Source organism: Streptomyces sp. NPDC088915, assembly GCF_044749825.1.
GTDB lineage: Bacteria > Actinomycetota > Actinomycetes > Streptomycetales > Streptomycetaceae > Streptomyces.
On sequence record NZ_JBIVIR010000005.1, the window covers coordinates 345394 to 400001 of the forward strand.

At 74.4% G+C, this 54608-nt stretch carries 54 protein-coding genes and 1 pseudogene (1 of these 55 running past the window's edge); 27 read left to right on the forward strand and 28 right to left on the reverse strand.

Going from position 1 to position 54608, the window contains the following annotated elements; genetic code table 11:
• Window positions 1-182: 182 nt before the first annotated feature.
• On the reverse strand, window positions 183-1913 hold the full coding sequence (locus tag ACIP5O_RS12050) for a protein kinase (RefSeq protein ID WP_401291961.1): 1731 nt from the start codon (window positions 1911-1913) through the stop codon (window positions 183-185).
• 453 nt (window positions 1914-2366) lie between these two features.
• On the opposite strand from ACIP5O_RS12050, the gene ACIP5O_RS12055 reads away from it, so the two are divergent.
• Window positions 2367-4361 (forward strand): SpoIIE family protein phosphatase, encoded by a 1995-nt coding sequence (locus tag ACIP5O_RS12055; protein WP_401291742.1) that lies wholly within the window; start codon window positions 2367-2369, stop codon window positions 4359-4361.
• A gap of 51 nt (window positions 4362-4412) precedes the next feature.
• Here ACIP5O_RS12055 and ACIP5O_RS12060 read toward each other — a convergent pair whose 3' ends face one another.
• From ACIP5O_RS12060 to ACIP5O_RS12070, 3 genes are all read right to left on the reverse strand, one after another.
• Window positions 4413-4808: a molybdopterin-binding protein gene (locus tag ACIP5O_RS12060; protein ID WP_401291745.1), complete on the reverse strand. Its 396-nt coding sequence runs from the start codon at window positions 4806-4808 to the stop codon at window positions 4413-4415.
• A gap of 82 nt (window positions 4809-4890) precedes the next feature.
• Complete coding sequence (locus ACIP5O_RS12065) at window positions 4891-5370, reverse strand: Lrp/AsnC family transcriptional regulator (protein ID WP_401291748.1); 480 nt, start codon at window positions 5368-5370, stop codon at window positions 4891-4893.
• Window positions 5371-5438: 68 nt separating this feature from the next.
• Entirely contained in the window at window positions 5439-5810 is a 372-nt protein-coding gene (locus ACIP5O_RS12070) for a hypothetical protein (RefSeq protein ID WP_401291750.1), read from the reverse strand.
• Window positions 5811-6231: 421 nt separating this feature from the next.
• Here ACIP5O_RS12070 and ACIP5O_RS12075 point away from each other — a divergent pair, with 421 nt between their 5' ends.
• Together ACIP5O_RS12075 and ACIP5O_RS12080 are read left to right on the forward strand one after the other, a co-directional pair.
• Entirely contained in the window at window positions 6232-7734 is a 1503-nt protein-coding gene (locus ACIP5O_RS12075; RefSeq protein ID WP_401291964.1) for an FUSC family protein, read from the forward strand.
• A 124-nt stretch (window positions 7735-7858) separates the two neighbouring features.
• Window positions 7859-8923, forward strand: a complete 1065-nt coding sequence (locus ACIP5O_RS12080; protein ID WP_401291753.1) for a lactonase family protein — start codon at window positions 7859-7861, stop codon at window positions 8921-8923.
• A 91-nt stretch (window positions 8924-9014) separates the two neighbouring features.
• Here ACIP5O_RS12080 and ACIP5O_RS12085 read toward each other — a convergent pair whose 3' ends face one another.
• Window positions 9015-9938, reverse strand: coding sequence for a sirohydrochlorin chelatase (locus ACIP5O_RS12085; RefSeq protein WP_401291755.1), 924 nt, complete (start codon window positions 9936-9938; stop codon window positions 9015-9017).
• Between the two features lie 176 nt (window positions 9939-10114).
• On the reverse strand, window positions 10115-11128 hold the full coding sequence (locus tag ACIP5O_RS12090; protein WP_401291758.1) for an N-acetylglucosamine kinase: 1014 nt from the start codon (window positions 11126-11128) through the stop codon (window positions 10115-10117).
• A 116-nt stretch (window positions 11129-11244) separates the two neighbouring features.
• Here ACIP5O_RS12090 and ACIP5O_RS12095 point away from each other — a divergent pair, with 116 nt between their 5' ends.
• Window positions 11245-11922, forward strand: coding sequence for a uracil-DNA glycosylase (locus ACIP5O_RS12095; RefSeq protein WP_401291761.1), 678 nt, complete (start codon window positions 11245-11247; stop codon window positions 11920-11922).
• Window positions 11923-11944: 22 nt separating this feature from the next.
• Here ACIP5O_RS12095 and ACIP5O_RS12100 read toward each other — a convergent pair whose 3' ends face one another.
• Both ACIP5O_RS12100 and ACIP5O_RS12105 read right to left on the reverse strand, forming a co-directional pair.
• Window positions 11945-13027: a WD40/YVTN/BNR-like repeat-containing protein gene (locus ACIP5O_RS12100; RefSeq protein WP_401291764.1), complete on the reverse strand. Its 1083-nt coding sequence runs from the start codon at window positions 13025-13027 to the stop codon at window positions 11945-11947.
• 101 nt (window positions 13028-13128) lie between these two features.
• The gene (locus ACIP5O_RS12105; protein ID WP_401291766.1) at window positions 13129-14211 is read right to left on the reverse strand and encodes an NADH:flavin oxidoreductase/NADH oxidase; all 1083 of its coding nucleotides are present in this window, start codon (window positions 14209-14211) and stop codon (window positions 13129-13131) included.
• A 136-nt stretch (window positions 14212-14347) separates the two neighbouring features.
• Between ACIP5O_RS12105 and ACIP5O_RS12110 the strand changes: the two genes are divergently transcribed.
• Window positions 14348-14716, forward strand: a complete 369-nt coding sequence (locus ACIP5O_RS12110) for an ArsR/SmtB family transcription factor (RefSeq protein ID WP_401291769.1) — start codon at window positions 14348-14350, stop codon at window positions 14714-14716.
• Between the two features lie 26 nt (window positions 14717-14742).
• Here ACIP5O_RS12110 and ACIP5O_RS12115 read toward each other — a convergent pair whose 3' ends face one another.
• The gene (locus tag ACIP5O_RS12115; RefSeq protein ID WP_401291966.1) at window positions 14743-15390 is read right to left on the reverse strand and encodes a DUF305 domain-containing protein; all 648 of its coding nucleotides are present in this window, start codon (window positions 15388-15390) and stop codon (window positions 14743-14745) included.
• 175 nt (window positions 15391-15565) lie between these two features.
• On the opposite strand from ACIP5O_RS12115, the gene ACIP5O_RS12120 reads away from it, so the two are divergent.
• A complete protein-coding gene (locus tag ACIP5O_RS12120; RefSeq protein ID WP_401291772.1) occupies window positions 15566-17092 on the forward strand; it encodes an LVIVD repeat-containing protein in 1527 nt (508 codons plus the stop codon).
• Here ACIP5O_RS12120 and ACIP5O_RS12125 read toward each other — a convergent pair.
• The 4 genes from ACIP5O_RS12125 to ACIP5O_RS12140 all read right to left on the reverse strand — a co-directional run bounded on the left by ACIP5O_RS12125 (window position 17080) and on the right by ACIP5O_RS12140 (window position 20543).
• Entirely contained in the window at window positions 17080-17751 is a 672-nt protein-coding gene (locus ACIP5O_RS12125; protein WP_401291775.1) for a TetR/AcrR family transcriptional regulator, read from the reverse strand. The genes ACIP5O_RS12120 and ACIP5O_RS12125 overlap by 13 nt on opposite strands.
• A 129-nt stretch (window positions 17752-17880) precedes the next feature.
• The gene (locus ACIP5O_RS12130) at window positions 17881-18567 is read right to left on the reverse strand and encodes a phosphatase PAP2 family protein (RefSeq protein WP_401291778.1); all 687 of its coding nucleotides are present in this window, start codon (window positions 18565-18567) and stop codon (window positions 17881-17883) included.
• Window positions 18568-18869: 302 nt separating this feature from the next.
• Window positions 18870-19805, reverse strand: a complete 936-nt coding sequence (locus ACIP5O_RS12135; RefSeq protein WP_401291781.1) for a M56 family metallopeptidase — start codon at window positions 19803-19805, stop codon at window positions 18870-18872.
• 153 nt (window positions 19806-19958) lie between these two features.
• A complete protein-coding gene (locus tag ACIP5O_RS12140; protein ID WP_401291784.1) occupies window positions 19959-20543 on the reverse strand; it encodes a DUF5134 domain-containing protein in 585 nt (194 codons plus the stop codon).
• A 171-nt stretch (window positions 20544-20714) separates the two neighbouring features.
• Between ACIP5O_RS12140 and ACIP5O_RS12145 the strand changes: the two genes are divergently transcribed.
• The 5 genes from ACIP5O_RS12145 to ACIP5O_RS12165 all read left to right on the forward strand — a co-directional run bounded on the left by ACIP5O_RS12145 (window position 20715) and on the right by ACIP5O_RS12165 (window position 25447).
• Complete coding sequence (locus ACIP5O_RS12145) at window positions 20715-21266, forward strand: GNAT family N-acetyltransferase (RefSeq protein WP_401291787.1); 552 nt, start codon at window positions 20715-20717, stop codon at window positions 21264-21266.
• Window positions 21267-21457: 191 nt separating this feature from the next.
• Window positions 21458-22864, forward strand: a complete 1407-nt coding sequence (locus ACIP5O_RS12150) for a DUF6421 family protein (RefSeq protein WP_401291790.1) — start codon at window positions 21458-21460, stop codon at window positions 22862-22864.
• A 53-nt stretch (window positions 22865-22917) separates the two neighbouring features.
• Window positions 22918-23679 carry an SDR family NAD(P)-dependent oxidoreductase gene (locus ACIP5O_RS12155; RefSeq protein ID WP_401291793.1) on the forward strand — a complete coding sequence of 254 codons (762 nt, stop codon included), beginning with the start codon at window positions 22918-22920 and terminating at the stop codon, window positions 23677-23679.
• Complete coding sequence (locus tag ACIP5O_RS12160) at window positions 23676-24755, forward strand: threonine aldolase family protein (protein ID WP_383440767.1); 1080 nt, start codon at window positions 23676-23678, stop codon at window positions 24753-24755. Before ACIP5O_RS12155 ends, ACIP5O_RS12160 begins: the two co-directional genes overlap by 4 nt.
• A gap of 74 nt (window positions 24756-24829) precedes the next feature.
• On the forward strand, window positions 24830-25447 hold the full coding sequence (locus ACIP5O_RS12165) for a transglutaminase family protein (RefSeq protein ID WP_401291796.1): 618 nt from the start codon (window positions 24830-24832) through the stop codon (window positions 25445-25447).
• Here ACIP5O_RS12165 and ACIP5O_RS12170 read toward each other — a convergent pair.
• Window positions 25434-26153: a lysophospholipid acyltransferase family protein gene (locus ACIP5O_RS12170; protein ID WP_356545215.1), complete on the reverse strand. Its 720-nt coding sequence runs from the start codon at window positions 26151-26153 to the stop codon at window positions 25434-25436. The two genes, ACIP5O_RS12165 and ACIP5O_RS12170, sit on opposite strands and share 14 nt — an antisense overlap.
• Window positions 26154-26401: 248 nt before the next feature.
• Between ACIP5O_RS12170 and ACIP5O_RS12175 the strand changes: the two genes are divergently transcribed.
• The 5 genes from ACIP5O_RS12175 (at window position 26402) to ACIP5O_RS12195 (ending at window position 31025) form a co-directional block, all read left to right on the forward strand.
• Window positions 26402-26713 carry a thioredoxin family protein gene (locus ACIP5O_RS12175; protein WP_125665075.1) on the forward strand — a complete coding sequence of 104 codons (312 nt, stop codon included), beginning with the start codon at window positions 26402-26404 and terminating at the stop codon, window positions 26711-26713.
• 300 nt (window positions 26714-27013) lie between these two features.
• Entirely contained in the window at window positions 27014-27538 is a 525-nt protein-coding gene (locus ACIP5O_RS12180) for a flavin reductase family protein (protein WP_401291800.1), read from the forward strand.
• 199 nt (window positions 27539-27737) lie between these two features.
• Window positions 27738-28532, forward strand: coding sequence for an electron transfer flavoprotein subunit beta/FixA family protein (locus tag ACIP5O_RS12185; RefSeq protein ID WP_401291802.1), 795 nt, complete (start codon window positions 27738-27740; stop codon window positions 28530-28532).
• Window positions 28533-28620: 88 nt separating this feature from the next.
• Window positions 28621-29583, forward strand: a complete 963-nt coding sequence (locus ACIP5O_RS12190) for an electron transfer flavoprotein subunit alpha/FixB family protein (RefSeq protein WP_401291805.1) — start codon at window positions 28621-28623, stop codon at window positions 29581-29583.
• 152 nt (window positions 29584-29735) lie between these two features.
• Window positions 29736-31025 carry a DUF6986 family protein gene (locus ACIP5O_RS12195; protein ID WP_401291808.1) on the forward strand — a complete coding sequence of 430 codons (1290 nt, stop codon included), beginning with the start codon at window positions 29736-29738 and terminating at the stop codon, window positions 31023-31025.
• Between the two features lie 43 nt (window positions 31026-31068).
• On the opposite strand, the gene ACIP5O_RS12200 is transcribed toward ACIP5O_RS12195, so the two are convergent.
• Window positions 31069-32103 (reverse strand): LacI family DNA-binding transcriptional regulator, encoded by a 1035-nt coding sequence (locus tag ACIP5O_RS12200; RefSeq protein ID WP_401291811.1) that lies wholly within the window; start codon window positions 32101-32103, stop codon window positions 31069-31071.
• A 152-nt stretch (window positions 32104-32255) separates the two neighbouring features.
• Here ACIP5O_RS12200 and ACIP5O_RS12205 point away from each other — a divergent pair, with 152 nt between their 5' ends.
• Window positions 32256-33245 carry an ROK family protein gene (locus ACIP5O_RS12205; RefSeq protein WP_401291813.1) on the forward strand — a complete coding sequence of 330 codons (990 nt, stop codon included), beginning with the start codon at window positions 32256-32258 and terminating at the stop codon, window positions 33243-33245.
• A gap of 64 nt (window positions 33246-33309) precedes the next feature.
• Here the strand turns inward: ACIP5O_RS12205 and ACIP5O_RS12210 are convergent, their stop codons facing one another.
• Window positions 33310-33534: a hypothetical protein gene (locus tag ACIP5O_RS12210; protein ID WP_356542330.1), complete on the reverse strand. Its 225-nt coding sequence runs from the start codon at window positions 33532-33534 to the stop codon at window positions 33310-33312.
• Between the two features lie 147 nt (window positions 33535-33681).
• On the opposite strand from ACIP5O_RS12210, the gene ACIP5O_RS12215 reads away from it, so the two are divergent.
• Window positions 33682-34716: an NUDIX domain-containing protein gene (locus ACIP5O_RS12215; protein WP_401291816.1), complete on the forward strand. Its 1035-nt coding sequence runs from the start codon at window positions 33682-33684 to the stop codon at window positions 34714-34716.
• 193 nt (window positions 34717-34909) lie between these two features.
• Here the strand turns inward: ACIP5O_RS12215 and ACIP5O_RS12220 are convergent, their stop codons facing one another.
• Window positions 34910-36274 (reverse strand): dipeptidase, encoded by a 1365-nt coding sequence (locus ACIP5O_RS12220; protein WP_401291819.1) that lies wholly within the window; start codon window positions 36272-36274, stop codon window positions 34910-34912.
• A 306-nt stretch (window positions 36275-36580) separates the two neighbouring features.
• On the opposite strand from ACIP5O_RS12220, the gene ACIP5O_RS12225 reads away from it, so the two are divergent.
• Complete coding sequence (locus ACIP5O_RS12225; protein ID WP_401291969.1) at window positions 36581-37978, forward strand: geranylgeranyl reductase family protein; 1398 nt, start codon at window positions 36581-36583, stop codon at window positions 37976-37978.
• Between the two features lie 76 nt (window positions 37979-38054).
• Here the strand turns inward: ACIP5O_RS12225 and ACIP5O_RS12230 are convergent, their stop codons facing one another.
• Entirely contained in the window at window positions 38055-38507 is a 453-nt protein-coding gene (locus tag ACIP5O_RS12230) for a nitroreductase family deazaflavin-dependent oxidoreductase (protein WP_401291971.1), read from the reverse strand.
• A 236-nt stretch (window positions 38508-38743) separates the two neighbouring features.
• Between ACIP5O_RS12230 and ACIP5O_RS12235 the strand changes: the two genes are divergently transcribed.
• The 3 genes from ACIP5O_RS12235 to ACIP5O_RS12245 all read left to right on the forward strand — a co-directional run bounded on the left by ACIP5O_RS12235 (window position 38744) and on the right by ACIP5O_RS12245 (window position 41525).
• Entirely contained in the window at window positions 38744-39439 is a 696-nt protein-coding gene (locus tag ACIP5O_RS12235) for a TetR/AcrR family transcriptional regulator (protein WP_401291822.1), read from the forward strand.
• A gap of 167 nt (window positions 39440-39606) precedes the next feature.
• Window positions 39607-40806: a sensor histidine kinase gene (locus ACIP5O_RS12240; protein ID WP_401291825.1), complete on the forward strand. Its 1200-nt coding sequence runs from the start codon at window positions 39607-39609 to the stop codon at window positions 40804-40806.
• 56 nt (window positions 40807-40862) lie between these two features.
• A complete protein-coding gene (locus ACIP5O_RS12245) occupies window positions 40863-41525 on the forward strand; it encodes a response regulator (protein WP_401291974.1) in 663 nt (220 codons plus the stop codon).
• Between the two features lie 52 nt (window positions 41526-41577).
• Here ACIP5O_RS12245 and ACIP5O_RS12250 read toward each other — a convergent pair whose 3' ends face one another.
• A complete protein-coding gene (locus tag ACIP5O_RS12250; protein WP_401291827.1) occupies window positions 41578-43176 on the reverse strand; it encodes an MFS transporter in 1599 nt (532 codons plus the stop codon).
• An 88-nt stretch (window positions 43177-43264) separates the two neighbouring features.
• Here ACIP5O_RS12250 and ACIP5O_RS12255 point away from each other — a divergent pair, with 88 nt between their 5' ends.
• On the forward strand, window positions 43265-43663 hold the full coding sequence (locus ACIP5O_RS12255) for a MarR family winged helix-turn-helix transcriptional regulator (protein WP_401291830.1): 399 nt from the start codon (window positions 43265-43267) through the stop codon (window positions 43661-43663).
• A gap of 345 nt (window positions 43664-44008) precedes the next feature.
• On the opposite strand, the gene ACIP5O_RS12260 is transcribed toward ACIP5O_RS12255, so the two are convergent.
• Both ACIP5O_RS12260 and ACIP5O_RS12265 read right to left on the reverse strand, forming a co-directional pair.
• Window positions 44009-44764 (reverse strand): maleylpyruvate isomerase family mycothiol-dependent enzyme, encoded by a 756-nt coding sequence (locus tag ACIP5O_RS12260; RefSeq protein ID WP_401291832.1) that lies wholly within the window; start codon window positions 44762-44764, stop codon window positions 44009-44011.
• 79 nt (window positions 44765-44843) lie between these two features.
• Window positions 44844-46076, reverse strand: a complete 1233-nt coding sequence (locus tag ACIP5O_RS12265) for an MFS transporter (RefSeq protein ID WP_401291835.1) — start codon at window positions 46074-46076, stop codon at window positions 44844-44846.
• A gap of 671 nt (window positions 46077-46747) precedes the next feature.
• On the opposite strand from ACIP5O_RS12265, the gene ACIP5O_RS12270 reads away from it, so the two are divergent.
• Window positions 46748-47974 (forward strand): ROK family protein, encoded by a 1227-nt coding sequence (locus ACIP5O_RS12270; RefSeq protein ID WP_401291838.1) that lies wholly within the window; start codon window positions 46748-46750, stop codon window positions 47972-47974.
• 14 nt (window positions 47975-47988) lie between these two features.
• Here ACIP5O_RS12270 and ACIP5O_RS12275 read toward each other — a convergent pair whose 3' ends face one another.
• Window positions 47989-48453 (reverse strand): SRPBCC domain-containing protein, encoded by a 465-nt coding sequence (locus ACIP5O_RS12275; protein WP_401291841.1) that lies wholly within the window; start codon window positions 48451-48453, stop codon window positions 47989-47991.
• A 94-nt stretch (window positions 48454-48547) separates the two neighbouring features.
• On the opposite strand from ACIP5O_RS12275, the gene ACIP5O_RS12280 reads away from it, so the two are divergent.
• Window positions 48548-49318 (forward strand): SAM-dependent methyltransferase, encoded by a 771-nt coding sequence (locus ACIP5O_RS12280; protein ID WP_401291844.1) that lies wholly within the window; start codon window positions 48548-48550, stop codon window positions 49316-49318.
• Between the two features lie 59 nt (window positions 49319-49377).
• Here the strand turns inward: ACIP5O_RS12280 and ACIP5O_RS12285 are convergent.
• Together ACIP5O_RS12285 and ACIP5O_RS12290 are read right to left on the reverse strand one after the other, a co-directional pair.
• Window positions 49378-49947, reverse strand: a pseudogene (locus ACIP5O_RS12285) (DUF4865 family protein); the annotation flags it as partial.
• Window positions 49948-50010: 63 nt separating this feature from the next.
• Complete coding sequence (locus ACIP5O_RS12290) at window positions 50011-50601, reverse strand: TetR/AcrR family transcriptional regulator (protein ID WP_401291847.1); 591 nt, start codon at window positions 50599-50601, stop codon at window positions 50011-50013.
• Window positions 50602-50768: 167 nt separating this feature from the next.
• Here ACIP5O_RS12290 and ACIP5O_RS12295 point away from each other — a divergent pair, with 167 nt between their 5' ends.
• On the forward strand, window positions 50769-51056 hold the full coding sequence (locus tag ACIP5O_RS12295) for an SHOCT domain-containing protein (protein ID WP_356542308.1): 288 nt from the start codon (window positions 50769-50771) through the stop codon (window positions 51054-51056).
• Window positions 51057-51116: 60 nt separating this feature from the next.
• Here ACIP5O_RS12295 and ACIP5O_RS12300 read toward each other — a convergent pair whose 3' ends face one another.
• Both ACIP5O_RS12300 and ACIP5O_RS12305 read right to left on the reverse strand, forming a co-directional pair.
• A complete protein-coding gene (locus tag ACIP5O_RS12300) occupies window positions 51117-51716 on the reverse strand; it encodes an ATP-binding protein (protein ID WP_401291851.1) in 600 nt (199 codons plus the stop codon).
• Window positions 51717-51912: 196 nt separating this feature from the next.
• A complete protein-coding gene (locus ACIP5O_RS12305) occupies window positions 51913-52260 on the reverse strand; it encodes a hypothetical protein (protein WP_401291854.1) in 348 nt (115 codons plus the stop codon).
• Between the two features lie 211 nt (window positions 52261-52471).
• Between ACIP5O_RS12305 and ACIP5O_RS12310 the strand changes: the two genes are divergently transcribed.
• Complete coding sequence (locus ACIP5O_RS12310) at window positions 52472-53689, forward strand: PLP-dependent cysteine synthase family protein (RefSeq protein ID WP_401291857.1); 1218 nt, start codon at window positions 52472-52474, stop codon at window positions 53687-53689.
• Here the strand turns inward: ACIP5O_RS12310 and ACIP5O_RS12315 are convergent.
• Together ACIP5O_RS12315 and ACIP5O_RS12320 are read right to left on the reverse strand one after the other, a co-directional pair.
• Window positions 53649-54149, reverse strand: coding sequence for an SRPBCC family protein (locus tag ACIP5O_RS12315; RefSeq protein ID WP_401291860.1), 501 nt, complete (start codon window positions 54147-54149; stop codon window positions 53649-53651). The two genes, ACIP5O_RS12310 and ACIP5O_RS12315, sit on opposite strands and share 41 nt — an antisense overlap.
• A 192-nt stretch (window positions 54150-54341) precedes the next feature.
• Window positions 54342-54608 carry the 3' portion of an SRPBCC family protein gene (locus ACIP5O_RS12320; RefSeq protein ID WP_401291863.1) on the reverse strand. The gene runs 174 nt beyond the window's last position, so the window shows 267 of its 441 coding nt (coding positions 175-441); the start codon falls outside the window, past its right edge; its stop codon occupies window positions 54342-54344.

Here is a 54608-nt window from a genome sequence, read left to right on the forward strand (position 1 = left end):
CGGCCATGGTCCGGCTACCTCAATTCCTCGCAGAAGACAATGGTTCCGGGCCCGGATCCGGGCCCGACCGCCACCTTATCCGCATCCCCCGCCGGCCCTCTCCGGACGTCGTCAGCACGCCCCGAACGACCGGAAGACGCCCGCCGCGGCGAAGTCCGGTGCCGGATCGGTGGCGGCGGCCGTCAGTCCTCGAGGGGGTAGGTGGCGGTCACCCGCCCCTTCGCGTCGGCCGCCAGATAGGCCGACCCGTACGCGTCGGACAGGTAGACGCTCATCCCGGCGTCGGTGTTCGTCAGCGTCGAGGCCGGGCTGACGACCAGGTAGCGGCTGGTCGGATCCTTCACCCCCAGCTCCCTCTCGGCGCGCTTCAGGAGCGTCGGCAGGGCGTCCCACGCGAAGGTGTCCAGGTCCACCGGGACCGAGCCGGGGAAGACGGTGCCGCCGGGACCCTGCCGGACGGCCACGTCCCCGCCCCGGTACATGTACTGGTCGTAGCGCTTCGTGCTGCCCTTGACCATCGCCTCGGCGATCGCGTACTCCGGGTACACGACGAACCTGCTGACCTTGGCGCCGCCCGAGGCCTCCTCGACGGCGGCGACGGCGGCCCTGACCCCGGCGGGCGTCAGCAGGTCGAGCTTCCCGGCGGTCTCCTCCGCCGTGGGCTCCTGCGCGGGTGCCGTCGTGGGCGCCGCCGACCCCACGGGCCGCTGGGAGCCCGGACCCTGCTGCGAGGGGGCGGCGACGGTCGGCCCGTCACTCGGCTCGTGTGCTCCCCGGTCCCAGTTCACGACGGCGACGGGTATCCCCACCGCCAGGACCGCCACCGCAGCGGCCGCCACGACGATCCGGCGCCCGCGCCGCCGCCCGGGAGCGCCCGCCGCCACCGGGGCGGTCGCGGGGGACGCGCCGGGGAAGCCCGCCGGGGCGCCTGCCCCCGGGACCCCCGTCGGACCCGCCGCCGGTGGTGCGAGGTGGAACGAGGTCGCCCCCTCGGGACCGACTCCGGGGCCTCCGTGACCGGACATTCCGGCGCCCGGCGCTCCGAAACCCGGCCCCCCGGCGCCCGGTGCTCCGAAGCCGGGCGCCCCCGACCCCGGCGCCCCGAAGCCCGGCACCCGGTCCCGTACCGCCCCGCCGTCCCCCGGCGCCCCCGTCGTGACGGCCGCCAGCGCCCGGTCCACCTCCTCCGCGTCCGGGCGCGCCGCCGGGTCCCGTACGAGGAGCCGGGTCAGCACGCCGGTCAGCGCGCCGGCCCGGACCGGGGGCGGCACGTCGTCGGAGATGACCGCCGCGAGGGTCGCCAGGGTGTTCTCCCTGCGCAGCGGGTGGCGGCCCTCCACCGCCACGTACAGCAGCATGGCCAGCGACCACAGGTCGGCCGCCGGGCCGCTCGCGCCGCCCCGGATCCGCTCGGGCGCCATGTAGTCCGGCGAGCCGATGATCGAGCCGGAGGCGGTCAGGGAAGTGGACTCCTGGATCGCCGCGATGCCGAAGTCGGTGAGGACCGGCCGCCCGTCGGGCCGCAGCAGGACGTTGGCGGGCTTCACGTCGCGGTGCTCGATGCCCAGGCCGTGGGCGGCGCGCAGCGCCGAGAGCAGCTCGCGGCCGAGCGCGGCGGCCTCGGCGGGGGCCAGCGTGCCCCGGTCGAGCCGGTCCTGGAGCGAGCCGCCGGTGACCAGCTCCATCACGAGCCACGGATACGTGCCCTCGCCCGCGTCCACGATGTGGTGGATCGTCACCACGCCGGGGTGGTCGATCCGGGCCAGGGCGCGGGCCTCCCGCAGCACCCGCTCGCGCAGGGTCCGCGCGCCCTCGGTGTCGTACTCGGCCATCGCGGGGTCCGGCGGGCGCACCTCCTTGAGCGCCACGTCCCGGTGGAGGGCCAGGTCGCGGGCGCGCCACACCGTCCCCATGCCGCCCCCGCCCAGCCGCTCCACCAGCTCGAAACGGCCGTCGATCACTCTGCTCACGCGCGCACCCCTGTACTCGGGTCGTTCCCCGGTCCTCTGAGCGGTACCGGCCCCCGGCCGGCCCGCCGTCCCCTTCGCCGTACACGTCCACGTCCACCCGCCCGCGCCCCGTACGGGGCCGAGCCGGCCGTACGGGTCCACGTCCCGTACGGGTCCGCCCGGGCGTCCGCCCAGATCTTCGCCGTTACCGGCCCGTACTGTCACCTTCCGCCCCCGCACGCCCGGGAACACCGAACGGCCGCACGCGCAGCGCCCGCCGACGGTGTCTCGGATAGGGTGATTCGGTAGGAATCGCGCCCCTTGGGGCCGGCCGAGGCGTGGGGCGATGCGTTGGAGACTCACCAGTCGTCGAGCAGGGTTCCGCAGCCGCCCCGGGCGGCCGTGGGGGACGCCGGCGTGCTCCGCGAGCTGCTGCCGATCGCCCTCTGGAGGGAGGACGCCGACGGCCGCATCGTCGAATGGTCCCTCGCCGCCCAGGACCTCCTCGGCCACCGCCCCGAGCACGTGCTCGGACGGCTCGCCACCCCGCTCCTCGTCCCCGACGCCAACCGGGAGCTCGCCGACCGGCTCACCGTCCGCGTCCAGGCGGGCGAGACCATCATGGGCACGCTGCCCGTCCGCCACCGCGACGGCCACACGGTCGCCATGGAGATGTGGATCGTGCCGGCCGCCGATCCGGAGGGGCGGACGGGGGCGATGCTCATCGCCGTGGAGACCTCCGAGGTCCTGCGGATGCGCGAGAACCTGGCGGCGATGGAGAGCCTCTTCACCCAGTCGCCCATCGGCCTGGCACTCCTCGGCCCCGACCTGCGCTTCCTGCGCGTCAACGACGCCCTGGCCCTGATGAACGGCGTCCCGGCCGCCGAGCACGTCGGCCGCCACCTCGCCGAGGTCGTGCCGGACGTCAACGCCGACTCGCTCGAAGCCCTCATGCGCCGGGTCCTCCACAGCGGCACCGCCGTCGTCGACGCCCGCCGGGTCGGCCGCACCCCCGCCGACCCCGGCCGCGACCGCGTCTGGTCCTGCTCCTACGCCCCGCTCCTCGACCGAGGCGACCGCCGGCCGCTCGGGCTCATCGCCTCCCTCGTCGACATCACCGAGAGCCAGGAGGCGCACGGCGAGGTCGAGCGGGCCCGGCACCGCTTCGCCCTGCTCGCGGAGGCCGGCACCAGGATCGGCACCACCCTGGACCTCGCGCGGACGGCCGAGGAGGCCGTCCGCTTCCTCGTCCCCCAGCTCGCCGACTCCGCCGACGTGCAGATGCTGGAGTCGGTCCTCGCGCCGGACGAGTCGGCCGCCTCCACCCGGGGCGTCCTGCGGCGGCTCGCGGCCCGCTTCCCCGAACCGACCGCCCCCACGGCCCAGCTCGTACCGGGGCAGACCTTCCAGATCCCGCTCGACTCCGCGTACGAGCGGGCCGTCGCCCAGGGGCGGCCCACCAACCTCTACGCGTCCGACCTCCCGGCCCTCTTCGGCGGCCCGCGCGCCGAGCCGCTGCGCACCTACTTCGCCGCCCGCATCGGCTCGGCGCGGCTCGTCCCCCTCGTGGCCCGGGGCAAGGTCCTCGGCACGATCACGGTGACCCGGCTGCGCGACCGCGAGCCCTTCGACGCCCAGGACCGGGTCCTCATCGACGAGGTCGTGGCCCGCGCCGCCCTCAACATCGACAACGCCCGCCTCTACACCACCCAGCGGGAGGCCGCCCTCACCCTCCGGCGCTCCCTCGTCAACAACGCGCTCCCCACCGTCGCCGGCCTCGAACTCACCGGCCGCTACCTGCCCGCGAGCGCCCATGACGTCGGCGGCGACTGGTACGACGCCATCGCCCTGCCGGGCGGCAGGACCGGGCTCGTCATCGGCGACGTCATGGGCCACGGCATCCACGCGGCGGCCGTCATGGGCCAGTTGCGCACCGCCGTGCGGACCCTGGCCCGTCACGACATCCCGCCGGCCCGGATGCTCAGCTCCCTCGACGCGGTCGTGGCCGACCTGGGCGAGGACGAGATGGCGACCTGCGTGTACGCGGTCCACGACCCGGCCACCGGCCGCTGGACGATCGCCCGCGCGGGGCATCCGCCGCCGGCCGTCGCCACCCCGGACGGGGCGGTCGGCTTCCTCGAAGGGCCGCCGGGCACCCCGCTGGGCACGGGCGCCCACGACTTCGGCACGGAGGAGGTCGTCCTGCCCCGGGGCGGGCTCCTCGTCCTCTACACGGACGGTCTCGTCGAGGCCCGCGACCGGGACCTCGACCAGGGCATGGGCCAGCTCGCCCGGGCGCTCCGGCCCCTCGACCGGCCCCTGGACGTGCTGTGCGACGAGGTCCTCGTGCGGCTCCTCGGGGGGTCGGCCCAGGACGACGTGGCGGTCCTGGTCGCCCGGAGCCTCCGCTGAGCCGCCCGTTCCCGGCCCGTACGCGGTCGGGTCGGGTCGCGTAAGGCCGGGTCAGGTCACGTCGATGTGCACGCTGGTCGACTTCACGCGCGCGGTGGCCCGCATGCCGACCTCGAGGCCCAGCTCCTCCACGGCCTCCCGGGTGAGGAGCGAGACGAGCCGGTGCGGACCGGCCTGGATCTCGACCTGGGCCGCGACGTCCCCGAGCTTGACGGCGGTCACGATCCCGGGGAACGCGTTGCGCGCCGAGGTGTACGCCTCCTCGCCCTCCCCGGCGGCGCCCTGCCCGACCTCGACGGAGAAGGCGGCGAGGTCGCGGCCGTCGATGAGCCGCCGGCCGTTCTCGTCGCGGTGGGTGGTGACCCGGCCCGCGTCTGCCCAGCGGCGTGCGGTGTCGGGGCTGACGCCCAGCAGACGTGCCGCCTGCCCGATGGTGTAGGACTGCATGAGGGTAAGATTAGGCAGCCTGTTGCCGCATATGCAACGCATATGCGAGTAATTCAGCCGCATGTGCGACCCGGAATGGGGGTCAGGGAGCCCCCGGCCCCCGCCCGATCGCCTCGACCAGGGGCAGCAGCCGGTGGGGCACCCGCTCGCGCAGCGCGATCTCGGTCCGGGTGCGGACCACCCCGGGCAGTCGGATGAGGCGCTGGATGACGTCCTCCAGGTGCCCGGCGTCCCGCGCCACCACCCGGGTCAGCAGGTCGCCGCCCCCGGTGATGGAGAAGGCCTCCACGATCTCCGGCACGGACGCGAGGGCGTCCCCGACCTCGTCCAGGTGCCCCTGGGTCACCTCCACGTGCACGAAGGCGAGCACCGGGTGGCCGAGGGCGGCGGGGGAGAGGACCGGCCCGGTCGCGGTGATCACCCCGTCCCGTTCGAGCCGGTCGATCCGGGCCTGTACGGTGCCCCGCGCCACGCCCAGGATCCGCGCGTACTCGCGCACGCTCGTCCTCGGCTGCTCGATCAGCAGCCGCAGGATCCGGGTGTCGAGCTCGTCCACCGCCATGCCTCGCCGGCCTCCTTCGGTCCCGCCTGCCCGGGGGCGACTCTACGCTCCCCGGGCCTCCGCGCCGCTCAGTCCTCGGCGCGGGCCGCGTGCCTGGCCCAGAGGACCAGGGGGAGCTGGAGGGGGAGGCGGCCGTAGGCGACGGCCTTGGCCGCCGCCGGGCGGTGGCGCCAGTCGTACGCCATCTTCACGTTGGCCGGGAAGACGGCCGCGAAGAAGAGGGCGCTCGCGCGGGCGCTCGCCCGGCGCGTCCCCGGCACCGCGAGACCGGCGGCGAGCGCCAGCTCGGCGACCCCGCTGACCCGCGTCCAGGTCCTCGGGCTGCCCGGCAGGGCGCGCGGCACGATCGAGTCGAACGGCTTCGGGGCGAGGAAGTGGGTTGCGCCCGCGGCGGCCAGCAGGCCGGCGAGAGCGAGGGCGGAATGTGCGGGCCGGGGCATGGGGGTCCTCCGAGGCGACGGTGCGGAGCCGTTACTGACGGGTAAGTAAGAAGCGAGGATAGGCGGGAGCTGGACGAGCCGTCGAGGTCTGGAGCGACTCCTTCCGCGATCCGGACCGCCGCCGCTGCCCGTCGCGACGGCGCCGATCCGGCGAAGGTGGTCCGTTGGCCCACCAGTGGAACATCGAGCGCTCCGTTCACCGGGCCAATGGATCAGCATAACGGCGATGAGTTGAGCCAATGGGGCCTTCGATGTTTTCCTGTGTCGTATCCACGTACTTTCGGCGCCGCGCAGCGCCGGGGCGGCGACGAGGCCGGTCCGGACCGCGGCGCCTTCGTCGTGTCCGTGCGACCCCACCACCCCGGGACGCCGCGCGGCCGGCGGAAGGCAAGACAAGGGGGCGGCCCTAGCCGTGAAGAAGATGTTCGTGGCCCCGGATCCGGGCCTCGTCCGACTGCGCGTCTCCCTGCGGGCGGTCCTCGGCATCGGCCTCGCGGTCGCGCTCGCCGAGCTCGCGGGGTTCTCCCTCACCGCCTCCATCACGGCCGGCCTCGCCGCGCTGCTCGCCCTCTTCACCGTGGGCGACCCGACCGTGCGCCGCCAGGCCGTCACCACCGCCCTGCTGCCCGCCGCCGGCTTCCCCGTCCTCGCCCTGGCGACCCTCCTCCACGGCCTCCCCCTCCTGCGCGACGCCGCCTGGCTCCTCGTCGTCTTCGCCGGGGTCTACGCCCGCCGCTGGGGACCGCGCGGACACGCCCTCGGCATCTTCGCCTTCATGCAGTTCTTCGTGACGCAGTTCCTGCACGCGCTCCCCGCGCAGCTGCCGGAGCTGTACGCGGCCGTGGCCCTCGCCCTGCTCGCCTCCGGCGCCGTCCGCTTCGGCGCCTGGTGCGTCGAGCGGCGCGTCCCGCCGCCCGCCGCGCCCGCCCCGCTGCCGGGCGCCGGCCTCGCCCGTCCCACCACCCGCCAGGCCTTCCAGGCCGCCGCCGCCTGCGCCGTCGCCCTCGCCGCCGGCCAGCTGATCTCCCACGAGCGGTGGTACTGGGCCGTCGGCACCGCCTGGTGGATCTTCGTCAACACCGCCTCGCGCGGCGAGACCCTCGTCCGGGGCTTCCGCCGGGTCCTCGGCACCGTCACCGGCATCGCCGCCGGGCTCCTGATCGCCGTCCCCCTGGGCGGTGCGCCCGCCCCGACCGCCCTCCTCGTCGCCGTGTGCGTCTTCGGGATCTTCTACACCGCCCCGCTCTCGTACAGCTGGATGATGTTCTTCGTGACCGTCATGGCCGGTCTCCTCTACGGGCTGCTCGGCGTCCTGCACCCCGGGCTGCTGCTCCTGCGCTTCCAGGAGACCGCCGTCGGCGCGATCGGTGCCGCGATCGGCGTGGCCCTGCTGCCCGTGACCACGCACGCCGCCACCAACGCCTGGATCGAGCGCGCCGTGACCTGCGTGCACACCTGCACCACGGCCGCCGCCCGCCGGCTCGCCGGCGACCCGGACGCCGACCCGGCGCCGCACGCCGCCGAGCTGGAACTCCTGCTCGGCCGGGTCCGGCTCTCCCTCGCGCCGCTCGTGCACCCGCTGAGCCCGCTGCGCGCCCGCAAGGCCCGCGCCCGCCGGGTGCTCGCCCTCCTGGACGACTGCGCCCGCGAGATCAGGGGCCTCGCCGTCGTCGCCGCCGACCCGGACGCCTCGCACGACGCCCGGCTCGCGGCCGCCGCCTGGCGCGTCGAGGCCGCCGTCCACGCCCTCGTACCCCCGGCGCGGCCCGTACGGTCCTCGGTCGACGAGGCGGCCGGGGTGCCGCACCACCACCCCGGAGCCGAGGCCGCCCTCGGCCATCTGCACGGCCTGGAGCAGGCGCTCGTCGACCTCGCGGCGCCCCTGCGCACCTCCCCGCGCGCGCCCCTGGTCCCGGCCGCCTGAGCCGCCCGCCCGTACAAGGGGCCGGAACCGGTCCCCGGTTCCGGCCCCTTGGTCTAGACCCCTGCTACCGTCGGCCGCGGGACGGCCGGCCGGACGAAGCCGGCGCCGGGACAGGGGAGACGCCGTGGGCGACGCAGGAACGGTCCGGAACGGGGAGCACGAGGGCGCGGTACGGGCCTGGATCGGCTCCTTCACCTCGGCGGGCGGACGCGGGGTCCTCGCCGCCGACGTGGACGCCGGGACGGGCGCGCTGACCGTCACCGGCGCGAGCGACGCCGTCGCCGACCCGTCCTTCCTCGCCCTCGCGGGACCCCTGCTGTACGCCGTGTCCGAGACCGACGCGGGCGCCGTGGCCGCCTTCGACGTCACCGGGCCCGCGCCCCGGCCGCTCGGCGCGCCCGTCCCCGTCGACGGCTCCGGCCCCACCCACCTCTCCCTGGCCGGGGGACACGTCCTGACCGCCAACTACACCTCCGGCGGCGTCACCGTCCTGCCCCTCGCCGTCGACGGCACCGTCCGCCCCGCCACGGCGGTCCTGCGCCACGAGGGGAGCGGGCCCGTCGCGGACCGCCAGAGCGGCCCGCACGCCCACCAGGTGCTCCCCGACCCCAGCGGCCGCTGGGTCCTGAGCGTGGACCTCGGCACCGACTCCGTGTGGATCCACGCCCTCGACCCCGCGACCGAGGAGCCCTCCTTCCACGCCGAGACCGCGCTGCGCCCCGGCACGGGACCGCGCCACCTCGCCTTCCACCCGGCCGGCACGCACGCGTACGTCCTGCACGAGCTGGAGCCCGTCCTCACCGTCTGCCGCTGGGACGCGGAGACCGGCACCCTCGAACCGCTCGGCGAGACCCGCGTGGTCCCCGAGGGCGCCCCCGGCCCCAGCCACCCCTCCGAGGTGGTCGTCGCCCCCGACGGCCGCTTCCTCTGGGCCGCCGTCCGCGGCGACGACACCCTCGCCGTCCTCGCCCTCGACCCGGACGGGTCGAAGGCCGAGCTGACCGCCACCGTGCCCTGCGGCGGCACCTGGCCCCGGGACCTGGCCCTCGCCCCCTCGGGACGGCACCTGTACGCGGCGAACGAGCGCTCCGGCGACGTCACCTGGTTCTCCCTCGACCCCGAGACCGGCGTCCCGTCCCGCGCGGGCGCGATCGAGGCCCCGGCGGCCTCCTGCGTCGTCCTGGGCTGATTCCCGCGCCTCCTTGCCCCCGGGCACGCCGAAGGGCCCGCACCGTCCGGTGCGGGCCCTTCCGTGGGAGCGGCGAACGGCGTCGCGGCCCTCAGAGCGCGGGCGCGCCCTGCGGCTGCTGCGGCGGGATGCCGAGCGCGGCCGAGTACTGCGAGAGGACCAGCTTGCCGATCGCCGGGTAGGCGCCCAGCGGCTCGGCGGCGGCGCACCCGGCCTCCTTCGAGGCCTCGTCGAGGAGCCCCTCGGCCAGCTCGGGACCGATCAGGTACGGCGCGAGGGCCAGCTGCTCCGAGCCCGCGGCGCGCAGCTGCTCGGCGACGGAGGCGATCGAGCCCTCCTGGTCGAGCGCGGCGGCGATCACCGGCACGGCGAGGCGCGCGGCGAGCAGCATGCCGGTGATCCCGGCGGCCTGCACGGCCTCCTCGCCGCCGACCGTGGCCAGGATGATGCCGTCGGCGGCCGTCGTGACCGTGAACAGGCGGGCGCGGTCGGCGCGGGCCAGGCCCGCCTCCGACAGGCGCACGTGCAGCGCCTCGGCGAGCAGCGGGTGCGGACCGAGGACGTCGGTCAGCTCGGCGGTGTTGCCGCCGTCCATCACGGCCTGGCGGACCCGGCGCGTCTGGGCGCTGTCCGGACCGGCGAGCAGCGGGACGACGACCGAGGCCGGGCCCGTCGGGGCGGCGACCTCGCGGCCGGCGGCCACGGCCAGCTCGTACCGCTGGGTGCGCAGTGCCTCGACGGCCGTCAGCACGTTCGCCAGGGACGGGAACTCGACGTCGTCGCCCTCCAGGAACCCGATCACGGCCTCCAGGCCGGGCAGCTCGGAACGGGCGATGCTCACGACCTCTTCGGCCAGCGAGCGTATGGCGGCGGACGGCACGCCGGGCACGGCGAGAACCAGTGCGGGAGCGCCCTCGGGCGCCGCCGCGGGTTCGGGGCGACGGTGCCGCCCGGACTGGCGGGGTCGAGGCATTCGTACAGGCAGGCCGGAAGCAGGCCCAGTGGGGGAGCTCATGGCGCCGCATGCTACTGGTTTCGCCCCCGCCACCGTTCGCTGAGGTGCGGTCACGCGCCTTCTGTCCCCGTATGTCCAGTCCCCTGCGCCACTGCCGTGCCTTTCCGGCCGGCCTCCGCCCGCGTCCGGTCGTCCCCCGGCCCGCCGCACCGGCCCCCACCTGGGCGGACGCCCCGCTACGAACCCCCCTCGCCGAACAGCCGGAGCAGGGAAGGGTCCTCCGGCAACCGCAGCGTCCCGGTGGCGAGCGCCGAGGCGAGGGAGACCGCCCCGGCCAGCGGATCCCCCGCGGCCTCCACCGTCCGGGCGTGCGGGAGCAGCTCCCCGAGCGCCGCCCGCACGGGTACGAGCAGCGGGTCGCCCATCCGGAACAGGCCCCCGGTCAGGGCCACCACGGCCCCGGCCCCCGCCGGGCACGCGGCCCCGGCCGCCTCCGCGATGTGCGTACCGGCCCGCGCGAGGATGTCCACCGCCACCGGGTCCTCCGGGGCGCAGTGCCCCACCTCGGGCGCGAAGGAGGCGAGCACCGCGGGCCGGTCCGTCCGCGGATAGAGCACGCCCGGAAGGCCCGCCATCGGTCCGAACAGCTTCTCGGCCCGGTCCAGGAGCGCCGCCGAACCGCCGCGCCGCCCGTCGTACGCGCGCATGGCCGCCTCCAGGCCCGCCCGGCCGATCCAGGCGCCGCTGCCGCAGTCGCCCAGGAGGTGCCCCCAGCCGTCGGCCCGCCGCCAGGTCGCCAGGTCCGTGCCGAGCCCGATCATCCCCGTGCCGCCCGCGACGACCGCGCCCGGCCGCTGCCCGAGCGCCCCCGCGTACGCGGTGACCGCGTCGGCCGCGAGCGCGAGCCGGCGCACCCCCCACGCCGCCGCCAGCGCGCCCGGCAGCCCGGCCCGCAGCTCGTCCCCGAGGGTCGCCATGCCGGCGGCGCCCACGGCCGCGGCGAGCACCGGACGCCCGCCGAAGGGCTCCGTCAGGGCGCGGACGGCCGGCAGGACCTGCTCCAGGAAGTGGGCGGCGGAGATCCCGCCCGGCCCGGTCCGCACCGGCTCGCGCGAGGCGCGGCCGTCGAGGACCGTGCCGGTCGCGGCGTCGGCCAGGGCGATCCGCAGCCCCGAACCGCCGGAGTCGACGCCGACGACCAGACCGGCCGGGCCGCCCGTACCGTTCGGGCCGTCGGAGGGTTCGTTCACGGAAGCCAAGGTGCACCGTCCTCGCGAGAGTGGGCGGAGTGGGCGGAGTGGAGCGGGCCCGGGGCCCGGCGGGCGTCCCGGCCCGTTGTCACTGTAGGCCGGTAGAGTGACGGACCGTGACAGCGCGACCTTTGAGTGAACTGGTGGAGTCCGGCTGGGCGGAGGCCCTGAGCCCCGTCGCGGGACGTGTGGCGGCCATGGGCGACTTCCTGCGGGCGGAGCTCGCCGCGGGCCGGACCTATCTGCCCTCCGGGCCGAACGTCCTGCGGGCCTTCCAACAGCCCTTCGACGACGTACGGGTCCTGATCGTGGGTCAGGACCCCTACCCCACGCCGGGGATGGCGATCGGGCTGAGCTTCGCGGTCGCGCCCGAGGTCCGTTCCCTGCCCGGCAGCCTGGAGAACATCTTCCGGGAGCTGCACACCGACCTGGGCCTGCCCCGGCCGTCCAACGGCGACCTGACCCCCTGGACCCGCCAGGGCGTCCTGCTCCTCAACAGGGCGCTGACCACCGCCCCGCGCAAGCCGGGCGCCCACCGGGACAAGGGCTGGGAGGAGGTCACCGAGCAGGCGATCCGCGCCCTCGCGGCCCGGGGCAAGCCCCTGGTGTCGATCCTGTGGGGCCGCGACGCCCGCAACACCCGCCCGTTCCTGAACGGCCTCCCGGCGGTCGAGTCCGCGCACCCCTCCCCGATGTCGGCGGACCGGGGCTTCTTCGGCTCCCGGCCCTTCAGCCGCGCCAACGAACTCCTGCTCGGCCTGGGCGCGCAGCCGGTGGACTGGCGCCTGCCCTGACCCGGGGTGCGGGCGACGCCCCTCAGACCACCGCCGCCCGCACGCACAGCACGTCCGGCAGGTGCTCGGCGAGGAGGTGCCAGGTGTCCCCGTCGTCGGCGCTCGCGTACACCTCGCCGTTCCGGTTGCCGAAGTAGACGCCGGCCGGGTCCGCGTCGTCCGTGCACAGCGCGTCCCGCAGCACCGTGCCGTAGTGGTCGCCCCCGGGCAGCCCGGCCGACAGCGGCTCCCACGTGTCCCCGGCGTCGGTCGTGCGGTAGACCCGGCACCGGCGGCCCGCGGGCACCCGGTCGGAGTCCGCCGTGATGGGGAAGAGGTAGGCGGTGCCGGGGCGGTGGGGGTGCGCGGCGACCGCGAACCCGAAGTCGGAGGGGAGCCCCGCGCCGATGTCGGACCAGACGGCGCCCGCGTCGTCGCTGCGGAAGACCCCCCAGTGGTTCTGGAGGTAGAGCCGGTCCGGATCGCCCGCGTCCTGGGCGATCTTGTGGACGCACTGCCCGAACTCGGGGTGCGGGTCGGGCAGGAACACCGCGGACACGCCCTCGTTGGAGGGCTCCCACGCGGCCCCGCCGTCTCTCGACCGGAAGACCCCGGCGGTCGACACCGCGACCGTGAGCGCGTCGGGGTCGCGGGGGTCGGTGACCACGGTGTGCACGGCCTCGCCGCCCCCGCCGGGCACCCACTGCGACCGGGTCGGGTGCTCCCATAGCGGGCGGACCAGCTCGAAGGACTCGCCGCCGTCCGCCGACCGGAAGAGCGCGGCCGGCTCCGTCCCCGCGTACACCACGCCGGGGGAGTGCTCCGGCGCCGGGTGCAGCTGCCAGACGCGCTCCAGGGAGGCGCCGGTGTCCTCGGGGAACCGCACGGCCGGCCGGGCCGGCTCCGTCCAGCTCCGGCCGAGGTCGTCGGAGTGGAAGACGGACGGCCCCCAGTGGGCGCTGTCCCCGCCGACGAGCAGCCGCGGGGTCGGCCCCCGGGTGTCGACGGCGACCGAGTACACCGCCTGCGCGGGGAACGCCGGTTCCCCGAACTCCCATCGTCCGTCGTGCCTTCGGCCGATGAAGAGGCCCTTGCGGGTTCCCACGGTGAGGAGTACGTCGGGCATGGCTGCCACCTCCAGGACGCCTTTGTCACGGATACGGCCAGTCTGCACCCGCTCACTGACAACGCCTCCGGGACGCGCCCCCGGGCCTCCGGGGGACCCCGTCAGATCGCCCAGGCGTACTGCGACGGCGCGTGGGTCTCCCCGCCCAGCTCACGGGCGGCGCGGCGGGGCCAGGAGGCGTCGCGCAGCAGCTCGCGGCCCAGGAGGACCGCGTCGGCCTCGCCGTTGGCGACGATCTTCTCGGCCTGTCCGCTCTCGGTGATGAGGCCGACGGCGGCCACGGGCAGCCCGGTCTCGGCCTTGACGCGGGCGGCGAAGGGCACCTGGTAGCCGGGGCCGACCGGGATCCGGGCCGGCCCGCCGTTGCCGCCGCTGGAGACGTCGAGGAGGTCCACGCCGTGCTCGCGCAGCAGCGCGGCGAACCGCACGGTCTCGTCGGCCGTCCAGCCCTGTTCCTCCAGCCAGTCGGTGGCCGAGATCCGGAAGAAGACGGGCAGGTCCTCGGGCCACACGGCCCGCACCGCGTCGACGACCTCCAGGGCGAAGCGGGTCCGGTTCTCGAAGGAGCCGCCGTACGCGTCCGTGCGGTGGTTGCTGTGCGGGGAGAGGAACTCGCCGATGAGGTAGCCGTGGGCGCCGTGCACCTCGACGACCTCGAACCCGGCCGCCAGGGCGCGGCGGGCCGCGTCCGCGAACTGCCCGGTGATCTCCCGGATCCGCTCCCCGGTCAGCTCGGTCGGCACCGGGTGGTCCTCGGCGAACGGGACCGGGCTGGGGCCGGAGGGCTGCCAGCCGTCGCCGCCGGGCGCGACGGGCCCGCGGCCCTCCCAGGGACGGTTGGTCGAGGCCTTGCGGCCGGCGTGGCCGATCTGGATGCCGGGCACGGTGCCGTGCTCCTTGAGGAAGCCGGCGATCCGCCGCAGCCCCTCGGTCTGGGCGTCGTTCCAGAGGCCGAGGTCCGCCGGGCTGATGCGGCCCTCGGGGGCCACGGCGGTCGCCTCGACCAGGATCAGTCCGGCGCCGCCGGTGGCGCGGGCGGCGTAGTGGGCGAAGTGCCAGTCGCGGGCGACGCCCGCCTCCGGTCCGGTCGTCTCCGCCGAGTACTGGCACATGGGCGCCATCCAGACCCGGTTGGGGAAGGTCAGGGACCGCAGGGTGAAGGGCTCGAACAGGGCGACGCTCATGACGGACTCCGTTTCGGGTGGCTCGGTTTCGGGATGCCGCGAAGATGCTCGTACGATACTCACCGTACTACGGCGACTGTCAAACTACGAGGTTCCTCGTACAATGGATCCTTCCCGGAGAAGTGGAGCCGCCGCCATGACGACCACCACCAGCTCGCGCGTCCTCGAACACCCCGCGCGCGACCAGATCCGCCTCGAAGACGTGCTGCACGCGTTCGCGGACGCCGTGCGCCTGCGGATCGTGCGGGACATGGCGCGTGAGGACACCGAGCTGAGCTGCTCGTACTTCGACCTGCCGGTGACCAAGTCCACGACGACGCACCACTTCCGGGTGCTGCGCGAGAGCGGGGTCGTCCGGCAGGTGTACCGGGGGACGGCGAAGCTCAACGCCCTGCGCAGGGAGGACCTCGACGCCCTCTTCCCCGGCCTCCTCGACACCGTCCTCGCGGCGGCGGAGGCCCAGGCCGGCCGCGACGGAGGCGGGGGCGAGGGGGCGACGGCCTGACGGCCGCCGCCGGGAAGCGCCCGTCCCTACAGCGCGCGCATCCGGTTGATCTCCGACGTCTGCTGGGCGATCACGTCGTTCGCCATCTCCTCCACGAGGCCGTTGTTGCCCGCGCCCAGCAGCTCCGCCGCCATCGTCACGGCCCCCTGGTGGTGCGTGATCATGAGCTTCAGGAAGAGCTCGTCGAAGGCCTTCCCCCGGGCCTTCCGCAACTCGGCCAGCCGGGCCTCCGTCGCCATCCCCGGCATCGCGTGGTGGTCGTGCGCCCCTTGCTCGCGCGGCCCGCCGTTGTTCTCCAGCCACCCCTCCATCGCGCCGATCTCCGGCTTCTGCGCGGCCGAGATGCGTTCGGCGACCTTCCTGACCCCGTCGGACCCCGCCCGCCCCGGCACCAGTTCCGTCATCGTCAGGGCCTGGCGGTGGTGCGCGATCATCATCTGGACGTACCGGAAGTCCGCGCCGTTCGGGCTCTCGTCGGGCAGCAGCCGGGCGGCCTCCTCGGGGGACACCCGCCGGGCCGGTTCGCCCGGCTTCCCCGGCGCGATCACCGTCCCCCCGGTCGGGGCGGCCCGCGGCGCGTCCTCCTCCGGCCCCGAGTCGCAGGCGCCCAGGGCGAGTACGGCGGCGACGGACAGGGCCGCGACGGCGACGGCACGCTGACGGCGGATCAACAACGCGACCTCCAGGTGTTCCTGCGGGACCGAGTCCGTTCCTAGCACTTTTCTCCGGGGGACCGATCGGAATCCTTCATTACGTCTGTGTTGCCATCTGTTGAGATGTGCACGGCAAGGAAGATACTGCCGGGGTCCAACACCCGTTCACGACTGAACGGACACCAGGGAGGACGGAGTGACTTCGTTGCGTACCCCGCGTACCACGACCGCCGCGCGCGACCCGCGTCGACGGACCAGACGCCTGGGCGTGGCATCCGCCGCGGCCGGACTGCTGGCCACACTGCTCGCCGCCGGGCCCGTGGCCGCCACCCCCGACCCGGGAGACGCCCCCGCGCGGACCGCGGTCTCCTCGGAACGGGCCGCCGACGCGCGCTCCGCGATCCGGAGCGGCGAGATACCCGGCGTGGACGAGATCGTCCACACCCGGAACATCGAGCACCTCGCGAACATCCCCAAGGACGCCCTGCCGGGCCTCAACACGGACCTCGCCTTCCAGGGCGAGTACGCCTTCGCCGGCAACTACGACGGCTTCCGGATCTTCGACATCAGCAGGCCGAAGTCCCCGAAGACCGTCGCCCAGGTCCTCTGCCCCGGCTCCCAGAACGACATCTCGGTCTCCGGGGACCTGCTCTTCCTCTCCACCGACTCCTCCCGGAGCGACGACTCCTGCGCGAGCACCACGCAGCCCGCCACGGTCAAGGAGTCCTGGGAGGGCATGAAGATCTTCGACATCAGCGACATCGGGAACCCGAAGTACGTCGCCTCCGTCGAGACCGCCTGCGGCTCCCACACCCACACGATCGTGCCGCAGCGCAAGGACGTGTACATCTACGTCTCGTCGTACGGCCCCAGCGACTCCTTCCCCGACTGCCGGCGCCCGCACGACGGCATCTCGGTCATCAAGGTGCCCCGCAAGGCGCCCCAGAAGGCGAAGCTCGTCGGCTTCCCCGTCCTCTTCCCGGGCGAGGGCCCGGACGGCGGCGGCAACCCCGGCGCCCCCACCAACCCGGGCGTCTCCAAGACCACCGGCTGCCACGACATCACCGTGCTGCCCGAGGAGGACCTCGCGGCCGGCGCCTGCATGGGCGACGGCATCCTCTTCGACATCTCGGACCCCGAGCACCCGCGGGTGATCGACCGCGTCCAGGACAACGTCAACTTCGCGTTCTGGCACTCCGCGACCTTCAACCAGGACGCCGACAAGGTCGTCTTCACCGACGAGCTCGGCGGCGGCGGCGCGGCCACCTGCAACGCCGAGGTCGGCCCGAACCGGGGCGCCGACGGCATCTACGACATCGTCGGCAAGGGCAAGAAGCGCAAGCTCGTCTTCCGCAGCTACTTCAAGATCCCGCGCCACCAGGCCGCCACCGAGAACTGCGTCGCCCACAACGGCTCCCTGATCCCGGTCGAGGGCAAGGACCTCATGGTCCAGGCCTGGTACCAGGGCGGCGTCTCCGTCTGGGACTTCACGAACTCGGCCGAGCCGAAGGAGATCGCCTACTTCGAGCGCGGCCCGCTCTCCGACACCACCCTGTCGGTCGGCGGCTCGTGGTCCGCGTACTACTACAACGGCCACATCTACTCGAACGACATCGCCAAGGGCTTCGACGTCCTCAAGATCTCCGACCGCCGCACCGACCCCGCGAAGCGGGTCCGCCTGGACGAGCTCAACGTCCAGACGCAGCCGTACTACTTCGACTGATCCGGCCCGCCGCGCACCTCGCGGCCCGTCGGTGACCTGAGCGACGGCGCGCCGTCGGGCGGACCCCCGTCCGGCGGCGCGCCCCGCTCCCAGTCGAGGCCGTACCGCGTGAACAGCTCCGACCGCAGCCGCGTCCACGGCATCGGGGCCCCCGGCAGCAGCACCGCCACCACCGCGCCCATCAGCAGGGCCCGCAGCAGCGGATAGTCCGTGTCCACGTCCTCGGAGCCGTACCGCTCGACCGTGTCGCGCAGCAGGAAGGCGAGGCGCTGCTGCTCCTCGCACCGCACGAAGCCCTCGGCCTGCAGGATGCCCGCCATGTGGGTCCGCATCAGGGTCGGGCGCTCCACCGCGAGCCCCAGGATCGCGTCGATCGCGCGGGCCAGCCGCTCCCGGCCGTCCTCCGTGCGCGGCTCGCGCTCCAGCGCCGCCTCCAGCGTGAGGTGCATCAGGCGGTGCACCGCCGACTGGAGCAGCTGCCGCTTGCCCGGGAAGTAGTACGAGATCAGTCCCCGCGCCGTGCCCGCCCGCTCCGCGATGTCGCCGAGCGTGGTCGACTCGTAGCCCTTGGTGCCGACGAGCTCCACGGTGGCCTGCAGAATGCGCTCCCGCGACCGGCGCCGGAGCTCTTCATTGACCGATGGGCTACGCGGGGACATGCTGGACTCCTGCGTTGACTGGCTGCCGGCCAATATACTCGGCGCATCCCGTCGGCCTGCCCCCGTGGCGGACCGCCGGGGACGCCGTCTGTTCTGGGCGACACGGGGGATCGTCCAGAACAGGCGGCTTCACCGTTCCCCAGCCCTTCCGCTCCCGCCGTCCGCGTCGCCGGCCCCGGGGGAGGTCCGCGGGCCACGCCGCTCGCTCCTGCGGTACGCGAGGATCGCCACGGCCACGCAGAACCAGCCGAGGAGCCAGCCCCCGACGACGTCCGAGGGCCAGTGGACGCCCAGGTAGGCCCGGGTCCACCCCACCCCGAGCACCGACACGGCCGCGGCGCCCGCCAGCGCGCCCCAGCCGCGCCACTCGTCCCGCCAGTGCAGCGCGAGGACCCAGAGCAGCAGTCCGCAGGTGACCGTCGCCGTCATCGCGTGCCCGGACGGGAAGGCCGTGTAGCGCGCCCAGTCCACCGGATCGGGCCACTGGGGCCGCTCCCGCCCGACCAGCGCCTTCAGGCCCTGCTGGAGCAGCACGGCGAGGACGCTCGTCCCGACCACCCACAGGGCGAGCCGCCGCTCCCTCCGCCACCACAGCAGCGCCGCGGTGCCGGCGGCCAGGGCGCGCATCGTCAACGGGTCCCAGACCCAGTCGCTCAGGACGCGGTTGACGCGGGTGAGGCCGGGGTGGGCGACGGCGCCGCGGTGCAGCTCCTCGGCGACCGACCGGTCGAAGGAGAGCAGCGGCGACCAGCCGACGGCGACGAGCGCGAGCAGCAGGGCGGACAGGACTCCGGAGACCACGGCGGAGGAGCGCATGCGCCGATCCTGCCCCAGGACCGTCGCCGCACGGCCCCTCACACGCCCCGGGCGGTCCTCCGCGTGCTTCGCGCGCCTTCCGGGGCGCCCTGCGGGTCAGGGGGCTAGGGCCTGTCCGGCGGATCATGGCCGGGGCCGCGACGCCTGGCACGGTACCTCGCCGCGTTGCCGAAACGTCCCGATAGCTCCGCTATCGAGCCGCTCCGGCGCCTTGCGATGCTTCCCCTAGGCCCTTGAGGGCCTGGGGAGACCCCATGCACCAGACGCCGCGGCCCACCCGACCCTGATCCGCCGGACAGGCCCTAACCCAGCGCGCGCAGGGCCGGGACGAAGGCCACGAGCACCGGGACCACGGGCACCAGGGCCGCGGCCGCCGTCAGGCGCAGCCGGCGCCCGGCGGTGAGCCGGGGCGCCGCGGTCAGGAGGCGGTTCACCCGCTGGGGCAGGCCCGCGCCCGGGGCCGGCCCGGGTCCGAACACCCCCCGGTCCTCGTTCAGTTCGACCAGTGCGAGCGCGATCGTCAGACGGCCGAACCGGCGCGAGGCCACGTCGTCGGCGGCCAGCTCCACCAGGCGGTGCATCTCCTCGCGGAAGGCCGTGAAGACGGGGATCCCCGGGAAACCGGCGGCCAGCGCCGCCGAGCAGTGCAGCAGCCAGTCGTGCCGGGCGCGGGCGTGTCCCTGCTCGTGCGCCAGAACCGCGTCCAGCTGACGTCCCTTCAACCGGCGCAGCGCCGCCGTGGTGATGACGAGCCGGGGCGTGGGCCCCGCCAGCCACCAGGCGTCCGCCCGCTCGCCCTCCAGGACCACCAGGCGCTCGCCGCCCGGCTCCTCCCCGGGCATCAGGGGCGCCCGGACGAGCAGGTCGCAGCGGCGCTGCCGACGCCGGGCGCGGGCCCGGCCGATCTCCCGGCCCAGCATCGCCCCGGACCACACCCCGCCGGCCGCGAGGGCCACCGCGAGCACCGCGGACCAGGGGCCGCTCGTGCCGAGCTCGTACGCCTCGACCACGGCGCTCGGCGCGGGCGCGAAGACCTGCCCCCGCACGGCCTGCCAGGCGGCGGACGCGCTGAACGTCATGGAGAGCGCGAAGCTCAGCAGGACGGCGGCCACCACGCACTGCCACACCCACAGGGCCACCACGGGTTCTCGCTCGACCCAGTCCGCCCGGGACAGCAGCCGGGGGGCCGCGAGGGCGGTCAGGAGACCGAGCAGGAACAGCACGAGGGAGACCCACATGGCGCCAGCCTATGAGCGCGGTACCGGCCGGGGGTACGGGCGCGGAGAGCAAGTGACGTACGCCACGGTTTCGTTGCCCGCCCGTCGGAGGGACGGGCACCCGCCCCTCCGACGGGCGGGCGACCCGCCGCCACGGCCCCGCCCCCGACGTGTTCAGAGCGTCACGAGCATCGCCACCATGCCCAGCGCCATCGACAGACGGCAGGCCAGCGTCATCTCCGGGCCGCCCGTCCGGCCCGCCCCACCTGTCGGCGCGGAGCCGTCCGCCGGGCCGCCCGCGGGCGCCGTCACCGGGACGAGCCGCGCCCCCGCGCGCAGCACGTACGCCGCGTAGTAGAGGAGGAGCCCGCCCGTGAGCACGGGTATGCCCCCCGCGCCCGTCGCCGTGTGCCCCGCGTGCGCCCCCGGCCCGCCCGGGACCGCCATCGCCACCGCCATGTAGACCATGGCGAGCGAGCCCACCAGGTGGTGCAGGTGGTGGCCGCCGTGCCGGACGGCGAGCAGGCCGTGCAGCGCCGTCGCGCCGAACACCGCCGCGTACACCGCCCAGCTCCACTCCGGCGGCGTCAGGACCGCCGCGGGCAGCGCCATGAACGCCATCCCGAACCCCATCACCGCCTCGCCGCCCGCGGCCCGCCGCTCCTCCCCGGCGCACGCGCGCATCCGCAGCAGGCAGTACACGCCCGTCACCGCGCACAGGGCGACCAGCAGCCACCCGGACAGAGCCGGTCCGTGCACGGCACACCTCCCCCTCGTCACCGTCCCCTCCGGAGGAAAATGCCCGCCTCCGCGGAGGGGTACGCGGGCGCACGGTTGCGCACAGGCGTACGAGGGGGAGCGAAAGGTGCGCGCGTTAGGCTCGGGACGATCGCGCACGCCGATCGTCGACGCCCGAGGGGAGCCCCGTACATGGACACCGCCACGTCCCAGGAGACCGGCCGGATCAGCTATCGCGAAGCGGTCCTGGAGGACGTCCCCGTCCTCGTCCCGCTCGTGGAGTCGGCCTACCGGGGCGACGCCAGCCGGGGCGGCTGGACCACGGAGGCGGACATCCTCCAGGGACAGCGCACCGACCCCGAGGGCGTGGCCGCCGTCATCACCGCCCCCGGCAGCCGCCTCCTGGTCGTCGAGCGGGACGGCGAGACCGTCGCCTGCTGCCAGTTGGAGCACCGCGGCGAGGCCGCCTACTTCGGGATGTTCGCCGTCCGCCCCGAGCTCCAGGGCGCGGGCCTCGGCAAGCGGATCATCGCGGAGGCCGAGCGCCGGGTGCGCGCGCTGTGGGACGTGCGCGAGATGCACATGACGGTGATCTCCGTGCGCGAGGAGCTGATCGCCTGGTACGAGCGGCGCGGCTACCGGCGGACGGGCCGGACGACGCCGTTCCCCTACGGCGACGAGCGCTTCGGCGTGCCCCAGCGCGACGACCTGGAGTTCGAGCTGCTGGTCAAGCCGCTGGTGTGAGCCGGGGCCCGGCGGACCCGCGGGTCCCGAAAGGACCCGAAGGGCGGAAGCGTGGCCTCACCCCCTGACGACAGGAAAAACTTCTGTCGACAGGGGGGTCGCACAGGATAATTTCTCTTGCTCCTCTTGTGGGGGAGAAGCGTCGATGTATACGGTGTCTTGACGCGAGGTTCTCCTGTGGAGGAAGAGGCATGACGGAAATTCTTGTGCAGGACGTGACCGGTGAGGGGATATCCACCGACGCCCGGGTGATCGACCACCCGGCCTGGCCCGAGCTCAAGAACGCCGTGGAGGAGATCCGCGCCTGGCAGCGCGCGGACGGCTCCATCGACTTCGAGGCCGAGGACGCCCCCGCCCGCTCCCTCGTCGAGCTGACCCTCGACCGGGTCGTCGGCGCGGTCGAGCACCTCGCCCCCCTCCTCCCGCACGACGCCGCCTACCACCGCGCCCTCGTCTCCGACCTGCGCAAGTGGGCCGCGAGCGGCTTCGCGGTGCCGGACTTCCTGGACGCGCTGCTCGCCTTCCAGCCGGCCGCCGACCGCGCCGACGGGCTCCAGCACCTCGTGCTCTTCCCGATGTACACGCAGAACGGCAACCCGGACCGCAACCTCGAGGCCGTCGTGCTCCGCATGGTCTGGCCCGAGTGGCTCGCCGAGCTGGAGCGCACCCGCTACGACAACCCGCTCTTCTGCGGCATCACCTTCGAGGACTTCACCGCCGGGTACGACACGAACTCGGCCGTCCTCTTCCCGGAGACCGTCGCCGTCCGCGAGGCTCCCGAGCGCTTCACCTGGGGCGGCATCTTCTGCGACCGCGAGGCCGCCCGCTTCCGCAAGGTCACCGAGGCCGCCGTCGACACCCTGGGCATCGAGCTGCCCGCCGACATCGCCGCCATGATCGACGACCAGGAGCGCTGCGAGAAGGCCTTCGTCCTCTGGGACATGGTCCACGACCGCACCCACAGCCACGGCGACCTGCCCTTCGACCCCTTCATGATCAAGCAGCGCCAGCCCTTCTGGATGTACGGCCTGGAGGAGCTCCGCTGCGACCTCACCGCCTTCAAGGAGGCCGTGAAGCTGGAGGCCGAGGGCAACACGCACGGCCGTGACGTGCAGTACGCCGTCCTCTTCGACCGCATGTTCCGCTTCCCGCTCTCCGGCGACCGGAACCGCAACTACGACGGCCTCGGCGGCCAGCTCCTCTTCGCGTACCTCCACAAGCACGACGTGGTGCGCTGGACGGACAACACGCTCAAGATCGACTGGCAGCGGGCCCCCGAGGTCACCAACCAGCTCTGCGCCGAGATCGAGAAGCTCTACCGCGACGGCATCGACCGCCCCAAGCTCGTCCACTGGTTCAAGGCGTACGAGCTGGTCTCCACCTACCTCGCCCCGCACCCGGGCTCGAAGTGGGCCAAGGGTCCCGACGCCCTCGACCTCTCCCTGCCGCCGCGCAAGCTCGTCGACGACGTGCTTCCGGACGAGTTTCCGCTCAGCATGTTCTTCGAGGCCCTCGCCAAGAAGCTGAAGGGCGTGATCGCCGACACCAAGGGGATCACCGCCGCCGACGCCCCGCGCACCGAGCGGGCCGCCGCGTGAGCGCTCCTGCCGGGAAATCGAGGAACGCCGAGCGCACGGAGGAGACGGTGTCCATGAACGCCGACGGAAACGGCGGGCCGCTCGACGGCGCCGTCATCGCGGTCGCCGGCGCGGCCGGTCCCGCGGGCCGCGCCGCGCTGCTGCGGCTCGCCGAGGCGGGCGCGACCGTGATCGCGTCCGACGCCGACCCGGCCCGCCTCGCGGAGGCCGTCGACGCGGCCCGCTACGCGCACGGCGGCGCCACGGTCGTCGGCGACACCGTCGACCTGCTCGACCTCGCCGCCACCCGCGACTGGGCCGCCAAGACCGAGAAGGAGTTCGGCCGGATCGACGGCCTGGTCCACCTCGTCGGCGGCTGGCGCGGCAGCGCCTCCTTCACGGAGACCGAGCTCAAGGACTGGGACTTCCTGGAAAAGCTCCTGGTCCGCACGGTCCAGCACACCTCGCTCGCCTTCCACGACCCGCTGCTCCGCGCGGGCGGCCGCGGCCGCTACGCCCTGATCAGCCAGGTCGGCGCCCACAAGCCGGTCGCCGGGAACGCCGCGTACAACGCGGGCAAGGCGGCGGCCGAGGCCTGGACCCTGGCCATGGCGGACTCCTTCCGCAAGCTGGGGGGCGACGACGGCCCGCAGGCGGCGGCTGCGATCCTGGTGATCAAGGCGTTGGTGCACGAGGCGATGCGCGCCGAGCGCCCCAGCGCGAAGTTCGCGGGCTTCACCGACGTCGACGACCTGGCCGCGGAGATCGCCGGCCTGTGGGACAAGCCCGCCCAGGAAGTGAATGGACAGCGTCTGTGGCTGACCCCCAAGCCGTGACCGCGGCCCTCGGCCCCAGGACCGACGCGCGTCGTCACCACGACCCGTCGGTCCGGGGCTTCGCCAGCGACAACTACGCCGGCGCCCATCCCGAGGTCCTCGCGGCCCTCGCCCTCGCCAACGAAGGCCATCAGGTCGCCTACGGCGAGGACCGGTACACCGACCACCTCCAGCGGATCGTGCACAGCCACTTCGGTCCGGGCGCCGAGGCCTTCCCGGTCTTCAACGGGACCGGGGCCAACGTGACCGCCCTCCAGGCGCTCACCGACCGCTGGGGGGCCGTCATCTGCGCCGAGTCCGCCCACATCAACGTGGACGAGGGCGGCGCGCCGGAGCGGATGGGCGGCCTCAAGCTGCTCACCGTGCCGACCCCGGACGGCAAGCTCACCCCCGAGCTGATCGACCGGCAGGCGTGGGGCTGGGAGGACGAGCACCGGGCCATGCCCCAGGTCGTCTCGATCACCCAGAACACCGAGCTGGGCACCGTCTACACGGTGGACGAGATCCGCGCGATCGTGGAGCACGCCCACTCCAAGGGCATGAAGGTGCACCTCGACGGGGCCCGGATAGCCAACGCCGCCGCCTCGCTCGACGTGCCCATGCGCGCCTTCACCAACGCGGTGGGCGTGGACGTGCTCTCGTACGGCGGCACCAAGAACGGCATGATCTTCGGCGAGGCCGTGATCGTGCTGAACCCGGACGCGGTCAGCCACATGAAGCACCTGCGCAAGCTGTCCATGCAGCTCGCGTCGAAGATGCGCTTCGTGTCGGTGCAGCTGGAGGCCCTCCTCGCGAAGGACCTCTGGCTGCGCAACGCCCGCCACGCCAACGCGATGGCCCAGCGCCTCGCCGCCGGGGTGCGCGCCCTCGACGGGGTGGAGATCCTCTACCCGGTCCAGGCCAACGCGGTCTTCGCCCGCCTTCCGCACGAGGTGAGCCGCCGGCTCCAGGAGCGCTTCCGCTTCTACTTCTGGGACGAAGCCGCCGGCGACGTGCGCTGGATGTGCGCCTTCGACACCACGGAGGACGACGTGGACGCCTTCCTCCAGGCCCTGAAGGAAGAGCTGGCCCGCTAGCCCGCACTGCATGAATATGCGGCCGGACGGAAATCGATTGATTCTGTCCGGCCGTCTCCATAGGGTCGACCGGCATGGAACTCATCCAGCAGGACCCCGACATCAGCGCCTACCTGGCCGCGAGCGAGGCCGTCGACCACGAGCACCCGGTCGTACGGGAGATCGCGGACCGCCTCTCCGCCGCACACCCCGACGCATACGCATACGCCGAAGCGGCCTTCGACCACGTACGCGACGCCGTCCCGCACTCCATGGACACCGGCGACCCCCGCGTCACCTGGCGCGCCTCCGACGTCCTGGAGCTGCGCACCGGCATCTGCTACGCCAAGTCGATCGCGTACGCGGCGCTCCTGCGGGCCCGGGGCGTCCCGGCCGCCCTCTGCTACCAGCGCCTCACGGACGACGACGGCTCCCACCCCGTGGTGCACGGCCTCGTCGCCGTCCTGCTGCCGGGGGAGCGGGCGTGGGCCCGCCAGGACCCCCGGGGAGTCAAGCCGGGCGTCGACGCCCGTTTCTCCCTCGGGGAGGAACGCCTCGCGTGGACCGTACGGCCGGAGCTCGGCGAGGTGGACTACCCGCTGCTCCACGCCGAACCCCACCCGGCGGTCCTGGCGGCCCTGAAGGCCGCCCCCGATCGGCCGTACCTGGAGCGGACGCTCCCCGCGGAGCTCGGGCCGGTCAGGCTTCCTTGACCTGGGCCGGCGTCGGAGCCGTGCCCCCGAGGTGCGCGGGCACCCACCAGGTGTCGCCCGCGTCCTTGGGGCGGACCGGGTAGGCGCGCTGCGCGGCCTCCAGGAGCTCCTGGACGCGCTCGCGCAGCCGCCGGGTGATGGCGCCCGCGTACTGGTCGGCGGGGGCCTCCACGGCCTCGCCGACGCGGATCGTCACCGGGATGTGGTTCCGCTTGAAGTTCCGCGGCCGGCCCTTCGTCCAGATCCGCTGGGTGCCCCACAGCGCCATCGGGATCAGCGGGACGCCGGCCTCCTGCGCGAGGCGCGCCGCGCCCGTCTTGAAGCCCTTGAGCGTGAAGGACTGGGAGATGGTCGCCTCGGGGAAGACGCCGATGATCTCGCCGGCCCGCAGCGACTCCAGGGCGTGCTTGTAGGCGTGCTCGCCCTGGGCGCGGTCCACCGGGATGTGCTTCATGCCGCGCATGAGCGGACCCGAGACCTTGTGCCGGAAGACCGAGTCCTTCGCCATGAAGCGCACCAGGCGCTTCTGGGGCAGCGCGGCGAGACCGGTGAAGATGAAGTCCAGGTAGCTGATGTGATTGCTGACCAGGACGGCTCCGCCGGTCCGCGGGATGTGCTCCGAACCCTGTGTCTCGATCTTCAGGTCCAGCGCCTTGAACATGGTCAGGGCGGCACCGATGACCGGCCGATAGACGAGTTCTGCCATCGGAGAGGAACCCCTTCTTCCTGCTTGTCCGGGGAGGGTTCTCCCGGCGAAGTTACGCGGCCGTAGGTTTTCGGCTTCGGGCAGATCGTGCCCCATGAGGGACGCTGTGACCAGCCTGAGCGCCGTCGCACGGAGAGATTCTCATCACTCGTGGTGGCCGGAACGGGAATCGAACGCCCGCTCCGTGACGCTGTACCCCGTGACGCGCGGAACAGACGTGCGCGGACCGATACGGAGGAGGGGGAGGGATGAGCGAGGTCCTGGGACCGGAGGTGCTCGGCGCCGAACTGGGGGAGCGGGCCACCCTGGTCCAGTTCTCGACCGCCTTCTGCCAGCCCTGCCGGGCGACCCGCCGCACCCTCGCCGAGGTCGCCGCGATGGTGCCCGGCGTGGGACACGTCGAGATCGACGCCGAGGAGCGGCTCGACCTCGTGCGCGCGCTCGGCGTCGCGCGCACCCCCACCGTGCTCGTCCTCGACCGGACCGGCCGCGTCGTCCGCCGGGCCGCCGGACAGCCCCGCAGGGCGGACGTCATCGCCGCCCTGGGCCGGGCGGTCTGACGCGGTGACACCTCTTTCCCGTACGCGCGCGGCGGCACCCCCTTCCCGTACGCGCGCGGTGACGACCCTCCCGGTCCGGGCGGGCGAACCCCTCCCGGCGCACGCGGTGACGCTCCTCCCACATCGCGGTACGCACTTGACTGCAACCGCCACCGATCGTCACCCTGGCGGGGTGACTCTGGAACTCCTTCTCTACGGGCGGGCCCACGTGGACCTGGCCCGCAACGCGAGCGCGCGCTGTCCGGGCGTCTGACCCACTCCAGGACTCCTCTCATGCCGCCCTCGCAGAAGGACAATTCCATGACGGTTTCGCCCGAGCTCCGCACCGTTCCCACGATCGGCGCGCCCCGGCAGGCCTCTCCCGATCTGCTCCGCTCCGTCTTCCGCCGGCACGCGGCCGGCGTCGCGGTCGTCACCGCGCACGGCGAGCGTCCCGTGGGGTTCACCGCGACCTCGCTCAACTCCGTCGCCGCCGAACCGCCCCTGATCTCCTTCGGCGTGGGCACCGCGTCCTCCTCCTGGCCGGTGGTCTCCGAGGCCGAGTTCATCGGCGTGCACATACTCGGCGAGCACCAGCAGGACCTGGCCGCCACCTTCGCGCGCAGCGGCGCCGACCGCTTCGGCGAGGGGACCCGCTGGAGCGTCGGTCCCGAGGGCGTGCCCGTCCTCGACGACGTCCTCGCCTGGCTGGTGTGCCGCGTCGTGGCCCGGGTGCCCGCCGGGGACCACCGGATCGTCATCGCGCAGGCGGTCGCGGGCGACCCGGACGGGGCGGGCCGGCCGCTCCTCTACCACCACGGGCGCTTCAACGCGCTGCGCGACTGAGAGTTCCCGTACGCGCCGCTCTCCGCGCGTTGGCAAGGTCACACGGCTGAGCGCTTGCTCAGCGGTAACGAACTGGGTGTACTGGCGAGTAATATTTTGGTCGGGGCGTCCGGCGCCCCGATCGGAAACCCGCCCTTCAGGCGCCTATGCTGCGAGCAACAAGGCAGCCCAGTTATGACGATGCAGTAGGAGAGCCGGCGTGAGCTTGAGGATCGTTGTCTGTGTGAAGTACGTGCCCGACGCCACCGGCGACCGGCACTTCGCCGATGACCTGACGGTGGACCGCGACGACGTCGACGGCCTGCTGTCGGAGCTCGACGAGTACGCGGTCGAGCAGGCCCTGCAGATCGCGGAAGAGGCGGACGACGCCGAGGTCACCGTGCTCACGGTCGGTCCCGAGGACGCCAAGGACGCGCTGCGCAAGGCGCTGTCCATGGGCGCCGACAAGGCGGTCCACGTCGAGGACGACGACCTGCACGGCTCCGACGTCATGGGCACCTCGCTGGTGCTCGCCAAGGCCATCGAGAAGACCGGCTACGACGTGGTCATCACCGGCATGGCCTCCACCGACGGCGTCATGGGCGTGCTGCCCGCGATCCTGGCCGAGCGCCTGGGCGTCCCGCAGGTCACGCTGCTCTCCGAGGTGAAGATCGAGGGCGGCCCCAACGGTACGGTGACCGGCCGCCGCGACGGCGACGCCGCCTCCGAGCAGCTGGAGGCCTCCCTGCCGGCCGTCGTCTCCGTGACGGACCAGTCGGGCGAGGCGCGCTACCCGTCCTTCAAGGGCATCATGGCCGCCAAGAAGAAGCCGGTGGAGTCCCTGGACCTCTCCGACCTCGACCTGGAGGCCGAGGAAGTGGGTCTGGAGGGCGCGTGGACCGCGGTCGACTCCGCCACCGAGCGTCCGGCCCGCACGGCCGGCACGATCGTCAAGGACGAGGGCGAGGGCGGCAAGCAGCTCGCCGAGTTCCTCGCGAGCCAGAAGTTCGTCTAAGGCTTCAGCCGCGCGGGCCGGGAGCCTTCCCGGGGTTCGCGCGCGCCGCTCAGACCTCCCCCTCACCTTCGCAGGAGATTGAATCCCCATGGCTGAGATCCTCGTCTACGTCGACCACGTCGACGGAGCCGTCCGCAAGCCCACCCTGGAGCTGCTGACGCTCGCCCGCCGCCTCGGCGACCCGGTCGCCGTCGCCCTCGGCAACGGCGCCGCCGACACCGCCCCGGCCCTCGCCGAGCACGGCGCCGTCAAGGTCCTGACCGCCGACGCGCCCGAGTTCGCCGAGTACCTCGTCGTCCCCAAGGTCGACGCCCTCCAGGCCGCCTACGACGCGGTCTCCCCGGCCGCCGTCCTCGTGCCGTCCTCGGCCGAGGCCAAGGAGATCGCGGCCCGCCTCGCGGTCCGCATCGGCTCCGGCGTCATCACCGACGCCGTGGACCTGGAGGCCGGTGACGAGGGCCCGGTGGCGACGCAGGCCGTGTTCGCCGCCTCCTTCACCACCAAGTCCCGCGTCTCCAAGGGCACCCCGGTCATCACGGTCAAGCCGAACTCGGCCCCCGTCGAGGCCGCCCCGGCCGCCGGCGCCGTCGAGGCCCTGTCGGTCTCCTTCGGCCCGCTGGCCACCGGCACCAAGGTCACCTCGCGCACCCCGCGCGAGTCGACCGGCCGCCCGGAGCTGACCGAGGCCGCGATCGTGGTCTCCGGCGGCCGCGGCGTCAACGGCGCCGAGAACTTCGCGATCATCGAGGCCCTCGCCGACTCGCTCGGCGCGGCCGTCGGCGCCTCGCGCGCCGCGGTGGACGCCGGCTGGTACCCGCACGCCAACCAGGTCGGCCAGACCGGCAAGTCGGTCTCGCCGCAGCTGTACATCGCGTCCGGCATCTCCGGCGCGATCCAGCACCGCGCGGGCATGCAGACCTCGAAGACGATCGTCGCGATCAACAAGGACGCCGAGGCGCCGATCTTCGAGCTCGTCGACTACGGCGTGGTGGGCGACCTCTTCGAGGTCGTCCCGCAGCTGACCGAAGAGGTCAAGACCCGCAAGGGCTGACCTGCGGTTCTGTCGGACCGGGGGCCGCACGGTGAACTCTCACCGTGCGGCCCCCGGCCGTTTCGGACACCCATTGACTCAGCTCCGGCCGCCCGTTAACTTCGCCATACGGATTGTTGATTCCGTGCAGCGGAAAACAGGAGGGTAGTGGGATGGGTCAGCAGGAGAAGGTGTCGACGAGCCTCGCGGGCGCGGTCAGCGAGGGCATCAGCGCCTCCCTCGCCGCGGTGGACGCCGAGCTGGACCGCCGCTACCCGGGGGACCCCGGCACCCGCCAGCCCGTCCACACCGTCTACGTCCCCGGCAACGTCTTCGACGCCGGCACCGTCCGCTCCTGGGGCGACCAGGCCCTCGCCGCCCTCGACGAGCACGCCCCCGACGCCGCCTCCTTCGCCGCCGTCCTCGGCCTCTCCGACGACCTCGCCGAGGACGTGTACGGCCGCGTGCGGGCCAAGCTGGAGCGCGAGCCGATCGAGGACCTCCGGGTCGACTTCGAGGACGGCTACGGGGGCGACGACGAGGACCGGGACGCGGCCCGCGCCGCCCGGCTGGTCTCCGAGGCGTACGCGAAGGGGACGGCCGCCCCGTACACGGGCATCCGGATGAAGTGCATGGAGGCCGCCGTACGCGACCGGGGCATCCGCACCACCGACGTCTTCCTCACCGGCCTCCTGGAGCACGGCGGTCTCCCCGAGGGCCTCGTCCTCACCCTCCCCAAGGTCACCTACCCCGAGCAGGTCACCGCCTTCGTGCGCCTCCTGGAGGCCTTCGAGAAGGCCCACGGCCTCGACGCCGGCCGCCTCGGCTTCGAGATCCAGATCGAGACCAGCCAGGCCATCCTCGCCGCCGACGGCACCGCCGCCGTCGCCCGCATGATCGGCGCCGCCGAGGGCCGCGCCACCGGACTGCACTACGGCACCTTCGACTACAGCGCCTGCCTCGGCGTCTCCGCCGCCTACCAGGCCAGCGACCACCCGGCCGCCGACCACGCCAAGGCGATCATGCAGGTCGCCGCCGCCGGCACCGGCGTTCGCGTCTCCGACGGCTCCACCAACGTCCTGCCGGTCGGCTCCACCGCGCACGTCCACGAGGCCTGGCGCCTGCACTACGGCCTCACCCGGCGCGCCCTCGCCCGCGCCTACTACCAGGGCTGGGACATGCACCCCGGCCACATCCCCACCCGCTACGCCGCCGTCTTCGCCTTCTACCGCGAGGGCTTCGAGGCCGCCGCCAAGCGCCTCTCCGCCTACGCCAACCACGCGGGCGGCGACGTCATGGACGAGCCCGCCACCGCCAAGGCGCTCAGCTCCTACCTGCTGCGCGGCATCGACTGCGGCGCCCTCGACACCGCCGAGGTCGACGCCCTCACCGGCATGACCCGCGCCGCCCTCGACCGCTTCGCGGCCCCGCGCCGCGGCGACCTCACCGCCTCGGCCGAGTAGCCGGACGACGGACCCGCCGACGGCCGGTGACGGGACGTCGGCGTCAGGCCGTCGGCGGCGGGACCTCGCCCGAGCCCCGGGCGAGGAGCGTCGTGCCGAGCACCACCCGCTCCGGCGCCCCCTCGGCCCCGTCCAGGCGCCGGAACAAGCGCTCCGCCGCCGTCCGGCCGAGCGCGGCGGCGTCCTGGGCGACGACCGTGATGCCGAGCAGGTCGGCCAGTTCGATGTCGTCGAAACCGACCAGGGCGACCGGCCGGGCGTGCGCGGCGAGGATCCGGACGGCCGTGACGGTGACCCGGTTGTTCCCCGCGAACAGCGCCGTCACCGGCTCCGGCGCGGCCAGCATCCCCCGTACCGCCGCGCCCACCCGCTCCGGGTCGGTCGGTCCCGGCGAGACCCACTCCTCCCGGACCGGCAGGCCCGCGTCCTCCATCGCCGCGCGGTAGCCGCGCAGCCGCTCGGCCGCCGTGTGGATCCGCGGCCGGTCGCCGACGAAGCCGATCCGGCGGTGGCCGTGCGCGATCAGGTGGGCCGTGCCGTCGCGCGCACCGCCGAAGCTGTCGGAGAGGACCGCGTCGGCGTCGATCCGTCCGGCGGGACGGTCGACGAAGACCGTGGCGACGCCCGCCCTGATCTCGGGCTCCAGATACCGGTGGTCGTCACCGGCCGGGATGACGATGAGGCCGTCGACCCGGCGCGCGCACAGAGCCAGCGCCAACTCCTGCTCCCGGTCGGGGTCCTCGGCGCTCGACCCGTTGATCAGCAGGGTTCCGTGCGCCCGCGCGACCTCCTCGACCGCCCGGCTCAGCGGACCGTAGAAGGGGTCGGCGAGGTCCTCCAGGACCAGACCGACGGTGGCGGTCCTGCCCTTGCGCAGGACCCGCGCGCTGTCGTTGCGCCGGAAGCCGAGGGCCTCGATGGCCTCCTGCACGCGCCGCTCGGTGTCGGGGGTGACGCCCGGCTCGCCGTTCACCACCCGGGACACCGTCTTCAGGCCCACGCCCGCCTTGGCGGCGACGTCCTTCATCGTGGGCCGGTTGCCGTAGCGGCGCTCGGGGCGGTGGGCGGTGTCGGCCACGGTCTGCGGTTCCTCCGTCGTGTCGGGACCCCGCCGTGGCCGGGCCGTCTTTCGGACTCCGGACGAGCATAGGGCCTGGACAACGTTGTCATGCCGCGTGAGACCATACGGACGCCCGACCGTTCCCGGCCGTCCCCGGAGGTTTCCCGCCCATGCACACCGACCTCGCCACGGGCCTCGTCGTCGCCCTCGACATCGGGGGCACCAAGATCGCCGGCGCCCTGGTCGACGGCGAGGGCCGCGTCCGCGTCCGGTCCCGGCGGCCCACGCCCGCGCGTGAGGACGGCGAGACGGTGATGGCGGCGGTCGAGGACGTCCTCGGCGAACTCGCCGCCTCCCCGCTGTGGGAGGCCGCCGACGCCGTCGGCATCGGCAGCGCGGGCCCGGTCGACGCGGCCCGGGGGACCGTGAGTCCCGTCAACGTCCCCGGCTGGCGCGACTACCCGCTCGTCGAGCGGGTCCACCGGGCCGCCGGCGGACGGCCGGTCACCCTCGTCGGCGACGGCGTCGCCATGACGGCGGCGGAGCACTGGCTCGGAGCCGCCCGGGGCCACGACAACGCCCTCTGCCTCGTGGTCTCCACGGGCGTCGGCGGCGGCCTCGTCCTCGGCGGGCGCCTCCACCCGGGCCCCACCGGCAACGCCGGTCACATCGGACACATCGTGGTCGAGCTGGACGGCGAGCCCTGCGCCTGCGGCGGGCGCGGCTGCGTCGAACGCGTCGCCAGCGGGCCCCACCTGGCACGGCGCGCCCTGGAGAACGGCTGGCGGCCGGGGCCCGACGGCGACGTCTCCGCCGCCGCGGTGGCCGCCGCCGCGCGCGCGGGGGACCCGGTGGCCACCGCCGCGTTCGAGCGTGCGGCCCGGGCGCTCGCGGCGGGCATCGCCGCCACGGCGGCCCTCGTCGAGATCGACATCGCGGTCGTCGGCGGCGGGGTGGCGGGCGCCGGCGAGGTCCTCTTCGCCCCCCTGCGGCGGGGCTTGCGCGACTACGCCACGCTCTCCTTCGTACGGGACCTGACGGTCGTCCCCGCCGTCACGGGCACGGACGCGGGCCTCCTCGGCGCGGCGGCGGCCGCCACGCGCGCGCGGGAGCCGGGGGCGCACACCGGCGCGAACGCGGGTGCCGCCACCGGCCCTTGAGGGCGCGGGAACGAGGGACGGGAGGAGGGGGAGCCGCGCGGCTCCCCCTCCTCCCGTCCCTCGTTCACTCCCGTACCCGCTCGGCCCTCCTCGGGCCGACCAGTCTGCCCTCGGCCGTCCTCCGCTCCGGCGGTCTCTGTTCGACGACCACCAGGAACGCGTCGGACTCCAGGTCCATCACGACCCGCGCGGGCACCCCTTCGTTGCGGCGCGCGCCGGCGAACTCCTCGGCGGGCCAGCTGCCCCGCGGGCCGCCGGCGGGAAAACGTTCGAGAACCGTACGACTCATTTCCACACCCCTCGTGCTTGCCGTTCCCAACGACGGTTTCCCCGAAGCGTCACGCACATGCCGATCGCTCCGCCGATCCATACGTTCGTGGTTTTCGTGGCAGGGTGTTGCGGGCAAGCCACAGGGGGCTACCGAAGAGGGGGAAACGTGATCGTCTGGATCAACGGGGCGTTCGGCGCGGGAAAGTCCAGCACCGCGCGCGAACTGGTCGATCTGATCCCGCACAGCACCCTGTACGACCCCGAGTCCACCGGCGGCGCGGTGCGCCGGCTCCTTCCGGCCAAGCGGCTCGCCGAGGTCGAGGACTACCAGGACCTGCCGATCTGGCGGCGCCTCGTCGTCGACACCGCCGCCGCCCTGCTCGCCGAGGTCGGCGGCGTCCTGGTCGTCCCCATGACCCTGCTCCGCCAGGAGTACCGGGACGAGATCTTCGGCGGACTGGCCGCCCGCCGCATCGAGGTGCGCCACATCCTGCTCACACCTGAGGAAACGATCCTGCGTCAGCGGATCGACACCCGGGAGGAGTACGGCGACCCCGAGGTCGACGCCCGCGTACGGGAGTGGAGCCACGGACACGTGGATCCGTACCGCGCCGCCCTCGGCTGGCTCGCCGCCGACGCGTACACCGTCGACAACTCCGCGCTCACCGTGGCCGAGACCGCCCGGACCGTCGCCGACGCGGTCCGGGACGGGCTCGCGGCCCCCTGCGGGATCGTCCAGACGCCCGAACCCACCGGCGAGACCGTCGCCGCCGGCGTGCTGCTCTTCGACGAGCAGGACCGCTTCCTGCTCGTGGACCCCACCTACAAGCCCGGCTGGGAGTTCCCCGGCGGCGTCGTCGAGCCCGGCGAGCCCCCGGCCCGGGCCGGGATGAGGGAGGTGGCCGAGGAGATCGGCCTCGCGCTCGACGCCGTGCCCCGGCTGCTGCTCGTCGACTGGGAACGCCCCGAGCCCCCGAAGTACGGAGGGCTGCGCCTCCTCTTCGACGGCGGCACCCTCCGGCCCGCCGACACCGAGCGGCTGAGCCTTCCCGGGGCCGAACTGCGCGGCTGGCGCTTCGTCACCGAGGAGGAGGCCGCCGACCTGCTGCCGCCCGTCCGCCACCAGCGCCTCCGCTGGGCCCTGCGCGCGCGGGAACGGGGCACGGTCCTCAACCTGGAGGCCGGGGTCCCGGTGGGGTGAACCACCGGGGGCGGCCCGGCTCCGGCCGGGCCGTCGCGACCGGCCGGAGCCGCTCGGACCAAGGCCGCCCGGGCCGCCGGAGCCGCTCGGACCAAGCCCGCCCGGACGGCCGCCGCCGTCGCGTCCGCCGCCCGGTTCCGCTCTCCCGGCGGGCTTCGCCGGCCGCTGAACCCGACCGGGAGCCGGCGTACGGTCAGACCTGCTTCGAGCGCGCGTAGTTGACGAGGAAGTGCGCCTCGGCCACCGACAGGCGCTCCAGCTCCTCCGGGGACACGGACTCGTTGGGCGCGTGGATCTGCGCCTCCGGCTCGCTCAGGCCGATCAGCAGGATCTCCGCCTCCGGGTACAGCGAGGCGAGCGTGTTGCAGAGCGGGATCGAGCCGCCCAGACCGGCCGTCTGCATCTCCTGACCGGGGTACGCGACCTCCATCGCCTCGGCCATCGAGGCGTACGCCGGGCTCGACGTGTCCGCCTGGAACGCCTGGCCCTGGCCGACCTGCTCCAGCGTCACCCGGGCGTTCCACGGGGTGTGGTTCTCGATGTGGGCGAAGAGCAGCTTCGTCGCCTCGGCCGCGTCCTGGCCCGGCGGCACCCGCAGGCTGACCTGCGCGCGGGCCGTCTTCGGGATGGACGGGGTGGCGCCGGCCACCGGGTGGCAGTCGATGCCGACGACGGTGACGGCGGGACGCGCCCAGATGCGGTCCGCGACCGTGCCGCCGCCCGGCAGGTCCACGCCCGGCAGCACCTTGGCGTCCTGGCGGAAGTTCTCCTCCGGGTACTGGAGGCCCTCCCACACCCGGTCGCCCGGCAGGCCGTCGATGACGGTCGAACCGTCCGGGCCGCGCAGCGAGTCGAGCACGCGGATCAGCGCGGCGAGCGCGTCCGGGGCGGCGCCGCCGAACTGGCCGGAGTGCAGGTTGCCCTCCAGGGTGTCGATCCGCACCCGGATCATCGTCATGCCGCGCAGCGTCGCGGTCACCGTCGGCAGGCCCACCCGGAAGTTGCCCGCGTCGCCGATCACGATCGCGTCGGCGGTCAGCAGCTCGGGGTGCTCCTCCGCGTACCGCTCCAGACCGCCGGTGCCCTGCTCCTCCGAGCCCTCGACGATCACCTTCACCGTCACCGGGACGCCGCCGTTCGCCTTCAGGGCGCGCAGCGCGAGCAGGTGCAGGATCACCCCGCCCTTGCAGTCGGCCGTGCCGCGCCCGTACCAGCGGCCGTCGCGCTCGGTCAGCTCGAACGGCGGGGAGAGCCACGCGGCCTCGTCCAGCTTCGGCTGCACGTCGTAGTGCGCGTAGAGCAGGACGGTCGGGGCGCCGGCCGGGCCGGGCAGTATGCCGTACACGGCCTGCGAGCCGTCCGGGGTGTCGAGCAGGGCCACGTCCTGGAAGTCCTCGGCGCGCAGCGCGTCCGCGACCCAGCTCGCCGCCGCCTCGCACTCGCTGCGCGGGGCCACGTTCTCGTCCGCCACCGACTCGAAGGCCACCAGCTCCGTGAGCTCCGCCCTGGCGCGGGGCATCAGGGACCGTACGGTCTCGGCGATCGGATTCGAGGTCATGGGCACGCTCCTGATGGGTGCGACGTTACGACGGGAGGAGGCGTCCGTCGCGTGTCGTGGCGCGGCGAACGCACCGTCGATCCTACGGCCGGGGTCCCGGCTACCGCGCCGTAGGATGCGTGAGGAGCAGACCCCCGGTCGGATCAGGAGCAGAAGCACATCGTGAGCAGCGAGCACGCAGGGAACGCCGGTCCGGAGAACACCGAGCCCGAGGGCGCGGCTCCTGAGGGCAGCGGTGCGGAGGCGGCGAGGGACGGCGTCGGGGACGATGCCGCGGGTGACGTGGCGGACGACGCGGCGGGTGACGTGACGGACCGCGTCGGGGACGGGGCTCCCGCCGCGGGCGACGGGACGGCGGACCCGGACGGCGCGGCGGACGTCTGGGACGTCGTGGTCGTCGGCGCCGGACCGGCCGGCGCGTCCGCGGCCTACGCGGCGGCGGTGGCCGGGCGCCGGGTGCTCCTCCTGGAGAAGTCCGAGCTGCCCCGCTACAAGACCTGCGGCGGCGGCATCATCGGCCCCTCCCGGGACTCGCTCCCGCCGGGCTTCGAACTGCCCCTCCAGGACCGGGTGCACGCCGTCACCTTCTCCCTCGAAGGACGCTTCGCCCGCACCCGCCGCTCGCGCCGGATGCTCTTCGGGCTCATTAACCGCCCCGAGTTCGACGCGCAGCTCGTCCAGCACGCGCAGAAGGCCGGCGCCGAGCTGCGGACCGGTGCCACGGTGACCCGGGTGGAGCAGCACGGGCCGTCGGTGCCGGACCGGCGGACCGCCGCCGTCGTCCTGGCCGACGGCGAGACGATCCTGGCGCGCGCGGTCGTCGGCGCCGACGGCAGTGCCAGCCGCATAGGCGCTCACGTCGGGGTGAAGATGGGCCAGGTCGACCTGGGCCTGGAGGCGGAGATCCCCGTGCCGCCGTCCGTCGCCGAGGACTGGAAGGGCCGCGTCCTCATCGACTGGGGCCCGATGCCCGGCAGTTACGGATGGGTGTTCCCCAAGGGCGACACGCTGACCGTCGGCGTGATCTCGGCGCGCGGCGAGGGGGCCGCCACCAAGCGGTACCTGGAGGACTTCGTCGCCCGGCTCGGCCTGGCCGGCTTCGAACCCTCGCTCTCCTCCGGCCACCTGACCCGCTGCCGCACCGACGACTCGCCGCTCTCCCGCGGCCGGGTCCTGGTCTGCGGCGACGCGGCCGGTCTCCTGGAGCCGTGGACGCGCGAGGGCATCTCGTACGCGCTCCGCTCGGGCCGCCTCGCGGGCGAGTGGGCGGTGCGGGTCGCCGAGGCGAACGACGCGGTCGACGCGCGCCGCCAGGCCCTGAACTACGCCTTCGCCATCAAGGCGGGCCTCGGCGTGGAGATGGCGGTCGGGCGGCGGATGCTCGCCGTCTTCGAGCGGCGCCCGGGACTGCTGCACGCCACGCTCACGGGACTGCGGCCGGCCTGGAACGCCTTCGCCGACATCACCCGGGGCTCGGCCACCCTCGGCGGCATGGTCCGCTCGAACGGTCTGGCCCGGCGGGCCCTCGAACTCCTGGACAAGCGGATGGACACCTCGTCCGGCGTCGGCCCGGTGGGCCGGGGCGTCACGGCGAAGGACCGGGGCGCGCCGGAGGCGGAGGACACGGAGGACACGGGGAACGCGGGAAGCACGGAGGGCAAGGAGAGCGCGGAGGGTACGGAGAGCACGGGGACGGGCGCCTGACTCTCTCCCCGCGGCGCTCCGGTACGGCCGCCGGGAACCGTGATCGACCCGTACGGGCCCCGTCGGTCCGGTCCGCTCAGGCGGCCGGGCCGGCGGGGCCCGTCGTCGTGATGCGGAAGACGGGGTGCTTCGGCGCCACGGCGCGCAGTTCGGCGTCGGAGGAGTCCGGGCCGACCCCGTCGAAGAAGATGCCGACCTCGGCCTTCCAGCGCTTGAGGTAGGCGCGGAGCAGCGCGGGCTTGGCGTCGTCGGCGACCTCGACGGCGGTGAACTCCTCCACGTGCCTGCCGAGGTGGAGCTGCCCGCCGCCGGCGGCCCGCATGTTGTGGGTCCACTGGACGTGGCCGCGGGGGGCCACGAGGTACTGGGCGCCGTCCACCGTCAGGAGGTTGACGGGGGTGCGGCGCCATTCGCCGCTCTTGCGCCCCCGGACGGCGAGGACGCGGGACCCCCAGACGCTGATCCCCCGGCGGGTCGCCCAGGCGACCAGGCGGTTGAGGACGTTCACCGTGAACCAGCCGGGCTTCATGACGTGCGCGGCGGTGGCGGGGGAAGGGGAGGGAGAGGGGACGGTGGGGGAGGAGCCGGTGGGGTCGGCGGGCTGGGGGGACATGGCTGCCTCCTGAGGGCTTCTGTCGGGTCTTCTGCCCGAGTGGAGCGAGAGCACTGCTCTCGCTTGAGATCAGTGTGCACGGTCCACCGCTCACAATCAAGAGCAGTGCTCTCATTTCGATGCGGTGCTCCGGAAGTGGCACACTGCTCTCCATGACGACCGTTCGAGGAGCCCGCGCCCGCGCCCGCATCGAGATCACCGCCGCCATCAAGGACGAGGCCCGCACCCAGCTCGCGGCGGAAGGCGCCGCCAAGCTGTCCCTGCGGGCCGTCGCCCGCGAGCTGGGCATGGTGTCCTCCGCGCTCTACCGCTACTTCCCGAGTCGCGACGACCTCCTCACCGCCCTGATCGTCGACGCCTACGACGCCGTCGGCACCGCCGCCGAGCGGGCCGCCGCCGACTCCGCCGGGCAGCGCCCGCTGGACCGCTGGACCGCCGTCTGCCGGGCGGTCCGCGCCTGGGCGGTCGCCCACCCCCACGAGTACGCCCTGATCTACGGCTCCCCGGTCCCCGGCTACAGCGCCCCCCAGGACACGGTCGGCCCCGCGGCCCGCGTCGGTCTCACCCTGATCGGGATCGTCCGCCTGGCCCACACCGGCGAGGGCGTCGCCCTCCCCCCGCTCCCGGACGCCCTGCGCCCGGAGGCCGAGCGGATCGCCGCCGACATCGCCCCGGACCTCCCCCCGGCCCTCGCCGTCGCGCTCGTCGCCGCCTGGTCGCAGCTCTTCGGCCTGGTCTCCTTCGAGGTCTTCGGCCAGTTCCACCGCGTCGTCGAGGACCGCGACGCCTTCTTCGCCGCGGCCGCCCGCCGCCTGGGCCAGGACGTGGGCCTGCTTCCGCGCGGCTGAACCCGCCCGGGCCCGCCGCCCCGTCCCCGTACCAAGGCCCTGTCTCCGTACCAAAGTCCCGCTGACGTACCGCCGTACCGCCGTACCGCCGTACTTCCGGGGGAGTAGGCCCGGCCACCCCCTCGGGCGGACGTCGGCGCGGGGCGGGCGCGGCTAGCGTGGCCGGTATGGACGAGGAGAGGGCGGACCGGCCCCCGAACGGTCGCCGGAGCCGGTGGGAGCGGGACGACGACCGGCTGCCCTGGCGGTCGACGCTGCTGATCGCCCTGCTCGTGGTGGCGGGGAGCGGGTTCGCCGGGCGCGACCAGACCGGCCGGGAGGCGCTCGACGCGGTCGGCCGGATCCTGCTGCTGCTCGGGGCGGTCCCGCTGCTGCTCCGTCACCGCAGGCCCGTGCCGGTGGTGTTCGCCGTCGCGGCCGTCACCCTCGGCTACCTGGCGGCCGGTTACCCGTACGGCCCGGTCTTCGCCCTGGTCGCCGTCGCCTGCTTCGCCGCCGTCGTGCGCGGTCACCGCACCGCCGCCGCATGGGCCCTCGGCCTGCTCTGGACGGGCCACCTGCTGCTCGCGCACTGGCTCTACCGCCTGCTCCCCCCGCCCGGCGACGGACCCGCGCCCTGGGGTCAGGAGATCACCGCGGCCGCCTTCGCCGTCGCCGTCCTCGCCGCCTCCGAGGCGATCCGGGAGAAGCGCGAGCAGCGGGCCCGGCGGCGGGCGGACCGGGCCGCCGCGGAACGGCGCCGCGCCGACGCGGAACGGCTCCGCATCGCCCGCGAACTCCACGACGTGCTCGCCCACTCGATCTCCGTGATCAACGTGCAGGCGGGCGTCGGCCTCGCCCTCCTGGACTCCGACCCCGAGCAGGCCCGCACCGCCCTGACCGCCATCAAGGCGGCCAGCAAGGAGGCGCTCGGCGAGGTCCGCCAGGTCCTCGACACCCTCCGCACCCCCGGCGACGCCCCCCGCGCCCCGGCCCCCGGCCTCGACCGGCTGCCCGAACTGGTCGAACAGGCCGGGGCCGCGGGTCTCGCCGTCACCGTCACGCCGGCCGGCCGGGCCTCCGCCCTGCCGCCCGGCGCCGACCTCGCCGCCTTCCGGATCGTGCAGGAGGCGCTCACCAACGTGGTGCGCCACTCCGGTTCCCGTACCGCCCGGGTGCGGGTCGCGTACGGCTCCGGGCGCCTGGAGCTGACGGTCGACGACGACGGCCCCGCCACCGGCACCGAGGCGGGGGGCACCGGCAACGGCCTCGCCGGCATGCGGGAGCGGGCCGCCGCCCTCGGTGGCACCATCGAGGCGGGCACCCGCCCGGACGGCGGCTTCCGCGTCCACGCCGTCCTCCCACTCAGGCCCGAGGAGGCCCCGTGACCGAAGGAGGCCCGGTGGCCGAAGGGGACCCCGTGACCGAAGACGGCTCCGCCGCGATCCGGGTCCTGCTCGCCGACGACCAGTCGCTGGTGCGGGCGGGGTTCCGCGCCCTGCTCGGCGCCCAGCCGGACATCGAGGTCACGGGGGAGGCCGCCGACGGCGAGGAGGCCGTGGAGCGGGTGCGCGCCCTGCGTCCCGACGTCGTCCTCATGGACATCCGGATGCCACGGCTCGACGGCCTGGAGGCGACCCGGCGGATCACGGACGACCCGGAGCTCGCCGGGGTGCGGGTCGTCATGCTGACCACCTTCGAGCTCGACGAGTACGTCTTCGAGGCGATCCGCGCCGGCGCCTCCGGGTTCCTCGTCAAGGACACCGAGCCGGACGAACTGCTGCGGGCCGTGCGCGCCGTCGTCCACGGGGACGCGCTGCTCTCCCCGGGCGTCACCCGCCGTCTGATCGAGGAGTTCGCGGCCCGCTCCAGGACCCCGGCGGCCACGGCCGCGCTCGACGCGCTGACCGAGCGGGAGCGGGAGGTGATGGCCCTCGTGGGCATCGGCCTGTCGAACGCGGAGATCGCCCGCCGGCTGGTCGTCAGCCCGCTCACCGCCAAGACCCACGTGAGCCGCGCCATGGTGAAGCTGGGCGCCCGCGACCGCGCCCAACTCGTCGTGCTCGCCTATGAGTCGGGGCTCGTGCGGCCGGGCTGGCTGGGCTGATCCGCCCGGCCGCGCGTCCCCCGTCCCCCCGTCCCCCCGTACCTCCCGATGGTCAGTCGCGGAGGGCGACCTTCGCCGGGGAGGTCTCGGCCACCGCGTCGGAGGCCACCGGATCGAGGGCTGCCACGTCGGAGGTCATCGGATTGACGGCCGCCACGTCGGAGGTCACCGGATCGACGGCCGCCGGATCGGCGGTCGAGGACCGCGCGACCACGACCGACCCGTTCGCGGCCCGCTGCCTCCGCAGCCCCGGCAGGGTGATGAGCAGTCCGGCGAGGGCGATGACCGCGACCACGGCCAGACCCGGGCGGAAGCCGTCCAGGACCGCCTGCGGGGAGGCGTTCCCGCCGTCTCCGCCGCTCGCGGTGATGACGGCGGTGGTCACGGCCAGGAAGAACGCGCCGCCGACCTGGATCGAGGTGTTGAGCAGGCCCGAGACCATGCCCTGCTCGCGGTCGTCCACGCCGTTGGTGGCCTGGATGTTGAGCGAGGGGAAGACCAGGGCGCAGGCCGCGCCGATGAGCAGCATCGACGGCAGGATCACGGCCGCGTACTGCGGGACGAGCGAGATCCGCAGGAAGAGCGCGTACCCGACGACGAGGAGGGCGAAGCCGGTGGCGATCACCCGGGGCGTGCCGAACCGGTCCACGACGCCGCCGATCTTCGTGGACGAGAGGGCCACGAGCACGCCGGCGGGCAGGAAGGCGAGCGCCGTCTGGAGCGCGGACCAGCCGAGCAACGACTGCATGTACTGGGTCACGATGAACTGGAAGGCGACGTACGAGCCGAAGAACGCCGCCGCGCCGAGCTGGGCCCGGACCTGCGAGCCGGAGCGCAGCACCCCGAGCCGCACCAGGGGGCTCGCGCTGCGCCGTTCGATCAGGACGAAGGCGACGAGCAGGGCGGCGGCGGCCAGGAAGGACAGCAGGGTGCGGGCGGAGGCCCAGCCCGCCTCGGGCGCCTCGACGACGGTGAAGACGAGCAGCAGCATCGCGGCCGTGCCGGTGACGGCGCCCGGCAGGTCGTAGCCGCCGGAGGAGTCGTCGCGGGAGCTGTGCGGGATGAGGCGCAGCGCGAAGGCGAGGGCGATCAGGGCGACGGGGGCGGGGAGCAGCATGGTCCACCGCCAGCTCAGCTCGGTGAGCAGGCCGGACAGGACGAGGCCCATGGAGAAGCCGGTGGCGGCGCAGGTGGTGTAGATGGACAGGGCCCGGTTGCGCTGGGGGCCCTCCTTGAAGGTGGTCGTGATGATCGACAGGCCGGCGGGGGCGGTGAAGGCGGCGCTGAGCCCCTTGACGAACCGGCTGGCGATGAGGAGCGGCCCGGAGTCGACGAGTCCGCCGAGCAGGGAGGCGAGCGCGAAGACGGCGAGCGCGATCAGGAAGACCCGGCGCCGGCCGAGCAGGTCGGCGGCGCGGCCGCCGAGGAGCAGCAGTCCTCCGTAGCCGAGGATGTAGCCGCTCACGATCCACTGGAGGGTGGCGGTGGACAGGTCGAGGTCGGCGGCGATCGAGGGCAGGGCGACGCCGACCATGGAGACGTCGAGGGCGTCGAGGAACATCGCGGCGCAGAGCACGAGCAGGGTGCCCCAGAGGCGCGGGCTCCAGCGCCCGGAGTCCGTCGCGGGCGCTTGGGTGAGCGGAGAGGTCATGGGCAGAGACAGTACATGCACATGCATTGAATGCAAGTGCATTTAATTCTCGTGCAACAAAAGGGGTGGTTTCTGCTAACGTGCGGTCATGGCAGCGAACAAGTCCGAACGCGCGCTCGTGGACGAGTGGCGTGACGTCCTCGCCGTGCACGCCCGGACGACCTGTGAGCTCGACCGGGCCCTCCATCCGCACGGACTCGGTGCCAGTGACTTCGAGGTCCTCGACGTGCTCGCCGAGGGCGCGTCCGAGGACGGCCCGGCGGCCTGGCGCGTCCAGGAGCTGGCCGACCGCGTCCACCTCAGCCAGAGCGCGTTGTCCCGGCTCGTCGCCCGCCTGGAGAAGGACGGCCTGGTCACCCGGGGGATGTGCCCCGAGGACCGGCGCGGCGTCCAGGTGAGGCTCACCGAGAAGGGCCTCGGCCGCCACGCCGAGGTGAAGCCCCTCCAGCGCGAGGTCCTGACCCGGATGCTGGACCGGTCTTCCTGAACCTTCCCGGGCCTTTCCGGGCCTTCCCGAGCTTTCCCGGGCCTTCCTGAGGCGTCCGCCCGCGTGGCACCCTGACGGGGTGATCGTCAGGGTGAGCGGCGCGCGTGCGCCCCGATCGCTTCGAGGCGGCGAGGAGCGCCCGGTGCTGACGCACGGGAACCGGAACGGGACGCGGGCCCCGGACGCGGCAGGAGACGACAGTGCCTGGCTCCGGTGGGTGATCGGCGCACCGCTGGTGCTGCTGCACCTCCCGGTGCAGCCCCGCCGTCCCTCCGTCGGCCGGTCCACGGCTGCGAAGCGTTTCCTCCCGCCGGCCCCGTGGGGGCGTCCGGGACCCGCCCGGTCTCAGCCGATCGCCGACCTCTCCCGCCACAGGCGGACGAGCGAGGCGTCCCCGGTGACGGTGACGGTGACCGCGTCCTCGGGCAGGCGGTTCCACAGCGTCAGGTACAGCGACCCGGCCGGTCCGCTCAGCTCCGCGTCCACGGGGTCGGCGGCCGGAGAGCCGGTCGTGCGTTCCGTGCGCGGGGCGTCCGCCGAGAGCCGTACGGTCCAGACGTCACCGGTGTCCGTCGCCCGCACCCGCAGGGTCCGGGGTCCGGGCGTGCGCACCCGGCTGCGGCTGCGGGTGTGGAAGCCGCTCAGCAACTCGTCGATCCCGTCGGCGCCGACCGCCGGAGCCACCGGCCCGGGGCCCGCCGGGAGCGCCGACTCCGCGTCCGCGCGGTGGACGGTCGTCTCGTGCGCCTGCCGCCGGGCCCAGAAGGCGAGGGGCGACGGTGCCGGGAGGAACGTCCAGCACTCCAGCTCCTCCGGCGCGGCGCGCAGGGCGGCGACCAGGGCCGCGTGCCCCTCGCGGTAGTGGGCGAGCAACGCGTCGCCGTCGAGCGCCGGTTCGCCGCCTTCCGGGCGGTACGCGGTGTGCCCCTCGGTCACGAAGGCCGTGGCCCAGTGGTGCACCGTCGTCACGTGCCGGAGGAGGTCGCGGATCCGCCACCCCGGACAGGTCGGCACCTCCGCGTCCGGCCCGGCTCCGGCCGCCGCCTCCGCCAGGCCCAGGCCCGCGCCGTCCAGCGCCTCGATGTGCTCCGCGATCTTCATCGTCCCCCCGGTGGTCGTGTCCGTGGAACGGATTCTGACAGGGACGGGAGGCCGCGGGCACGGCCGCGGGGCAGGTGCGTCAGACCGTCCGGACGGCCTTCGCGTCCCGGGCCCGGTAGCCCATCACCGCGGCACCGGCGGCGAGCACCGCGACCGTGGTGAGCGCGGCCGGCAGCGAGAACCAGTCGGCGAGGAACCCGATCGAGGGCGGGCCGAGCAGCATCCCGCCGTACCCGAGGGTGGACGCGGTCGCCACCCCGCCGGGACCGGCGAGCGCGCCGGCGCGGGCCACGGCGACGGGGAAGATGTTGGCGAGGCCGAGACCGGTCACGGCGAAGCCGAGGAGCGCGGCCCAGACGGTCGGCGCGAGCGCGCCGAGCAGCATCCCCGCGGCGGCGGTCGCGCCGCCCGCGACCAGGGTGCGGGTCTGGCCGAGGCGTTCGAGCAGCGCGGTGCCGGAGAGCCGTCCCGCCGTCATGGTCAGCGCGAACACGGAGTACCCGGCGGCGGCCACCCCGGGATGGGCGTGCAGGTCCTGGGTGAGGTGCAGGGCTCCCCAGTCGGCGAGCGCGCCCTCGCCGTACGCCGTGCAGAGCGCGATCAGCCCGAAGACGAGGACCGTACGGCGCGGGGCCGGGGCGCCCGGTCGCGTGCCGGAGGCGGTGGGCGGGACGGGGAGGGTCTCGGGCGGGGCGGGGGAGGGGCGGCGCAGGAGTACGGGCCCGGCGGCGGCCGTCAGGGCCAGGCCGACGACCGTGAGGCCGAGGAGGTGGGCAGTGGGGGAGAGGCTTCCGGCGAGCAGCCCGCCGAGCCCCGCGCCCAGCATGCCGCCGAGGCTGAACGCGGCGTGGAAGCTGGGCATCACGGGGCGCCGCAGCGCGGTCACGACGTCCACGGCGGCACTGTTCATGGCCACGTTGATGCCGCCGTACGCGGCGCCGAAGACGAGCAGGACGAGGCCGAGGGCGAGCGGGGAGCGGGTGAGCGCGGGCAGGGCGACGGAGAGCGAGAGGAGTACGGCGGTGGCGACGGTGACGGCGTGGGAGCCGTACCGGCGGCAGAGCCGCCCGGTCAGCGTCATGGTCACCACGGCGCCCGCCGACACTCCGAGGAGCGCGAGGCCGAGGTCCCCGGCGGAGGCGCCGGTCTGCTCCTTGACGGCGGGGATCCGGACCACCCAGCCGGCGAACAGGAAGCCGTCGAGGGCGAAGAAGAGGGTCAGGGCGGAGCGGAGGCGGGACAGGGAGCGGGTGGCGGTGTCTCCGCCGGGACCCCCCGAGACGGCCGTCCGTACTTTGTTTAGTAGCGGCACAAATTCAGGATAGGGGTGGGCGGCGGACGAATCAACCGGCGGGGCCGTACCTGGGCCGCATGACGGTTTCCGGGGCATGTGGGGCGTTCCATGGGGTGTGCGCGGGGAGGTCCCCGGGGTGTGTGGGGCGTTCCATGGGGTGTGCGGGGAGGTCCCCGGGGTGCGTGGGGCGGTCCACGGGGTGTGCGGGGCGGCTCTGCCGGGCGTGGAGCCGAGCCCGGTCACGGGGGCGGGCCTCCGGCGATGAGGGCGAGCCCGGTCACGGGGGCGGGCCTCCGGCGACGGGGGCGAGCGCTTGGTCGTGGTGGGAGGCCTCCCGGCCACGGGGTCGAGCCCCGATCGCAGAGACGGCACCCGGCCCCGGGAGGGCGTGTCTCCGGCCACGGGGTCGAGACTCCGATCGCGAAGTCGAGCGCCCGGCCCTGGGAGGGGGCGCGTCTCCGGCCGCGGGGCCACGACCCCGATCGCGGAGTCGAGCACCTGGTCACGGAGTCGAGCCTCCGATCGCGGAGTCGAGCACCTGGTCACAGAGCCGAGTCCCCGGCCACGGAGTCGAGCTCCCGGTCGCGGAGCCGGGCTCCCCGGTCACGGGGTCGAGACCCAGGTCGTGGAGGGCGGGCCCTCGCCCCGCGAGGTCGGGAGCGCCGTCCGATCATGGGAGACTCGCCCCCATGAACGGCAAGGCGACGACGACCCGGACACGGCTGGACAGGGGGCGCAACGCGCTCGGCCCCGCGCTTGAGCTGGTGCACACCGGCAGGGCGCCGACCCGGGCCGTCCTCACCGCCGAGCTCGGCGTCACCCGCGCCACCGCCGGGGCCGTCGCCGCCGAGCTGGAGGCCCTCGGCCTCATCCGGGTCGACTCCAACCCCGGCGCCGCCGCGGGTTCCCAGGGCCGCCCCTCGCACCGGCTCGCCGTCGACGAGAAGGGCCCCGTCGCCCTCGCCGCACAGGTCCACCCGGACGGCTTCCGGGCCGCGCTCGTCGGCCTCGGCGGCACGATCGTCGCCACGGCCCCCGGCAGCGTCGTCGTCTCCGCCGACCCCGCCCAGGTCCTCGGGGCCGTGGTCGAAGCCGGAGCTGCCCTCCTGGCGGAGAGCGGCCGCCGCTGCGTCGGAGCCGGCCTCGCCGTGCCCTCCGCGGTCGCCGAGCCCGAGGGCACCGCCCTCAACCCGCTCCACCTGGCCTGGCCCGCCGGGGCGCAGGTCCGGCAGATCTTCGCCGAGCGGGTGCGGGAGGCCGGCATCGAGGGCCCCGCCTTCACCGGCAACGACGTGAACCTCGCCGCCCTCGCCGAGCACCGCCACGGCGCCGGGCGCGGCGCCCGGGACCTGCTCTGCGTGGCCACCGGCCACCGGGGCGTCGGCGGCGCGCTCGTCCTCGACGGGCGCCTGCACACCGGCAGCTCGGGCCTCGCCCTGGAGGTCGGCCACCTGACGGTGAACCCGGAGGGCCGCCCGTGCCACTGCGGCGGCCGCGGCTGCCTCGACGTCGAGACCGACCCGCTCGCCTTCCTCACGGCCGCCGGCCGCGTCCCCGGCCCCGAGGTCTCGCTGCTCCAGCAGTCCCGCGACCTGCTGCGCACCAGCCCGGACGACCCCGGCGTCCGGGTCGCCGTGGGGGAGCTGATCGACCGTCTCGGACTCGGCCTCGCCGGTCTGGTGAACATCCTCAACCCGGACCGGATCGTCCTCGGCGGCCTCCACCGCGAACTCCTCGACGCCGACCCCGAGCGCCTCCGCGCGGTCGTCGCCGACCGCAGCCTCTGGGGCCGCAGCGGCGGCGTGCCGATCCTCCCCTGCACCCTGGACCACAACAGCCTCGTGGGCGCCGCCGAACTCGCCTGGCAGCCGGTCCTGGACGACCCCCTGGCGGCCCTCTCCCGCGAACCGGTCTGAGGAAAGCCGCCCGACTACTCCGGGCGCCCTTCGAGCAGCGCCGCAAGACGGTCCAGGGCCGTGCGGGTGCCGGTCTCGTTGTCGGCGGCGGGGATCGCGTCCGGGACGCCCTCGTGGACGACCAGGACCTCGGTGCCGCCGCCGTCCGGGACCAGGGTCGTCGTCAGGGTCATGGCCCCGTGCAGCAGCGGGTCCGCCGTCTCGAACTCGACGACCTCGACGACCCGTTCGTCCGGCACCAGCTCCACGAAGCGGCCGTGGTACGTGTCCGTGCGCGGCCCCGACTTCCCGGCGCCGTCCTCCCCCTCGTACCGCAGCGAGACCCGGAACGCGCCCCCTTCGCGCGCGTCGAACTCGTGCACCCGGCAGGTCATGCCGTACGGCACCCGCCAGCGTGCGACGGCCTCCGGGTCGAGGAGCGTCCGGTAGACGGCCAGGGGCGGGGCGTCGACGTGACGGGACACGCGCGTGGTGTACACCCTCCCCAGGCTAGGACCCGTACGGCGTCTCCGCCCGGTAGCCGGATCGAAAACCGGTGGGGCGGACCGGCCGTACGACGTACCGTTCCGCCCCATGACCTCCTCCGACTCCGCACTTCCCCCGCGCCTCGGCGGCCTCACCTTCCACGGGCCGCTCTCCGAGGCCCGCGCCGCCCGCGTCCTGGGGCGGCTCGCCGCCTCCGGGCCCGCCGACGTGCTCGACATCGGCTGCGGCTGGGGCGAGTTGCTCCTGCGCCTCCTCGACGCCGTTCCCGGAGCCGAGGGCGTCGGGATCGACATCAACGGCGAGGACCTGGCCCGCGGCCGGGCCCTCGCCGAGGAGCGCGGGCTCGCCGGCCGCGTGACCTTCGTCGAGGAGTCGGCGCTCGGCACCGACCGGGGCCCCGTCGACGCGGTCCTCTGCCTCGGGGCCGGCCAGGCGCTCTGCGACCCCGACCTGCCGTACGACCCCGCCGCCGTCCTGCGCGAACTCCGCCGGCTCGTCCGGCCCGGAGGCCGCGTCGTCCTGGGGGAGGGCTTCTGGGAGCGCACCCCCACCGGGGCCGAACTGGCCGGGATGTGGCCCGGCGCCCGCGCCGACGACCACCTCTCCCTCGGCGCCCTCGTCGACCTCGCGATCGGAGCCGGGTTCCGGCCCGCCTGGATCGAGACGGCGAGCGCCGAGGAGTGGGAGGAGTTCGAGTCCGGCTACCGGTACGACACGGAGGTCTGGCTCGCTGCCAACCCCGGCCATCCGCTCGCCGCCGAGACGCGCGAGCGCGTCGACCGGCAGCGTTCCGGCTGGCTGAACGGCTACCGGGGTGTCCTCGGCATCGCCTGTCTGACGCTGGTCGCCGTGGCCTGAGTCCCCGGCTCCGCCCGCCCCAATTCCGCCTGCCCCAGCTCCGCCCGCCCGAGCTCCGCCCGCCCGAGCTCCGCCCGTCCCGGCTCCGACAGGTGGAGCACCCGGAAGCGCTCGCCCTCGCCGGACGGCGCCTCCGGGTCCGCCCACAGGGTGAAGGAGAGCAGCTCCCAGTGGCGCGGGTCCACCGCGAGGGCCGAGGCCACTACCCCGTCCCGCCGGGCCTCCCGCGCGTGCCGGGCCACCGCCTCCGCCACCGCCTCGCCCGGCGGGACCGCCTCCCCGAGCGGGGTCCTGAGCCGGGTCGCGGTGCGCGGCGCCGACGCGGACGCCGGCCCCTCCTCGTACGCCACGCCCGTCCAGTGCTGCACCACCGGCCGGCCGAAGTCGTTCACGACGCCCTGGAAGCCCGGTCCCCAGAGGAAGGAGTTCATGCCCTCGGGCGTGACCCACAGGTAGAACGGCGCGTACTGGTTCACGGGCGAGTCCGCCCCGCGCTCCCGGACCAGGTACGCCTTCAGGCCGAGGCCCGGGAAGGCATCGAGCAGATGGCCCCGGGTCGCCACCCGCTCGTGGACGATCCCCATGTCGTAGTCGGCGGGAAGCGTGATCTCGTACTGCATCGCGTGCACGGAACGGGCTCCGGTTCCTCTTCGGCGAGTCGTGTGCGACGGGTCGGTTCCAACGCGTCGGTTTCAGCGGGCAGGGCGCGGGGCGAGCAGCGCCAGCAGACCGCGTACGGCGCTGTCGAAGGGCGCCGGCGACCCCGTCGCGCGGGCCAGCACGTATCCGCCCTGCACCGTCGCCACGACCGTCGCGGCGGTCTCCTCCGGATCCAGGGAGCCGTCCAGCTCGCCGCTGTCCCGCCCCTCGCGCACGATCGCGGCGAGGCGGGCGCGCAGCCGGCCGATCACCTCCTCGACGGGGGCGCGCAGCTCCGGATCCGCGATCACCTCGGGGTCCATGGTGAGCCGCCCCACCGGGCAGCCGCGCAGGACGTCGCGCTCGCGCAGCACGTACGCCTCGATCCGGGCGTACGCCGATCCGCCGCCCTCCAGGGCCGCCCCGGCCGCCGCGTCCATCTCCTCGGCCGTCCGCCGGATCGCCGCCAGGGCGAGGTCCCGCTTGCCCGCGAAGTGGTGGTACATGCTGCCCTGGCCCGCGCCCGCCGCCTGCTGGACGGCCTTGGGGCTGGTGCCCACGTAGCCGCGCTCCCACAGGAGTTCGCGGGTCGCCTCGACCAGCCGCTCGGAGGTGTCGTTCGTCCCCATGGCCGTACTGTACATACCAGTAGGTACAGAAGGAAGGGTGGGCTGGGTGGCGGGGAGAGCGGGGCGTACTCCCCGTGGCGTACGCGGGAAGCCGCTGCCCGTACGACGCGCGGGGAGCCCTCCCGGGGCGACTCTCGGACCAGGGACACGTCCCTCCGTACGCACCGAGGAGCTGGATCGCCATGAACACACTCGCCCACGCGGGCCCCGGCCCGTGGGCCCTTCTCTTCCCCCTCGTCTGGGCCGTCGCCGTCGTCGGGGTCGTCACCCTCGCCCGTCGCGCCGGGTGGCGCCGGGGCCGGGACCTCCGCGCCGGTCGCGCCGGCGGGCCGGACGAACACTCGCCGATCGCCCTGCTCGGCCACCGGTTCGCCGCCGGTGAGATCGACGAGGACGAGTACTGGCGGCGCCTCACTGTCCTGGAGGAGCAGTTCGGTCGCGTCGCGGGCCCCAAGGGACGCGGGGCCTGAGGAGCACACGGGGCCCGAGGAGCACGGGGACGGTGACCCGCCCCCGCCCGCCCGGGTCCCTCAGCCCGCCCGGCCCGCCAGGACCGGGCGGGCGGCGGCCACCGCGGGGGCGGGGCTCAGGACCGGGTCGGCCGGGACGCCCAGGGGGACGGCGGGGACCCGCTCGTACCCGGTGAAGGGGCCCTCGGTCGCGGCGCCGTACACGACTTCCTCGCGCGTCTCGACGGGGCCGCCCACGGGCGGCGCCGCGAGGGTGAACCACACGACCTTCCCGTCGTCCCCGCAGGGACGGACGCCCCAGCTCTCGCTGACCGCGCCGACCAGGGCGAGGCCCCGGCCGGAGGTGGCGAGGCCGTCGGCCGGCGTGTCGGCCGGATCGCCGAACGGGCCGTCGGTCCGCGGCAGGCGCGGGTCGTGGTCCCTGACGGAGACCGTGAGGCGGTCGAGCAGCAGCTCGACCTCCACGGTGCACCGCTTGTCCGGCCGGGCGTGCCGGTGGACGTTGGTCAGGAGCTCGGTGACTCCCAGCAGGGCATGGTCGACCAGGGCGTCGAGATGCCAGTGGCGCAGATGCGCCGAGACAATCCTGCGGATCTGTCCGATCCGCTGCGGCAGGGCCTGGAGCTCCACCGCGTAGTACCTGCTCGGTTCGCTGATCACGGCTGCGACTCCCCGAAGTAGTCCGGAAGAAGACGAAGGTTCGGATCTCTCGTGCGGTCCAATGGGGTGGCGGCCACAACGCACTGTCACCACCTGTCAACCCTCGGTGAGGTGATTCCAGCGTGGGCCAGTGGTGACCGTCCCGCAACTCACGGCGAACCGTGCCAGGTGGGAGGGGGCGCGGTGCGCCCCGGCGTCAGCGCCGTCCTGCCGCCCGCTTGAGCGCGGCGAGGAAGCGGCCCGACTCCTCCGACTCCTCCGAGGCCCTCGGCTCCCCGGACTCCGCCGCCTCGTCGGCGCGGCCGTTCTTGTGCAGCGTCAGCCGGTACCGGGTGCCGTTCACGGTCGCCACCGCCTCGTCCGGCCCCGCGAACCACGGGCGCCCCGCCCGCACCGCCGTCACCGGCGCGCTGTCGATCTCGCTGCCGTAACTGGTGAGCAGGGCGAGTCGCCCGTCCTCGATCCGCACCTCGCCCGCGCGCGTCAGCGAGCGCAGCCAGCGGTTGATCCCCACGCCCCTGGCGCTGAACTCCGGTTCCTGCATGCCGATCCGCCCCTTCCCACCCGTTTTCCCCGGGTTGCCGCTCCCAGTGTGCCGGGCCGTCCGCGACCGCACCAGTGGCCCTCTCGCACACCCTTCCGCAAGTCTTCCCTATGGAAGGTCAAAGGGAACGTTTGCCCAGGTGGGAGCGGTATCGTCGGAAGTGGAGCACCCGGGGGAGCACCCCCGGGGAAGCGATCGAGGAGAAGCGCGGATGAGCACCACCGAGCGCAGTGCGCAGAACGGTTCGTCGGTCACCCCCGGAGGCACCACTGCTCCCGGAGGCACCGTCACTCCCGGCGGCGCGGCCACCCCCGGGGGCATCGCCACCGCCACGGCGACTGTCGACATCGACCGCAGCGACCCCGCCTACCGGGCCTGGCTGAAGGAGGCCGTCCGCAAGGTCCAGGCCGACGCCAACCGTTCGGCCGACACCCATCTGCTGCGCTTCCCGCTCCCCGAGCACTGGGGCATCGACCTCTACCTCAAGGACGAGTCCACCCACCCCACCGGCAGCCTCAAGCACCGGCTCGCCCGCTCCCTCTTCCTCTACGGCCTGTGCAACGGCTGGATCCGGCCGGACCGGCCCGTCATCGAGGCCTCCAGCGGTTCGACCGCCGTCTCCGAGGCGTACTTCGCCAAGCTCATCGGCGTCCCCTTCATCGCCGTCATGCCCCGCACGACCAGCCCCGAGAAGTGCCGGCTCATCGAGTTCCACGGCGGGCGCTGCCACTTCGTCGACGACTCGCGCACCCTGTACGAGGAGTCCGCCGCCCTCGCCGAGCGCACCGGCGGCCACTACATGGACCAGTTCACCTACGCGGAGCGGGCCACCGACTGGCGCGGCAACAACAACATCGCCGAGTCGATGTACCAGCAGCTCAGGCTGGAGCGGTACCCGGAGCCGACCTGGATCGTGGCCACCGCGGGCACCGGCGGCACCTCGGCGACCATCGCCCGCTACGTGCACTACATGCAGCACGACACCCGGATCTGCGTCGCCGACCCCGAGAACTCCTGTTTCTTCGACGGCTGGACCCACCACGACCCGCACGCCACCGCCGACTGCGGCTCCCGCATCGAGGGCATCGGCCGCCCCCGCATGGAACCGAGCTTCGTGCCCGGGGCCGTCGACCGCATGATGAAGGTGCCCGACGCGGCGAGCGTCGCCGCCGTCCGCGCCCTGGAGACGGCCATCGGCCGCAAGGCGGGCGGCTCCACCGGCACCGGCCTGTGGAGTGCCTTCAAGATCGTGGCCGAGATGGTCGCGCACGGGCGCACCGGCAGCGTCGTCACCCTGATCTGCGACCCCGGCGACCGCTACCTCGACAAGTACTACTCCGACGACTGGCTGGCCGCCCAGGGCCTCGACATCGCCCCGTACACCGCCGCTATCGAGAGCTTCCTGGCGACGGGGGCCTGGCCGGAGTGAGCCGCCGGTCGAGCCGCCGCGCCGCGCCCCGGAACGACCGTCCGAGACCCGGTCGCGCACACCGCAGCGCGAGGCGGAACGGGGCCGGGCCGTCGGCGGCCATCGTCCACCGCAGCGTCGTGCCCCGCCCGGCGGGGGAGAGGGCCCACTCCTCCGCCATGGCGGTGGGCCCGGGGGCGTTCGTCGTGTCCACCCGGTAGGCGTAGCGGACCTGGGGTTCGGCGGCCAGGATCGTCTCCTCCAGGGCGATCCCGCCCCGCAGCCGGACGCTGCGGCCCGCCCCGTCGCCCGTCGGGACGGCGGAGGCGAGGGCGGTGAACCAGGAGGGCGTGCTCCCCACCTCCACGGCCAGGGAGCGGTAGACGGCCGCGGGCGGGGCGGCCAGCGTGGCCGTGAACACCAGGCGGACGGGCGCGGACGCGGTGAAGTCGAGCTCCACCGGCCTCAGTCGGCGTGCCATGGACCGGACCTCCGGGGGACGCGGGCGGAAAGGGCACCTTAGCTGACGTGCTGTCAACAGCACAGGATTCGGGCGCGGTTGAGGCCGCGGTCACGGTCACGGTCAAGCTTCGGATACGGCCACGGCTTCGGATACGGTCACGGCTTCGGACACGGCCACGGCTTCGACCGCGACCGCGGCGGGTCCCGTCCCTCACCCCTCCCGCAGCAGCCCGTCCACCGCCCGCCCGAACACCACCCGTCCCGCCCGCGCGAGCACCGGATCGAGGGCCCGCGGCACGCCCCGTACCGTCAGCTCCTCCGTCCACACCACCCGGCAGCCGCCGCCCGGTGCCTCCGCCACCTCGATCAGCGCCCAACCCCGCACGACACGGCTGTGCTTCACCAGGCGGCAGGCGCCGGGACGGCCCGCCGACGGGGGCTCCCAGCGCACGACCTCCATCGGGTCGTCGAAGGACAG

Excerpts from the sequence above, each read along its gene's own strand:
- ACIP5O_RS12150 (WP_401291790.1), top strand. The coding sequence starts at position 21,458 with ATGACGGAAATTCTTGTGCAGGACGTGACCGGTGAGGGGATATCCACC.
- ACIP5O_RS12075 (WP_401291964.1), top strand. The coding sequence starts at position 6,232 with ATGTTCGTGGCCCCGGATCCGGGCCTCGTCCGACTGCGCGTCTCCCTG.
- ACIP5O_RS12135 (WP_401291781.1), bottom strand. The coding sequence starts at position 19,805 with ATGTGGGTCTCCCTCGTGCTGTTCCTGCTCGGTCTCCTGACCGCCCTC.
- ACIP5O_RS12240 (WP_401291825.1), top strand. The coding sequence starts at position 39,607 with ATGGACGAGGAGAGGGCGGACCGGCCCCCGAACGGTCGCCGGAGCCGG.
- ACIP5O_RS12280 (WP_401291844.1), top strand. The coding sequence starts at position 48,548 with ATGACCTCCTCCGACTCCGCACTTCCCCCGCGCCTCGGCGGCCTCACC.
- ACIP5O_RS12155 (WP_401291793.1), top strand. The coding sequence starts at position 22,918 with ATGAACGCCGACGGAAACGGCGGGCCGCTCGACGGCGCCGTCATCGCG.
- ACIP5O_RS12190 (WP_401291805.1), top strand. The coding sequence starts at position 28,621 with ATGGCTGAGATCCTCGTCTACGTCGACCACGTCGACGGAGCCGTCCGC.
- ACIP5O_RS12250 (WP_401291827.1), bottom strand. The coding sequence starts at position 43,176 with ATGACCTCTCCGCTCACCCAAGCGCCCGCGACGGACTCCGGGCGCTGG.
- ACIP5O_RS12050 (WP_401291961.1), bottom strand. The coding sequence starts at position 1,913 with ATGGGGACGGTGTGGCGCGCCCGCGACCTGGCCCTCCACCGGGACGTG.
- ACIP5O_RS12290 (WP_401291847.1), bottom strand. The coding sequence starts at position 50,601 with ATGTACAGTACGGCCATGGGGACGAACGACACCTCCGAGCGGCTGGTC.
- ACIP5O_RS12205 (WP_401291813.1), top strand. The coding sequence starts at position 32,256 with ATGCACACCGACCTCGCCACGGGCCTCGTCGTCGCCCTCGACATCGGG.
- ACIP5O_RS12260 (WP_401291832.1), bottom strand. The coding sequence starts at position 44,764 with ATGAAGATCGCGGAGCACATCGAGGCGCTGGACGGCGCGGGCCTGGGC.
- ACIP5O_RS12230 (WP_401291971.1), bottom strand. The coding sequence starts at position 38,507 with ATGAAGCCCGGCTGGTTCACGGTGAACGTCCTCAACCGCCTGGTCGCC.
- ACIP5O_RS12130 (WP_401291778.1), bottom strand. The coding sequence starts at position 18,567 with ATGCGCTCCTCCGCCGTGGTCTCCGGAGTCCTGTCCGCCCTGCTGCTC.
- ACIP5O_RS12105 (WP_401291766.1), bottom strand. The coding sequence starts at position 14,211 with ATGAGCGTCGCCCTGTTCGAGCCCTTCACCCTGCGGTCCCTGACCTTC.
- ACIP5O_RS12315 (WP_401291860.1), bottom strand. The coding sequence starts at position 54,149 with ATGGCACGCCGACTGAGGCCGGTGGAGCTCGACTTCACCGCGTCCGCG.
- ACIP5O_RS12085 (WP_401291755.1), bottom strand. The coding sequence starts at position 9,938 with ATGAGCTCCCCCACTGGGCCTGCTTCCGGCCTGCCTGTACGAATGCCT.
- ACIP5O_RS12165 (WP_401291796.1), top strand. The coding sequence starts at position 24,830 with ATGGAACTCATCCAGCAGGACCCCGACATCAGCGCCTACCTGGCCGCG.
- ACIP5O_RS12125 (WP_401291775.1), bottom strand. The coding sequence starts at position 17,751 with ATGTCCCCGCGTAGCCCATCGGTCAATGAAGAGCTCCGGCGCCGGTCG.
- ACIP5O_RS12145 (WP_401291787.1), top strand. The coding sequence starts at position 20,715 with ATGGACACCGCCACGTCCCAGGAGACCGGCCGGATCAGCTATCGCGAA.
- ACIP5O_RS12175 (WP_125665075.1), top strand. The coding sequence starts at position 26,402 with ATGAGCGAGGTCCTGGGACCGGAGGTGCTCGGCGCCGAACTGGGGGAG.
- ACIP5O_RS12100 (WP_401291764.1), bottom strand. The coding sequence starts at position 13,027 with ATGCCCGACGTACTCCTCACCGTGGGAACCCGCAAGGGCCTCTTCATC.
- ACIP5O_RS12195 (WP_401291808.1), top strand. The coding sequence starts at position 29,736 with ATGGGTCAGCAGGAGAAGGTGTCGACGAGCCTCGCGGGCGCGGTCAGC.
- ACIP5O_RS12310 (WP_401291857.1), top strand. The coding sequence starts at position 52,472 with ATGAGCACCACCGAGCGCAGTGCGCAGAACGGTTCGTCGGTCACCCCC.
- ACIP5O_RS12210 (WP_356542330.1), bottom strand. The coding sequence starts at position 33,534 with ATGAGTCGTACGGTTCTCGAACGTTTTCCCGCCGGCGGCCCGCGGGGC.
- ACIP5O_RS12170 (WP_356545215.1), bottom strand. The coding sequence starts at position 26,153 with ATGGCAGAACTCGTCTATCGGCCGGTCATCGGTGCCGCCCTGACCATG.
- ACIP5O_RS12270 (WP_401291838.1), top strand. The coding sequence starts at position 46,748 with ATGAACGGCAAGGCGACGACGACCCGGACACGGCTGGACAGGGGGCGC.
- ACIP5O_RS12255 (WP_401291830.1), top strand. The coding sequence starts at position 43,265 with ATGGCAGCGAACAAGTCCGAACGCGCGCTCGTGGACGAGTGGCGTGAC.
- ACIP5O_RS12180 (WP_401291800.1), top strand. The coding sequence starts at position 27,014 with ATGACGGTTTCGCCCGAGCTCCGCACCGTTCCCACGATCGGCGCGCCC.
- ACIP5O_RS12235 (WP_401291822.1), top strand. The coding sequence starts at position 38,744 with ATGACGACCGTTCGAGGAGCCCGCGCCCGCGCCCGCATCGAGATCACC.
- ACIP5O_RS12110 (WP_401291769.1), top strand. The coding sequence starts at position 14,348 with ATGACGACCACCACCAGCTCGCGCGTCCTCGAACACCCCGCGCGCGAC.
- ACIP5O_RS12070 (WP_401291750.1), bottom strand. The coding sequence starts at position 5,810 with ATGCCCCGGCCCGCACATTCCGCCCTCGCTCTCGCCGGCCTGCTGGCC.
- ACIP5O_RS12220 (WP_401291819.1), bottom strand. The coding sequence starts at position 36,274 with ATGACCTCGAATCCGATCGCCGAGACCGTACGGTCCCTGATGCCCCGC.
- ACIP5O_RS12305 (WP_401291854.1), bottom strand. The coding sequence starts at position 52,260 with ATGCAGGAACCGGAGTTCAGCGCCAGGGGCGTGGGGATCAACCGCTGG.
- ACIP5O_RS12295 (WP_356542308.1), top strand. The coding sequence starts at position 50,769 with ATGAACACACTCGCCCACGCGGGCCCCGGCCCGTGGGCCCTTCTCTTC.
- ACIP5O_RS12065 (WP_401291748.1), bottom strand. The coding sequence starts at position 5,370 with ATGGCGGTGGACGAGCTCGACACCCGGATCCTGCGGCTGCTGATCGAG.
- ACIP5O_RS12060 (WP_401291745.1), bottom strand. The coding sequence starts at position 4,808 with ATGCAGTCCTACACCATCGGGCAGGCGGCACGTCTGCTGGGCGTCAGC.